Genomic DNA, 57671 nt, shown 5'->3' on the forward strand with positions numbered 1-57671 from the left:
AGCGGGCGCCATGAGCTCCTTCATTGCCGCCGGTACTTCGTATTCCAGCCACAACCAGCCAATGCTGCCGTTCTACATCTTCTATTCGATGTTCGGCTTCCAGCGTATCGGCGACCTCGCCTGGGCCGCAGGCGACAGCCGCACCCGTGGTTTCCTGATCGGCGGTACCGCAGGCAGAACCACCCTGAACGGCGAAGGCCTGCAGCACGAAGACGGTCACAGCCACATGCTGGCCGGCACCATCCCGAACTGCCGCACCTATGATCCGACCTACGGCTACGAGCTGGCGGTGATCATCCAGGACGGCATGAAGAAGATGACCGAAGAGCAACAGGACGTCTTCTACTACATCACCGTGATGAACGAGTCCTACCAGCAGCCAGCCATGCCGGCCGGTGTCGAGGAAGGCATCGTCAAGGGCATGTACCTGCTCGAGGAAGACACCCGCGAAGCGGCGCATCACGTGCAACTGATGGGCTCCGGCACCATCCTGCGCGAAGTGCGTGAAGCGGCGAAAATCCTGCGTGAAGAGTTCAACGTCGGCGCCGACGTCTGGAGCGTGACCAGCTTCAACGAACTGCGTCGCGACGGCCTGGCCGTAGAGCGTACCAACCGCTTGCACCCTGGCCAGAAGCCTAAGCTGAGCTACGTCGAAGAGTGCCTGAACGGCCGCAAAGGTCCGGTCATCGCTTCTACCGACTACATGAAGCTGTTTGCAGAGCAGATCCGCCAGTGGGTTCCTTCCAAGGAATTCAAAGTGCTGGGCACCGACGGTTTCGGCCGTAGCGACAGCCGCAAGAAGCTGCGTCACTTCTTCGAAGTCGACCGTAAGTTCGTTGTGTTGGCAGCCCTGGAAGCCTTGGCTGACCGTGGCGATATCGAACCTAAAGTGGTGGCCGAAGCCATCGCCAAGTTCGGCATCGATCCAGAAAAACGCAACCCACTGGACTGCTGAGGAGAATTTTCGTGAGCGAACTCATTCGCGTACCTGACATCGGCAGCGGTGAAGGTGAAGTAATTGAACTGTTTGTGAAGGTCGGCGACCGTATCGAAGCCGACCAGAGCATCCTGACGCTTGAATCGGACAAGGCCAGCATGGAAGTGCCTGCGCCGAAGGCCGGTGTCATCAAGAGCTTGAAAGTGAAGCTGGGCGATCGCCTGAAAGAAGGCGACGAATTGCTGGAACTGGAAGTCGAGGGCGCCGCTGCGGCGCCTGAAGCTGTCGCGCCTGCGCCAGCCCCGGCAGCCGCTGAGAAGCCGGCCGCCGCACCGGCTGCCGAAGCCGCCCCAGCTCCAGCCGCTGCACCTGCCGTTGCCACCGTCCAGGACATCCATGTCCCGGACATCGGCTCGTCGGGCAAGGCCAAGATCATCGAAGTATTGGTCAAGGTCGGCGACACCGTCGAAGCCGACCAGTCGCTGATCACCCTGGAATCGGACAAGGCCAGCATGGAAATCCCATCGCCGGCTGCCGGCGTGGTGGAAAGCATCGCGGTCAAGCTGGAAGACGAAGTCGGCACTGGCGATTTCATCCTCAAGCTGAAAGTAGCCGGTGCCGCCGCACCGGCCGCTCCCGCCCAGGCCGCTGCGCCTGCCGCCAAGGCTGAAGCCGCTCCGGCTCCGGCTGCCGCGCCAGCCGCCAAGGCCGAGGCGGCTCCGGTTGCCGCCGCGCCTGCTCCAAGCGGTGCCAAGGTGCACGCCGGTCCTGCGGTGCGTCAGTTGGCCCGTGAATTCGGCGTCGAGCTGTCCGCCGTCGGCCCGAGCGGCCCACACGGTCGCGTGCTGAAGGAAGACGTGCAGGCCTACGTCAAGGCCATGATGCAGAAGGCCAAGAACGCACCGGCCGAAGGCGCCACCGGCGGCGCGGGTATCCCGCCAGTCCCGGCAGTGGACTTCAGCCGCTTCGGCGAAATCGAAGAAGTGGCCATGACTCGCCTGATGCAAATCGGCGCGTCGAGCCTGCACCGCAGCTGGCTGAACATCCCGCACGTGACTCAGTTCGACCAGGCTGACATCACCGAGCTGGAAGCTTTCCGCGTTGCGCAGAAAGCCGTGGCCGAAAAGGCCGGCGTGAAGCTGACCGTTTTGCCGCTGCTGCTCAAGGCCTGTGCGCACCTGCTCAAGGAGCTGCCGGACTTCAACGCCTCCCTGGCGCCAAGCGGCAAGGCTGTGATCCGCAAGAAATACGTGCACATCGGCTTCGCCGTCGACACTCCGGAAGGCCTGCTGGTACCGGTCATCCGCAACGTCGACCAGAAAAGCCTGCTGCAATTGGCTGCCGAAGCAGCTGCCCTGGCCGAGAAGGCCCGCAGCAAGAAGCTCAGTGCAGACGACATGCAAGGCGCCTGCTTCACCATTTCCAGCCTCGGCCACATTGGCGGCACCGGCTTCACGCCGATCGTCAACGCGCCGGAAGTGGCGATCCTCGGTGTCTCCAAGGCCACCATCCAGCCTGTCTGGGACGGTAAAGCGTTCCAGCCAAAGCTGATGCTGCCGCTGTCGCTGTCCTACGATCACCGTGTGATCAACGGCGCCGCCGCCGCACGCTTCACCAAGCGTCTGAGCGACCTGCTGGGCGACATCCGCACCATCCTGCTGTAACACCGGGCGGCCCTCCCTCGCGGAGGGCCATTCGGACCACTGTTTTCCGAGCGCCACGCTCGTACCTCAACCCCGTCCATTTGGCGGGGCTTTTTTTGCCTGGAAAAAAGCCTGACATCAGAACCAGGCCATTCACCAGACAACTTTCCTACTTCCCCCCGCATGAATGACTACACCGCCTGTTAGTCATTGCCCACAAACTGCGCCCCCTCCCCCTGCGATATTTATTCTGCGCCGAGCTTTAGCATCCATCGATCAAGGCAACTAACTGCTTTGTAAAACTGAATATCGAATGGATTCGAATATGTTCAAGCCTACCGTCGGCCCCATTATCGGCCACACCACAACAGATCACTGTCGAATTTTTCTGCGAGGCGACTATGCCGACAACTTGGTATTTGCCGGCGTTCGCCATAGGCGCCAAGGCGATACAACGTGGTCGAAGGGACACTTTGTTCAATTGAACGCCCATCGCGACATGTCCGATGTCATCGTCTTGAATGGTCTTCAAGCCGATACGCTTTATGAATACCAGGCGGGCTGGTTCAGTCTCTTGAGCCCGACCCATACCGTGGAAACCATTGCGGAGCTGCCGCTGCAATGGCCCCGGACAACTTACCGTCTGCGCACGCAATCCGGCGCAGCCGATACACCGCGGGCCTATGTTGTCGGCTCTTGCCGTTATCTGCGGATCACTGGCGGCGTGCCGTCGTTGCCGGGGCTGGGGGACCGGACGTTTGCCGGCATCAATCGTCTGGTGGAAAAGGCCAACCCGCCAATCAGCGCGATATTAATGACTGGAGACCAGGTTTATCTCGACGACTTGAACGTTGTCGCGCCGGACCGAACCTATAAGAATATTCTTTTCAAATACCGCACGGCCTTTACCCAACCGCATATCAGCAAGTTGATGTCCAGCGTACCGACCTACATGATCCTTGATGATCATGAAATCGAAGATAACTGGCCGGCCAATAAAACCAGTCGCGATGCCGTGTTATATGCGAACGCCATGCAAGCCTATGGGATTTATCAAGCCAGCCATGGCCCTGCTCATGAACATTCAGAGGATGGCTTAAATAAATCACTGAAACACTACTGGTACCGATTGAGTCATGGCGATATTGAATGGTTCGTCACCGACAGCCGGACACAACGCAACCTGGCGGCAGACGATCGACGCATTCTCGATGAAGAACAGGAGCAAGCCCTGCTCGAATGGCTCATCAACAGCCGTGCCCGGGTCAAGCTCATCGTGACCAGCGTCTTGTTCTACCCCGACAGCAAGCACAATGACGCCGACGCCTGGCAGGCGTTCCCGGGCCAACGCCTGCGTGTTCTGGAAACCCTGCGTCGCCATGGGATCAAGAACGTGTTTTTCGTGACGGGTGACATCCATGGTTCGATGACCTGTCGCTTGCGTCACAGCCAGGATCCTGATTTCGAAGTCAACACCATCATTTCCTCGCCGTTTTGCAACAGCAAGCTGCTGCCTTATGCAAAAGCGGCGGATTTTGTTTTCGACGCCCCGATCGCTCGCACGCAAAGCGGCGAATATCACAGTGAACTGACCAGCAAGGTGCTCGGACAGGATAACTTCGCGCGGCTGTATATCACGGCGCAGAGCGTTCAAGTCACCTTCCACGACCGTGACGGCCTGGCCTTGCAGACCGTCGATATCCCGCTGCGCTGACAGGCGCAAGCACCAGCCATGCCCTCTGATCGGCCGGCGACTGAAGAAATCCGGTTGTCGGCCGATAAAAGGTTTATAGCACTTGGCCTTCATGTCTCTTGTCAGCCAGTGCCGCAATGATGCAACCTTGCGGCAATCCGTAATAACGAGGGCGTCAGCCCGGCGCGATCAGCATTTTCGAAGCGAGTTTCCCCATGAAAAGCCAACCCGATGCCGCCAGCCGTATGGCGGCCGAGGTAGTGACGCAGTTACCGGTGCCCGCGCGGCTCGGTATGCTGCGTTTCGAACGGCTGAATGAAGCAAGCTGGGCGCTGTTATTCCTCGATCCCAATTGCGAGCGATACTTCGGCCTACCAGCGGTAGAACTGTGCTCGCTGGTCAGCTCGCCCTACGCCAGCCTGATGGAACCGCAGGCTCGCTATCAATTGCACGACGCTATCCAGCAACAACTGGCCCAGGCTTCGCATTACCAGATTCGCTACACGCTCCACACCGCCAAAGGGCCGATGAACCTGCTGGAAACGGGCGAGGCCTACAAACAGCACAATCGGCATCTGCTGCGCGGCTATCTGTTGGTCGTGGACAATGTGCTCGAAGACGAGCCGTCCCTGCCGGCACTGGATCTGGAAACCCAGAACTCACGACTGCAGATCGCCCTGGAACTGAACCAGCGCGCGCAGCAGGAGCAGCTCCAGCACCTGGACCGGGTGCGCGCCCAACAGGACCTGATCCTGCTGCTGACCCGCCAACGCTACAGCGCCAACAACTCCCTGCTGGAAGCGGCCGAACTCATTACCCGCAGCGCCTGTGACATCTACCAGATCGACTGCGCCAGCCTGTGGAACCTGGAAGACGGCAAGCTGGTGCCGATTTCCGCCTACAACCAGGCAACCCAGGCGTATTTCCTGCCGGCGGTGATCAACGCCGACGATTTTCCCGACTACATGGAAGCGCTGCAGACCTGCCGCGCCATTGATGCTCACAACGCGATGCGCGACCCGCGCACCCGCGAAATGGCCGAGAACCTTCGCGCCCGCGATGTCAACGCCATCCTTGACGCCAGCGTGCGTATCGATGGCCAAGTGGTGGGCGTCCTGTGCCTGGAGCAAGTGGGGGTTACCCGCGCCTGGCAGTCGGATGAGATCGCCTTCGCCGGCGAACTGGCGGATCAGTTCGCGCAGGTCATCAACAATCACAACCGACGAACGGCCACCAGCGCCCTGCATCTATTCCAGCGCGCCGTCGAACAGAGCGCCAATGCGTTCCTGCTGGTCAACTGCGACGGCGTGGTGGAGTACGTCAACCCGAGCTTCACGGCGATCACCCAGTACACCACCGAGGAAGTCCACGGCCAGCGCCTGTCTGAATTGCCGGCCCTGGAGAATCTCAGTGAACTGCTGTTCGATGCGCCGTCGGCGCTGGCCCAGAACAACAGCTGGCAGGGCGAGTTCAAGAGCCGGCGCAAAAACCTGGAACCCTACTGGGGCCAGTTGTCGATTTCCAAGGTCTATGGCGATAACCGCGAGCTGACCCATTACATCGGCATCTACGAGGACATCACCCAGACCAAGCTGGCCCAGCAGCGCATCGAGCGCCTGGCCTACACCGACAACCTGACCAACCTGGGCAACCGCCCGGCGTTCATACGCAACCTCGATGAACGCTTCGCCCGGGACAGCGATTCGCCCATCAGTCTGTTGTTGGTGGACATCGACAACTTCAAGCGCATTAACGACAGCCTTGGCCACCAGACCGGTGACAAACTGCTCATCAGCCTGGCCCGGCGCCTGCGCAACAGCCTGAGCCCCAGCGGCAGCCTGGCGCGGTTCGCCAGTAATGAATTCGCCGTGTTGCTGGACGACACGGACCTGGAAGCCGGGCAGCAAGTGGCCAGCCAGTTGCTGATGACCCTCGACAAGCCGATGTTCGTCGACAACCAACTGATCAGCGTGACCGGCTCCGTGGGCCTGGCCTGCGCGCCGCTGCACGGGCGCGATCCCCAGACCCTGATGCGCAACGCCGGCCTGGCCCTGCACAAGGCCAAGGCCAACGGCAAGCATCAGGTCCAGGTGTTCACCGAAGCGCTGAATGCCGAAGCCAGTTACAAGCTGTTCGTCGAAAACAACCTGCGTCGCGCCTTGACCCAGAACGAGCTGGACGTGTTCTACCAGCCCAAGCTGTGCCTGCGCAGCGGCCGCTTGCTGGGCATGGAGGCGTTGCTGCGCTGGAACCATCCGGACAAGGGCATGATCCGGCCGGACCAGTTCATCAGCGTGGCTGAAGAAACCGGCTTGATCATCCCCATCGGCAAGTGGATCGCCCGCCAGGCGTGCCGCATGAGCAAGCAATTGACCGCCGCCGGGCTGGGTAACCTGCAAGTGGCGATCAACCTGTCACCCAAGCAGTTTTCCGACCCGGACCTGGTTGCCTCCATCGCCAGCATCCTCAAGGAAGAACAGCTGCCCGCCCGGTTGCTGGAACTGGAACTGACCGAAGGCTTGCTGCTGGAAGCCACCGAAGACACCCATTTGCAGCTCGACCAGCTCAAGCGCCTGGGGCTGACCTTGGCCATGGATGACTTTGGCACCGGTTACTCCTCCTTGAGCTACCTGAAAAAATTCCCGATCGACATCATCAAGATCGATCGCAGCTTCATCCATGAAATTCCGGATAACCAGGACGACATGGAAATCACTTCGGCGGTGATCGCCATGGCCCACAACCTGAAGCTCAAGGTCGTGGCCGAAGGCATCGAAACCGCCCAGCAGCTGACCTTCCTGCGCCGTCACCGTTGCGATGTCGGCCAAGGCTATCTGTTCGATCGGCCGATTCCCGGCGCGGAACTGATCGAAAAGCTCAAGCGCTACCCGCGCGGACCGCTTGTCTGAAGCAGCCGCTTATAGCTTGCGGCGGCTTTTCTGAGGCACACTGACGGTCTTATTCGCTCAACTCAATCTGACTGAGAGGACTGATGATGGCCTTGCGCTCGGAAATCCTGGTGAACAAAAACGTGCTCCCAACTCAAGAACAGGCTTTGCCTGGCCGTGAAACGCCTATGGCCTTGCCGGAAAAACACTTCGTCCACGACGTGCCTCTGTTGGGCCCGTTCTCCAATACGGTCGAGTTCGCAATCTTCGGCCTGGGCTGCTTCTGGGGCGCGGAACGCAAATTTTGGCAGCGTGAAGGCGTGGTCAGCACAGTGGTGGGTTACGCGGGAGGCTTTACGCCGAACCCGACATATGAAGAGGTCTGCTCGGGCCTGACCGGCCACAGCGAAGTGGTGCTGGTGGTCTACGAGCCGGAGAAGGTCAGCTACGAACAACTGCTGGCCATGTTCTGGGAACTGCACAACCCGACCCAGGGCATGCGCCAGGGTAACGACATCGGCACCCAATACCGTTCGGTGATCTATTGCACCACCCCCGAACAGCTCGACGCAGCGAACAAGAGCAAAGCCGTATTCCAGGCTGAACTGATCAAGGCTGGCCTCGGAGAAATCACCACCGAAATCGACCAGGCGCCGACGGTTTACTTCGCCGAGGCGTATCACCAGCAATACCTGGCGAAAAATCCTGAAGGGTACTGCGGGATTGGCGGTACGGGCGTGACCTGCCCAATCTGATGGTTTTGCCCTGAAAGGCTTCGCGAGCGAGCTCGCTCCCACAGTGACCGCATTCCTCCAGAACATTCAGTCCAATGTGGGAGCTAGCTAGCTCGCGATGGCGCCCCAGCAGGCGCCATCAACTCTCAGCAATCAGCCAATCCATCTGCCACCCGCCCTGGGTCTGCCCCAGTTTTTTCGACAACCACGGCAGCAGCTCACGCAACTCTTCCTCCAGCCCCCACGGCGGATTGGCAATGGCCAGGCCGGAGCCGTTCAGACTGTTGGGCGTGGCCAGCGGATGCACCAGCAATTCGACACGCAACAGCTTCGGCGCGCCGGTGCCGGCCAAGTCCTGGTAGAAACGGCGCAGCATGCGCTGGTCTTTCACCGGGTACCAGATCGCCGCCACTGTCTGGCGCATCCGACCGATGGCTTCCTTGAGGGAAGCGGCGCAGCGCTGCATCTCGTCCAGTTGCTCAAAGGGCGGATCGATCAGCACCAGGGCACGCTTCTGCGCCACCGGCAGCAGCGCCCGGGGCACATGCCAGCCTTCGCCCAGGTGCACCGCCACGCGACGGTCGCCCTTCATGTTGTCCTTGAGCAGCACGCCGTCTTCAGGGTGTTTTTCGTTGAGCAGCACGCGGTCCTGGGGCCGGGTCAGGCGCCGCGCCAGTTCCGGTGAACCGGGGTAATAGCGCAATTGCCCATCCGGGTTCATCTCGTGCAGCACTTTCATGTAATCGGCGGTCAGCGGCGGCAGATCGCTCGCGCCCCATAACCGCGCGATACCTTCCAGGTACTCGCCGGTACGGTTGGCCTGATCCCCCTGCAGGTCGTACAGCCCGATCCCGGCGTGAGTATCGAGGTAGGCCAGGGGCTGGTCCTTGCGCGACATCAGGGCGATGAGGCGGGTCAAGGTCAGGTGTTTGAACACATCGGCATGATTGCCGGCGTGGAAGGCGTGACGATAATTCATGGCGGCTCCTGCGAAGGGCGACGAGTTTACCCTGAAGTGCGTTCAACGTCAGGGGGTCGCAGCCGAGCGGAGGGCTGTGCGCGAAGCTCAACCAACTCCTGCGTCAGATACGCCAGTAATGGCGCCCTCGGCGCCGGGACCAACCCGGGCGTCTCGACAAAATGCAGGATCTTGCGCCGCAGGATGCGTTCATCGACCCGCTCGAACAGGTCTGGATGCTCCTCGCTCAACCACCCAAGCAGATTATTCAACAGGGCGTCGGTCGAACGCTCGGCCAATGCCTGGAGCACCCCGTCAGGCACTTGCCACCATGGAAACGCCCGAGCCGGCCGTCGGGCGTTGCCCACCACCTCAAGCGATTGCCCGTTTATCAGGCAGCGGCTGACGACCGGCAAAAGCTGACCGGCATCAACGTCGGCCGCTTGCAGGATCGGCAGCACAAAACACCCGTCCCAAAACCGGAAAAAAACCGACCGGCCACCCGGCAATAGCACCTGCGTGAGCCCGCGCAGATGCTCGGCAAGGGTTTGCTGGCTTACCGAGGCCACCGCCAGCCACCCCCAGTCGAGCGAGTCGGTCGACGCTATCCAGTCGAGGAATTCACTGTCGGGGCTGACAGAGGCGACATAGGGCATGACCGATTCCCACTCGGCATAAGGCGTATCGGCCCAAATTGGACTTGGCGCAAGCGTCATCGAACGCCTCCAGGCCGGCAACGGCTCGGCGGCGCTGGCGTTGCCGAGAATCGCGAAAAGCTGCTCTGACGTTTGCAGAGGATGATCCTGCAGCCAGGCGCGGGGCGATTGACCGCCACTCATGGCCGGCCTCGCAGGTCGACCGCTGGACGGGCGGTTGGCGGCATAGGGCAAACGCCGCTCCGGCAACGCTCACACTCCTCACAGAACGGCGCCTGGCCTTGCAGGCTGAGCATTTGTGCGAGGGATAGGCGGGGCAGCGACGCAGCCAACGGTTTTCCAGCACTGCCGGAAGCCGCGCTCATGGCCGGCATCGGCCCACCGCCGACCTGGATTGGTACGCTACTGAAAATCCCGCCCGCGCCGATATTGATCCAATGCCCGCCGGCCTGGATGGTCGCGCTGACACCTGCATCCAGCACAACCTGCTGACCGGCACTGACGTGAAACTGCTGGCTGGCGCTGACGGCCTGGCTGTTCACGCGGATATGCCGCTCGCCGGTCACCAGCAAATGATCGTCTTGCCTGACTTCCGCCTGGCGCCGGCCATGGGTAATACGCTGCTCATCGGCCTTGAGCTCATGCCGCGCCGTACCGGTAACCACGATGCTGCGCTCATGATCGACCTGCACCCGCAGGTCATGCAGCACATGCTGGGTCCAGTTGCGCTGGGCCCGCAGGTAGATCTCTTCGGCGCCCTGGCGATCCTCGATGCGTAATTCGTTATAGCCGCCTCCGCCAGGGCTGCTCTGGCTGCGCAAGATGCTGCGGGTCTTGTCCGCTGGCAGGTCCAGCGGCGGCGGATTGGCACCATTGGGCAAGCAGCCCACCACCACGGGTTTGTCCACGTCACCGTCAATAAATCCGACCAGCACTTCCATGCCGACCCGGGGAATCATCACACCGCCATAACGATCATGGGCCCAACCGGAGGCGACCCGCAGCCAGCAACTGGAATGCTCGTCACGCTTGCCGTCGCGATCCCAGATCAGTTGCACCTTCACTCGTCCGAACTCGTCGCAATGGATCTCGCTGTCGACAGGCCCGGTTACCACCGCCAACTGATAGCCATGGGCAGCCGGCTTTTGGTGGTGCAGAGGTGGGCGATAGAAAACCTGCCATGGCGTGGCCATGAACGTATTGCTGTAGCCCTGGAAACCGTCCGGGCCACCAGGCGCCGTTTCTTCCAGGACCTGGGGCTGACGGCCATGGTGGGTGACCTGCGTGAGCAGCCAGAGATCATTGCACTGTGCCCGAGGGTGCCCGTGAACAGGCAGGAAATGCCCGCTGACCAATGCACGTTGATCGCTGTCGCCCTCGGCCAGGCGGTAGTCGGCCACGTGGCGCTCGAGTGCGCGCCGGGTCAGGTGACGGCCATGATCACGGTCGGAAAACTGGCCCGGATAGCGATAATCCTCCAGCACCGGTTGCTGCTGATTGTCGAGGTTGGCCTGGAGCGACAGGCCAGGCTTGCGGAAGTCATAGTCGCGCCGCGTCACGGCGCTGGTCCGGGCCTGGAGCCGCACCGACAGGCGCTTGATCGCCGGTTCGTCGGCAACCATGCCGCTGCCCGGCAAATACAGGGTCGACTCGGTCAAACGGGGAAACTCCGTCTGGTCGTCGCCGAACACCAGCAAATGGCCGCGGGGGCTGTGCCTGAAATGGTAATGGATGCCCACCTCGGCGCAAATCCGCTCGATGAACGCCAGGTCGCTCTCGCCGTACTGCACGCAATACTCGCGCTCAGGGTACTGCCCGCGCAGGCTGAACTGGAACGCATCACCCTGGATGCCGTGATCCTTCAAGATCCGCTCGACGATGCCGGGCACGGTCAGGTGCTGGAAAATCCGCTGGTTGATGCGATGGCGCAGATAGGCCAGGCGCGGCACCAGGCGGATCTGGTAACGGGTCAGGCGTTTGCCTGAGTCCCCCTGGGCCACGCTGTAGACCTGGCCGTGCACGCCATGCCCCTGGTCGTCGAAAGCCAGGTACGCCTGGCGGTGCAGAAGCTCTTCCAGTGGCAAGTCGGAGCGCTCGCTGACCAGCTCCACGACAAACCGATAGGGCTGGCTGATGGCTTCCTTGCCCTTGAACTCAAGTACCCGGAATTCACTTGGCTCGCTGTCGAGGGTCAGCGTGAAACTGGGTTGGTTGGCAGGTGCGAACATCCGATGTGCCTCTGCTGAATGAAGGCGAGCGATTCTGCATGAGTGCTTGGGGAAGATGATCGACGCTCACGAAAAACAGATTTGCCTTACATGCTGAACGCCAAAAGCCGCGGCACGTGCTGTATTTTCCGATAGACATTCCATGCACCGTGACCACCGGAAACCTTCGTACATATCAATCAGCAAGGTCTTACAACGTGACGAGGCTCGGACCGCAACAGGGCGTGCTAACGTTCCTGGCTCGGAAAAAGCAAAGGACGCGACGCATGACCATTCGCTACGCAAAGATCGCCATGACCCTGGCGCTCGCCGCATTCGCCTTCCTGACCGTGTTCAACAACATCACGGACTATGGCTCCAACTTCAATTTCGTCCATCACGTGCTGAGCATGGACACCACCTTCCCTGACAACGCCGCCCGGTACCGCGCCATCGACCAGCCATGGCTGTGGCACAGCGCCTATTGGTCGATCATTTTCGGCGAAGCGGCGACGGCCGGGCTGCTGGGTTACGGCGCGCTGAAGCTGTGGCAGGCGCGCAAGGCCGAGGCCAAGGTGTTCGAACGCGCCAAGGGATGGACCGTGGCTGGTTTGACGGTGGGCTTCTTCGTCTGGTTCTTTGGCTTCATGGTTGTCGGCGGCGAATGGTTCCTGATGTGGCAGTCAGACACCTGGAATGGCCAGGACGCCGCGTTCAGGTTCTACATGGCGATCCTCGGCGTGTTGATATTCCTCAACCAGGCGGACCCCGACAGGGCATGAGTGGCCAGAGCGTTGCGGAGGCTCTTCCGCCCGCGCGCTCCAGCGTTGAAATCCATACATCAAAACAAGATCCGGAACTTCAGGAATCATCATCGATGACACATTCCTCGCTTTTTGCTGCGTGTTTGATCGCGGTCTTCTACCTTTGCCCCCGCGCAGAGGCTCAATTGATCTGGGATGGCGACGCTGCCAACCCCATCGGTAAGGAAAAAATCTTCCTGAACGCCGTAAGCGAATGCCCGGCCCCGTCCAGCATCACCGTGACCGACGATGCCGTCCGGGGCAAAGCCTGGCTGTTCCACAAGAGCGCCGGGGAGCCCCGCTGCGAGGCACGCAGCATAAGAACCGGCCCCAATCACACCCCTTATGTATTCGAGCAAGACAAAACCTACTTCATCGGCTGGTCATTCAAGCTGAATGACACCCACAGCAATCATCACCCCTTCCAATGGAAGTCCTATGAAACAGGCCATCAACAAAACTATCCGTTTCTGATGAATGCCAAGGACGGCTACTTGAGACTGTTCTACTACGGCACGCCAGACGATATCTCCGGCGTGATCTGGACCAAGCCGATTGAGCCGTTCAAATGGTATTGCGTCGTGTTGGCCATCCATACGTCCAATCAATCGGCCCGCGGCTGGGCAGAGCTGTGGTTCGAGGGTCAAGTGCAGACATTCAGCAATGGCCTGGAGCGATTTTTCGGTAGGACCTGGGACGGTGCGAACAGGAGTGCAAACGAGCCTAAATGGGGTGCCTATAACAAGCACCAGCCGGGCGTCATGGACGATGTCAAAAATTACATTTCCGGTCTGAAAATAGGCACCACCTATGAAGATGTAGAACAGACCTGTAATTGACGCCCATAAAAAATGGCCCGTCTCCATGGGAGACGGGCCGTTTTGGTCAAGCCCTCAAGCGAGCCATCAAGACCTCGCTGAAAACCTTACTGGTTCAGGCGGAAATCTTTTTCAGCCGCTTCGAAGCGCTGCAGCATACCGGCGGTAGGCGAGCCCATCTTGCTGACGAAGTAGATGGCCAGGCTGGCGAATATGAAGCCCGGGATGATTTCGTACAGGCCCAGCAGTTCGAAGTGCTTCCAGACGATCACGGTGATCGCACCCACGAGGATGCCGGCCAGCGCGCCGTTACGGGTCATGTTTTTCCAGATCACGGAGATCAGGACAACAGGGCCGAACGCAGCACCAAAACCGGCCCAGGCGTAGCTCACCAAGCCCAGCACACGGTTTTGCGGGTTGGCGGCCAGGGCGATGGCGATCAATGCCACCAACAGCACCATGGCGCGGCCGACCCAAACCAGTTCCAGCTGGGAAGCGCTTTTACGCAGGAAAGTTTTGTAGAAGTCTTCGGTCAGGGCACTGGAGCACACCAGCAACTGGCAGCTCAAGGTGCTCATCACCGCCGCGAGAATCGCCGACAGCAACACACCGGCAACCCACGGGTTGAACAGCAGTTTGGCCAGCTCGATGAACACGCGTTCATGGTTTTCGCTGACGGGACCGGCCACTTCCGGGTGCGCCGAGAAGTAGGCGATGCCGAAGAAACCGACGGCCACGGTGCCGCCCAGGCACAGGATCATCCAGGTCATGGAGATGCGACGAGCGTTGGCGATCGACTTGACCGAATCGGCCGCCATGAAGCGCGCCAGGATGTGCGGTTGGCCGAAGTAGCCCAGGCCCCAACCCATCAGCGAGATCACACCGATGAATGTGGTGTTTTTCAGCATGTCGAAGGCCGAAGGATCTTTCGCTTCGATGGCCAGGAACGTGGTGTCCACGCCGCCAGTCGCCAGCAGCACGATGATCGGCGTGAGGATCAGCGCGAAGATCATCAGGGTGGCTTGTACGGTATCGGTCCAGCTCACGGCCAGGAAGCCACCAACAAAGGTGTAGGCAATGGTCGCGGCGGCACCGGCCCACAGCGCGGTCTCGTAGGACATGCCGAAAGTGCTTTCGAACAAACGGGCGCCGGCCACGATGCCGGAGGCACAGTAGATGGTGAAGAACACCAGGATCACCACGGCAGAGATGATCCGCAGCACGCCGCTTTTATCTTCGAAACGGCTGGAGAAATAATCCGGCAGGGTCAGTGCGTCGCCGTTGTGCTCGGTCTGCACCCGCAGGCGACCGGCCACGAACAGCCAGTTCAGGTAGGCGCCAACGATCAGGCCAATGGCGATCCAGCTTTCCGACAGGCCGGACATGTAGATAGCGCCAGGCAAACCCATCAACAACCAGCCGCTCATGTCGGAGGCACCGGCGGACAGCGCCGTCACCACGCTACCGAGGCTACGGCCGCCCAGGATGTAGTCGGAAAGGTTGTTGGTGGAGCGATAAGCCATCAGGCCGATCAGGACCATGGCTGCGATGTAGATCACGAAAGTGATCAGGGTGGGATTGCTAACACTCATTGAATTACGCCCTGGCTTTGTTTTTATGTAGCGGTGGCAGTTGAAAGCGCCGACAACACAGACGTTGTAGCGACGATTTGCAGTCCCGCGAATTTATGACTGATGTTTCCCCAGGAAAGCCATCAGCCGATGCCCCTCGGTTACGAACCGGTTGCACCTTGGCCGCGAATGCTATTCAACAAATGAAATGAGGTGCAACCTGTTTCGCTCGAATCAGTTGCACCTGATCGGTTTTCTCCCGAAAACTGTGTTTTTTGCTCCCTTTTAGTGCAGTTCGCACGCCCGACTTATCAGTTAAAGCACTAAGGCAGTGCAGGCTCGACAGCCCCTCACCCGCTTCCTGATGAACAGCCGGTCATTTCGAGAAAAAAAGGGTTGCACCCGGTTGCACCTCGTTCAGCGCGCAGCTAATCTTGCCGCCAGCTGATGCCACGCCATACGTGGCAAACATGAGGATAAAAATATGGCTACCACCACCCTCGGGGTCAAACTCGACGACCCGACCCGCGAACGCCTCAAGGCGGCCGCAACCTCGATTGATCGCACGCCTCACTGGCTGATCAAGCAGGCAATTTTCAATTACCTGGAAAAACTCGAGGGTGGTGCAACCCTGACCGAGCTGAACGGTTCGACCCGTGCCGACAGCGATGACGCAGGCGAGGTCCAAGTCGACCACGCTCACCAGTGCTTCCTGGAGTTTGCCGAGAGCATCCTGCCGCAATCGGTCCTGCGCGCCTCCATCACCGCTGCTTACCGTCGACCGGAGCCGGAAGTCGTGCCGATGCTGATCGAGCAGGCCCGCCTGCCGGCGCAAATGGCCGAGGCCACCAACAAGCTGGCGGCTTCGATTGCTGAAAAACTGCGTAACCAGAAGAGCGCTGGCGGCCGTGCAGGCATTGTCCAGGGCCTGCTGCAGGAATTTTCCCTGTCTTCCCAGGAAGGCGTGGCGCTGATGTGCCTGGCCGAGGCACTGCTGCGTATCCCGGACAAGGGCACTCGCGATGCGCTGATCCGCGACAAGATCAGCACCGGCAATTGGCAACCACACCTGGGCAACAGCCCGTCGCTGTTCGTCAACGCCGCCACCTGGGGCTTGCTGCTGACCGGCAAGCTGGTCGCCACCCATAATGAAGCAGGCCTGACCTCCTCCCTGAGCCGGATCATCGGCAAGAGTGGCGAGCCGATGATCCGCAAGGGCGTCGACATGGCCATGCGCCTGATGGGCGAGCAGTTTGTCACCGGCGAAACCATCGCCGAAGCCCTGGCCAACGCGAGCAAGTTCGAATCCAAGGGTTTCCGTTATTCCTACGACATGCTGGGTGAAGCCGCGCTCACCGAACATGACGCTCAGAAATACCTGGCCTCGTACGAACAAGCCATTCATTCGATCGGCAAAGCCTCCCATGGTCGTGGGATTTATGAAGGCCCGGGCATTTCCATCAAGCTTTCGGCCCTGCACCCGCGTTACAGCCGCGCCCAATACGAACGTGTCATGGACGAGCTGTACCCGCGCCTGTTGTCGCTGACCCTGCTGGCCAAGCAATACGACATCGGCTTGAACATCGACGCCGAAGAAGCCGACCGCCTCGAACTGTCCCTGGACCTGCTCGAGCGCCTGTGCTTCGAGCCGCAGTTGACCGGCTGGAACGGCATCGGCTTCGTGATCCAGGCGTACCAGAAGCGTTGCCCGTACGTGATCGACTATGTGATCGACCTGGCTCGCCGCAGCCGTCATCGCTTGATGATCCGCCTGGTAAAAGGCGCGTACTGGGACAGCGAGATCAAGCGCGCCCAGGTTGAAGGCCTGGAAGGCTATCCGGTGTACACCCGCAAGGTGTACACCGACGTGTCCTACATTGCCTGCGCCCGCAAGTTGCTCTCGGTGCCGGAAGTCATCTACCCGCAATTTGCTACGCACAACGCCCATACCCTGTCGGCCATTTATCACATCGCCGGTCAGAACTATTACCCGGGACAGTACGAATTCCAGTGCCTGCACGGCATGGGCGAACCGCTGTACGAACAAGTTGTAGGCAAGGTTTCCGAAGGCAAGCTGAACCGTCCGTGCCGTGTGTACGCCCCGGTGGGGACCCACGAGACGCTGCTGGCTTACCTGGTTCGTCGCCTGCTGGAAAACGGCGCGAACACCTCGTTCGTCAACCGTATCGCCGACCAATCCATTTCCATCCAGGAATTGGTGGCCGATCCAGTGGCCAGCATCGAGCAAATGGCAACCCTGGAAGGCGGTTTCGGCCTGCCGCATCCGCGCATCCCTCTGCCGCGCGACCTGTACGGCAGCGAACGCGCCAACTCCAGCGGCATCGACCTGGCCAACGAGCATCGCCTGGCCTCGCTGTCGTGCGCCCTGCTGGCCACCGCCCATAACGACTGGAAAGCCGTGCCGATGCTCGGCTGCGCCGCCAGCGAAGAAACGCCGCTGCCGGTGCTGAACCCGTCCGATCAGCGCGACGTGGTTGGCCATGTACAGGAAGCTACGGTCGTCGACGTCGACAATGCTATCCAGTGCGCCCTCAATGCAGCGCCGATCTGGCAGGCCACGCCGCCGGCCGAACGTGCTGCGATCCTGGAGCGTGCCGCCGATTTGATGGAAGGCGAGATCCAGCCACTGATGGGTCTGCTGGCTCGCGAAGCCGGCAAGACCTTCGCCAACGCCATCGCCGAAGTGCGTGAAGCCGTGGACTTCCTGCGCTACTACGCGGTGCAGGCACGCAACGATTTCACTAACGACGCCCACCGCCCATTGGGCCCGGTGGTCTGCATCAGCCCATGGAACTTCCCGCTGGCGATTTTCAGTGGCCAAGTGGCCGCTGCCCTGGCCGCCGGTAACCCGGTGCTGGCCAAGCCTGCTGAGCAGACGCCGTTGGTGGCCGCCCAGGCGGTGCGCCTGATGCTCGAAGCCGGCATTCCGGAAGGTGTGCTTCAATTGCTGCCGGGCCGTGGCGAAACCGTGGGTGCCCGCCTGGTCGGCGACGATCGGGTCAAAGGCGTGATGTTCACCGGCTCCACCGAAGTCGCGCGCCTGTTGCAGCGCAACATCGCCGGCCGCCTGGACAACCAGGGCCGTCCGATCCCGCTGATCGCCGAAACCGGTGGCCAGAACGCGATGATCGTCGACTCTTCGGCGCTGACCGAACAAGTGGTCATCGACGTGGTGTCTTCGGCGTTCGACAGCGCTGGCCAGCGTTGCTCGGCCCTGCGCGTGCTGTGCCTGCAAGAAGATTCCGCCGACCGCGTCATCGAAATGCTCAAGGGCGCCATGGCTGAATCGCGCCTCGGCAACCCTGAGCGCCTGTCCGTGGACATCGGCCCGGTGATCGACGCCGAAGCCAAGGCCAGCATCGAAAAACACATCCAGGCCATGCGCGACAAAGGTCGCACCGTGTACCAGATGGCAATTGCCGACAGCGACGAGTGCAAGCGCGGCACCTTTGTAATGCCGACGCTGATCGAACTGGAAAGCTTCGACGAACTGCAACGGGAAATCTTCGGTCCGGTGCTGCACGTGGTGCGCTACAAGCGCAAGGAACTGGATCAATTGATCAGCCAGATCAATGCCTCCGGCTATGGCCTGACCTTGGGCGTCCACACGCGCATCGACGAAACCATTGCCAAAGTGATCGACAACGTCCATGCCGGCAACGTCTATGTGAACCGCAACATCGTCGGTGCCGTGGTCGGGGTACAGCCGTTCGGCGGCGAGGGCCTGTCGGGCACCGGCCCTAAAGCCGGTGGTCCGCTGTACCTGTACCGCCTGCTGTCGACCCGTCCTACCGATGCGATCCAGCAATCCTTCGTCCGTGGCGATGCCCTGACAGCACCGGACCTGCGCCTGCGCGATGCCATGAGCAAACCGCTGACCGCCCTGCAAGCCTGGGCCGACAGCCAGAAGCTGGCCGAACTGAGCGCCCTGTGCGTGCAGTTCGCGGCCCAATCGCAAAGCGGCATCACCCGCCAACTGACCGGCCCGACCGGTGAGCGCAACAGCTACGCCATCCTGCCGCGTGAACACGTGCTGTGCCTGGCCGACGTCGAAGGCGACCTGCTGACGCAACTGGCCGCCGTACTGGCCGTGGGCGGCTCGGCCGTGTGGCCGGAAACCGACACCAGCAAAGCCTTGTTCGCACGCTTGCCGAAAGTGATTCAGGCACGCATCCAGCGGGTGTCCGACTGGGCCAAGGACGATGTGCTGTTCGACGCCGTCCTGCATCACGGCGACTCGGACCAACTGCGCGGCGTTTGCCAGCAAGTGGCCAAGCGCGCCGGCGCCATCGTCGGGGTCCATGGTCTGTCCCAGGGCGAAACCAACATTGCGTTGGAGCGCCTGGTGATCGAGCGGGCCTTGAGCGTCAACACCGCTGCTGCGGGTGGCAACGCCAGTCTGATGACGATCGGCTAAGCGCTGTAGACCAGGCACCTGCAATGGGTGCCTGGCAATCGAGTCCTGTGGGAGCGGGCTTGCTCGCGAAAGCGGTGTATCAGTCGCAATTGATTGGCTGACCAACCGCTTTCGCGAGCAAGCCCGCTCCCACATTGGATTAGTGTCGACCTCGCCCCTCCATCACCGCCATCAATCTTCCTGTTCAGCCTCTATCCCCACGCCTAGACTCGGCCCATTCCCAAAAAGGTAGGCCGCCATGTCCGAGACGCTGCTCAGTTCCCGCAATCTGGCTTTCGAGCTGTACGAAGTCCTTGATGCCGAGGGCCTGACCCAGCGCGAGCGGTTTGCCGAACATAATCGTGAAACCTTCGACGCTGCCCTCGCGACGGCCCGCAACATCGCCGAGAAATATTTCGCGCCGCACAACCGCAAGAATGATGAAAACGAACCGCGCTACGAAAACGGCCAAGCCGTTCTGATCCCGGAAGTGAAGCCGGCGGTGGACGCGTTCCTGGAAGCGGGTTTTCTCAACGCTGCGCGCAGCTTCGACGCGGGGGGCATGCAACTGCCAACGCTGCTGTCCCAGGCTTGTTTCGCACACTTCCAGTCGGCCAACGCCGCATCCACCTCTTACCCGTTCCTGACCATGGGCGCGGCGAACCTGATCGAAAGCTTTGGTAGCGAGGAGCAGAAACAGCGCTTCCTGCAACCGATGATCGACGGCCGCTTCTTCGGCACCATGGCACTGACCGAACCCCATGCGGGCTCATCCCTGTCAGATATTCGGACCCGCGCCGAGCCGGCGTCCGACGGCACCTATCGGCTCAAAGGCAACAAAATCTTCATTTCCGGCGGCGATCATCCGTTGTCGGAAAACATCGTGCACATGGTCCTGGCGAAACTGCCGGACGCGCCGCCGGGGGTCAAGGGCATTTCGCTGTTTATCGTGCCCAAGTTCCTGGTCAACGATGACGGCAGCCTCGGCCAGCGCAACGACGTGCTGCTGGCCGGTCTATTCCACAAAATGGGCTGGCGCGGTACCACCTCCACCGCGTTGAATTTCGGCGACAACGGTGAATGCGTCGGTTACCTCGTAGGAAAACCGCACCACGGCTTGAGCTATATGTTCCAGATGATGAACGAGGCGCGGATCGGTGTCGGCATGGGCGCGGTGATGCTGGGCTATGCCGGCTACCTGTATTCCCTTGAGTACGCCCGCGAGCGCCCGCAAGGCCGGGTGCCCGACAGCAAGGACCCGACCACCGCCCCGGTGGCAATCATCCAGCACGCCGATGTGCGCCGCATGCTGCTGACCCAGAAGGCCTACGTCGAGGGTTCGTTTGACCTTGGGTTGTACGCGGCGCGGCTATTCGACGACACCACCACACTGGAAAGCGAAGCCGAGCGCCGACGTGCCCATGAGCTTCTGGACCTGCTGACCCCTATCGTCAAATCCTGGCCTTCGGAGTTTTGCCTGAAGGCCAACGAGCTGGCGATCCAGATTCTTGGCGGCCACGGCTACACCCGCGAATATCCGGTGGAGCAGTACTACCGCGATAACCGCCTGAACCCGATCCATGAAGGCACTCACGGTATCCAATCCCTGGATCTGCTGGGACGCAAACTGGCGCAGAACGACGGCGCCGGGCTCAAGCAACTGATCCGCCTGGTGGCCGACACCACTGAACGCGCCCAAGCACGCGAATCATTGACACCCTTGCGCCAGCCACTGGAAACCCTCGTGGCACGCCTGCAGACGGTCACCCTCGGCCTGCTGACGGACCTGGGCCAAGGCAAAGTGAACAGCAGCCTCGCCAACTCGGCGCTGTACCTCAAGGTGTTTGGCCACATGGTGATTGGCTGGCGTTGGCTGGAACAGGCGATTCGCGCCGAGGAAGGCCTGGCCAAGGGCAATGCCGCGGACCGCGACTTCTATAAAGGCAAGCTGCAGGCCGCGCGGTACTTCCTGACGTGGGAAGTGCCGGGCTGTCATCATGACCTGGCGATTCTTGAGGCGCGGGATGATACGTGCCTGGAGATGCGGGATGAGTGGTTCTGAGGCGAGACTTGTGGCGCGGCTGAAGGCCAATCGCGAGCAGGCTCGCTCCCACAGAAGGCCGGGGTGAATATAGATCCTGTATCCACCTGAAAAACCTGTGGGAGCGGGCTTGCTCGCGAAGGCGGTATATCAGGCAAATCAATTGCGACTGATACACCGCCTTCGCGAGCAAGCCCGCTCCCACACTTGGATCACCGACAACCCTTAGTCCTGAAAGACTTCAGGCTTGCTGGATCGTCTTGGCAATCACCTCGACCGTGGCGCTGACTTGCTCTTCATAACGGACGAGTTCCGCCTGATGTTGCTTGTGCATTTCCATCTGCTGCGAGCACAGGTTCATCGCCGCCAGCACCAACAGGCGATCACCGATCAGCGTCGGGTATTTCCTCTTGGTATCGGCCAGGGCAGCCTTGAGCATCGAAGCGGCGTCCAGGAGGGCCTGTTCCTGCCCGGCAGGTGCCTTGATCGAATAATCTTCCCCAAGGATCGAAACGACTGTCACCCCATCGGCGGCATGCTTCATGCGCTGACGGGACCGCTGCTGGCGCGCTCGATCAGCGCCTGGATACGGGCGGCGGTGGCGCCGTGCAGTTCTTCCTGTTCCATCAGGTTCAGTTGCAGGCTTTCGTTTTCATCCTTGGCCTTCGCCAGTTCGGCGCTCAGGGTTTCGTTCAGTCCAGCGAGGTGACGGTTCTGTTGCACCAGGTCGTTGACCAGTTGCTCCAGCTGGCTGAGGGATGCTTCCAACATATTGATTTCCAGTCTTTTTCAAGGGGCGCGTACGATAAAGAAAAGTCACCGCCAGCGCCACGGCTCAGAGGGCAGCGGTGTTTCCCTCGCGAGCTGTAAAGACTGTAAACAAGGATTCTGGTTCCTACCCTTCGTCGCGCCGACCGCGTTGCGGTGCGACAAAAGCACGCATCGCCCTCAAGACTCCAGTCGCAGGACCGATAAGCCAGGTAACCAGTCACAGCCCCGCACGGACGCGCTTCTTCACGGTACTTTCCATGTCTCTACGTAATATGAACATCGCGCCGCGGGCGTTCCTGGGGTTTGCCCTGATCGGCGCCCTGATGCTGGCGCTTGGGGTATTTGCCCTGACCCAGATGAGCAAAATCCGCGTATCGGGCGACACCATCGTCCAGAACAGCGTACCCAGCATCAAGGCCCTGGACGAGTTCACCCAACTCACCCTGCGCCTTCGCGTGCTGTCCTATCGCCTGCTGACCAATCGCGAACCCGACGTCCAGCAAAAGACCTATGAGCTGTTCGAGCAACGCAACCAGCAGATCCGCGAAGCGCAGGCCAATTACGAAAAGCTCATCAGCGCGCCGGACGAGCGAACCGCCTACGACCAATATGCGCAGTTGCTTAATCAGTACCGTCAGCTAGAAGAGCGGATGAAGACCCTCTCGCGCAACAATCAGATCGACCAGTTGCAAGCGCTGCTCAACTCCGAAATGCTCACCAACTCCGACGCAATCAATGCGGCGATCAATCGCCTGTTGGAAATCAACAACCGACAAGCCGAGGCGCTTAACCAAGGCGCTGCACAGCAGTACTCGTCGGCGTTTAATTGGGTCGTCACGCTGCTGGTCATCGCCACCGGTCTGACTCTGCTGTTCGCCTGGCTGCTGACCAACAGCATTACCCGTCCGATCAGCAGCGCCCTGGATGCAGCTGAAGAAATCGCCAAGGGCAACCTGACCCGACCGATCACGGTCGATGGCAGCGACGAAGCCGGGCGCCTGCTGCGGGCGATGGCGACCATGCAGGAAAAGCTGCGCGACACCTTGCAGCGGATTTCCGGTTCGGCCACGCAATTGGCCTCCGCCGCTGAAGAACTCAACAGCGTCACCGACGAAAGCGCCCGTGGCCTGACCCAGCAGAACAATGAAATCGAACAGGCCGCCACCGCAGTCAACGAGATGACCAGCGCCGTGGAAGAAGTCGCGCGTAACGCGGTCAGCACCTCCGAAGCCTCGAGAAACGCCACTACCTCGGCAGGCGACGGCCGCGACCTGGTGCAGGAAACCGTCAGTGCCATCGAACGCATGAGCGGCGATGTGCAAAGCACCGCCACGCTGATCGGCAACCTGGCCGAAGAATCCCGCGACATCGGCAAGGTGCTCGACGTCATCCGCGGCCTGGCCGACCAGACCAACCTGCTGGCGTTGAACGCAGCCATCGAAGCCGCCCGTGCCGGTGAGGCCGGTCGTGGTTTTGCGGTCGTCGCCGACGAAGTTCGCGCCCTCGCCCATCGCACCCAGCAGTCGACCAGCGAGATCGAGCGCATGATCGGCAGCATCCAGAGCGGCACCGAACAGGCCGTGGACTCGATGCGCAACAGCACCGAACGCGCCGAATCGACCCTGAACATCGCCCGCGGTGCCGGCATGTCCTTGGACACGATCAACTCGGCCATCGTCGAGATCAACGAACGCAACCTGGTGATCGCCAGCGCCGCCGAAGAACAGGCCCAGGTGGCCCGTGAAGTGGACCGCAACCTGGTGAACATTCGCGACCTGTCGGTGCAATCGGCCACCGGCGCCAACCAGACCAGCGCCGCCAGCAATGAACTGTCGCGCCTGGCCGTGGACCTCAACAGCATGGTCGGACGGTTCAGCCTCTGACCTACCTGCCGGGTTGATCGCTGATCGACCCGCTCTGTGGCGAGGGAGCTTGCTCCCGCTGGGCGGCGAAGCGGCCCCAGGACCTCAAAAGCGACGACTGCTTCGCCGCCGAGCGGGAGCAAGCTCCCTCGCCACAGTATTGCTGCCGCGCTTGTACCTCAATCCCAAACCTTTTTTGACAGCATCACATTTCAACAGGTTAGAATCGCTGGCACGCAGACTGCATGGTCAGTCTGCGCCCGCCCTCAGCTTTCCGGAGTACTGCCTTTGACTGCGACGACCATCAACAGCCTGTTCTTGATCGGCGCGTTGCTGGTAGGTGCGAGCATTCTGGTGAGTTCTCTTTCATCCCGCCTGGGCATCCCGATCCTGGTGATCATCCTGGCCGTGGGCATGGTGGCCGGTGTCGACGGCGCCGGTATTCTTTTCGATAACTACGCAACGGCCTACCTGGTCGGCAACCTCGCCCTGGCGGTCATCCTGCTGGACGGCGGCTTGCGCACGCGGGTGTCGAGTTTCCGCGTGGCGCTGTGGCCGGCGTTGTCGCTGGCCACCGTTGGCGTGTTGATCACCACCGGGCTGACCGGCCTGGCGGCGGCGTGGCTGTTCAATCTGAACCTGATCCAAGGCTTGTTGATTGGCGCCATCGTCGGTTCGACCGATGCCGCGGCGGTGTTTTCGCTGTTGGGTGGCAAGGGCCTGAACGAACGGGTCAGCGCCAGCCTTGAGATCGAGTCCGGCAGCAACGACCCCATGGCGGTGTTCCTCACCGTCACGCTGATCGGCATGCTCGCCAGCGGTGAAACCGGCCTGCATTGGAGCCTGCTCGGACATTTGGTGCGCGAGTTCGGCATCGGTGCGGTGCTCGGCCTGGGCGGCGGCTGGGTGATGCTGCAGTTGGTCAACCGTATCAACCTGGCCAACGGTCTCTATCCGATCCTGGTCATCAGCGGTGGCCTGGCCGTGTTCGCCCTGACCAACGCCTTGCATGGCAGCGGCTTCCTGGCGGTTTACCTCTGCGGCCTGGTGATCGGCAACCGCCCGGTGCGCAGCCGTCATGGCATCTTGCATATGCTCGATGGCATGGCCTGGCTGGCACAGATCGGCATGTTCCTGGTGCTTGGGTTGTTGGTCACGCCCCATGACCTGCTGCCTATTGCCCTGCCTGCCTTGGGCCTGGCGCTGTGGATGATCCTGTTCGCCCGTCCTTTGTCGGTATGGGTGGGCCTGCTGCCGTTCAAGGCTTTCCATGGCCGCGAGAAGGCGTTCATTTCCTGGGTCGGCCTGCGCGGCGCGGTGCCGATCATCCTCGCAGTCTTCCCCTTGATGGCCGGCCTGCCTCACGCCCAGCTCTATTTCAACCTGGCGTTCTTTATCGTGCTGGTCTCGCTGCTGGTACAGGGCACGAGCCTGCCATGGGTCGCCAAGTTGCTGCATGTGACTGTCCCGCCGGAGCCACTGCCGATTTCCCGGGCGGCGCTGGAAGTGCACGTCACCAGCGAGTGGGAGTTGTTCATCTATCGCCTCGGCGCCGAAAAATGGTGCATCGGCTCGCCCCTGCGAGACCTGAAAATGCCCGACGGAACGCGCATCGCGGCACTGTTTCGCGGCCAGCAATTGCTCCATCCGTCGGGTAGTACGGTGCTGGAAGTCGATGATTTACTGTGCGTTATCGGCCATGAACACGACTTGCCAGCCCTCGGAAAACTGTTCAGCCAGGCACCGCAACGGGGTCTGGATCTGCGCTTCTTCGGCGACTTCGTACTCGAAGGAGACGCCCAGTTGGCTGCGGTTGCTGCCCTGTACGGGCTGAAGCTGGACGGTATCGATCCGGACATGTCCCTGGGCCGCTTCATCGCCCAGAAAGTCGGCGGTGCCCCCGTGGTCGGTGACCAGGTGGACTGGAACAACACCCTCTGGACTGTCGCGGCCATGGACGGGAACAAGATCGGCAAAGTGGGCGTCAGATTCCCCGAAGGAAGTCGCCCGGGTCCCGGCTTGTTCCTCTAAACTGCTCCCACTCTCACTTGCTTGACCGGTCTCTATGCCTACCCTGCGCTCCTTCTTTGCCATCGCCCTGCTGGGCCTGAGTCTCTCTGTCTGCACGCTGCAAGCCGCTGAACAGCCCACCAGTGCCTCGGTGCAGGCCAGCCTGGACAAGATCGCCGACCGCAAGCTGCCGGAAGCCGACCAGAAAGCCCTGCAGGCCGTATTGCAAGGGACGCTGACCCAGCTCGCCAACCAGGCCGACTACGAGCAGAAGCTGCTCGCCCTTAAACAGCAACTGGCCAATGCGCCCAAGCAGAACATCGAGAATCAGCGCGAGCTGGCGCGGCTCAAGGGCACCATGGTGGTGCCGGTGGCGCAACGCTACGCCAACCTGCCGATTCCCCAGCTCGAACAGATGCTGACGGAACGCTCCACCCAGCAGAGCGATCTGCAAAAAGCCTTGGCCGACGCCAACAGCCTGATCATCACGGCCCAGACCCGTCCCGAGCGCGCGCAGGCGGAAATTTCCAGCAGCCAGACCCGCATTCAGCAGATCAACACCATCCTCAAGGCCGGCCGCGACGCCGGCAAAGCCCTGAGCAGCGAACAGCGCGACCAGCTCAACGCCGAACTGGCGGCGCTCAATGCGCTGATTCCGCTGCGCCGCCAGGAACTGGCCGGCAACAGCCAACTGCAGGACCTGGGCAACGGCCAGCATGACTTGCTGATGGAAAAAATCGCCCGCATGGAGCAGGAGATACAGGACCTGCAAAACCTGATCAACCAGAAGCGCCTGGCCCAGTCCCAGCAAACCGTGACCCAGCAATCCATCGAAGCCCAGAAGGCCGGTGGCAGCAGTCTGCTGGCGACCGAAAGCTCGACCAACCTGAAGCTCTCCGACTACTTGCTCAAAAGCACCGACCGCCTCAACGAGGTCACCCAGCAGAATTTGCAGACCAAGCAATTGCTGGACAGCGTCACCCAGACCGACGCCGCCCTGGACGAGCAGATCAGCGTGCTGAAGGGCAGCCTGTTGCTCTCCAAGATTCTGTATAAGCAGCGCCAGACATTGCCGCGCCTGAAGTTGGACCAGAACCTGGCCGACCAGATCGCCGATATCCGTCTGTACCAGTTCGAAGTCAGCCAACAACGCGAATTGCTCAGCAACCCAAGCGCTTACGTCGACGGCCTGCTGGCCTCTCAGCCATCGGAGCAAGCCACACCGCAACTGCGCAAGGCGCTGCTTGAGCTGGCATTGACCCGTGTCGACTTGCTGGAACGCCTGAACCGTGAATTGAGCGCGGTACTCAACGAATCCATCACCTTGCAGCTCAATCAGAAGCAGTTGCTCAGCACGGCCCAGAGCCTGCGGGCGACCCTCGAAGAGCAGATGTTCTGGATTCCCAGCAACAAGCCGCTGGATTTCGAATGGATGCGTGCCGTGCCGGCACGCCTGGAAAAACAGATCGACTCGCTGCCCTGGGCTTCGAGCCTCAGCGAGCTGGCCGATGGCCTGACCCAGCGCCCCCTGCTGTTCCTGCCCCTGGCGCTGCTGATCGGCGCGCTGCTGTGGCGGCGCAAGAATCTCTATGCTCGCTTGAACAAGGTTCACCAGGACGTCGGCCACTTCAAGCGCGACAGCCAATGGCACACCCCCCAGGCGATCCTCATCAATATCCTGCTGGCGATGCCGGTGGCCCTGGCGCTGACACTCTGTGGCTATGCGTTGCAGATTGACGCCCGCGGCCAGAACGCCAACCTCGGCGCAGCGCTGCTGCAGATCGGCCAGGCCTGGCTGGTGTTCTACACCGCTTATCGAGTGCTGGCGCCGGGCGGTGTGGCCGAGTTGCATTTCCGCTGGGAGAAACCCCAGGTCGAATTCCTCCAAGGCTGGATCCGTCGACTCGGGCTGGTGGTATTAGCGTTGGTGGCCGTGGTGGCCGTGGCCGAGTTGCAACCTGCAACCCTGGCCGATGACGTACTCGGCATGCCGGTGGTGCTGACTTGCTACGCCCTGATGGCATGGTTACTCAGCCGCCTGCTACTGAGCAGCCCGACGCACCAGAACACCTCGCTGTTTCGCAAGGCTGTCGGGGTGATGTTCACCGCGCTGCCCATCGCGCTGTTCGTGGCGGTGTGCTTCGGTTACTACTACACCGCGCTGAAGCTCAGCGACCGGTTGATCAACACCCTGTACTTGTTGATGTTCTGGCTGGTGATCGAAGCCACCTTCGTGCGCGGCCTGTCAGTCGCGGCGCGGCGCCTGGCGTACCAGCGGGCCCTGGCCAAGCGCCAAGCGGCCAAGGAGGCCGGCGACGGCGAAGCGGTGGTCGAGGAACCGACCCTGGACATCGAAAAGGTCAACGAACAGTCCCTGCGCCTGATCCGTCTCGCCCTGCTGGGTGGCTTCATGGCCGCACTGTACTGGGTGTGGTCGGACCTGATCAGTGTGTTCTCCTACCTGGATAACATCACCCTCTACGAATACACCAGCGGCACCGGCGTCAACATGAGCATGGTGCCCATCAGCATTGGCGACATGCTCGGGGCGCTGATCATCATCGGCATCACCTTCGCCCTGGCGCGCAACCTGCCAGGTCTGCTGGAAGTGTTCGTACTGTCGAAGCTGAACCTGGCCCAGGGCAGTGCCTATGCCACCACCACGCTGCTGTCCTATGTGATCGCCGGCGTTGGTTTCGTCACCACGCTGTCTACGCTCGGCGTGAGTTGGGACAAGCTGCAATGGCTGGTGGCCGCGCTGTCGGTGGGCCTGGGTTTCGGCATGCAGGAGATTTTCGCCAACTTCATCTCCGGGATCATGATCCTGTTCGAGCGTCCGGTGCGGATCGGCGACACCATTACCATCGGCAACCTGTCGGGCACGGTCAGCAAGATTCGCATCCGTGCGACCACCATCACCGACTTCGACCGCAAGGACATCATCGTCCCGAACAAGACGTTCATCACCGGACAACTGATCAACTGGTCGCTGACCGACACCGTCACCCGGGTGACCCTGAAACTGGGCGTGGATTACGGCTCGGACCTGGATCGGGTTCGCGAGTTGCTGCTGAAAGCGGCCCGTGAAAACCCACGGGTATTGAAGGAACCGGAACCGATCGTGTACTTCCTGAACTTCGGCGAGAGTACCCTGGACCACGAACTGCGCATGCATGTGCGCGACCTTGGCGACCGCAACCCGGTGCTGGACGAGATCAACCGCTTCATCAACCGGGAGTTCAAGAAGGAACATATCAACATCTCCTTCCGTCAGATGGAAATCTATCTGAAGAACATGCAAGGCCAGGAGTACAAACTGGTGCCTGCCGAGCCCGATAAAAAGTCCATTACGCCTGAGCCTTCGGCGGTCGCCAGCATCAAACCGGTGCCCGAGCCGCCGCAAGGCACTCTCGATTGATCGTGGGTTGCCTGAGGGCGCCCCGCCGGAGACGCCCATGAAGACACTGGAAACGCTGACCTTCGATAACCGTTTTGCCCGCCTGGGCGACGGTTTTTCGGCGCATGTGCTGCCCGAGGCCATCGATAATCCGCGCCTGGTGGTTGCCAGCCCAGCCGCCATGGCGCTGCTGGACCTGGACCCGGCAGAAGCCGAGACGCCGCTGTTCGCCGAGATTTTCGGCGGCCACAAGCTCTGGGCCGAAACCGAACCCCGGGCAATGGTGTATTCGGGGCACCAGTTCGGCCATTACAACCCGCAGTTGGGCGATGGCCGTGGGTTGCTGTTGGGTGAGGTGTACAACGAGGCCGGCGAACATTGGGACTTGCACCTAAAAGGTGCCGGCCAGACGCCATTTTCGCGGATGGGCGACGGGCGCGCGGTGTTGCGCTCCTCGATCCGCGAATTCCTCGCCTCCGAAGCCTTGCACGCCTTGGGCATCCCAACCACTCGCGCTTTGTGCGTGATCGGTTCGGACACCCCGGTATGGCGCGAAAAACAAGAGCGCGCCGCCATGGTGCTGCGCCTGTCACCCAGCCACGTGCGCTTCGGGCATTTCGAATATTTCTACTACACCAAGAAGCCCGAGCTGCAAGCGGCCCTCGCCGAGCATGTGTTGAACCTGCACTTCGCCGAGTGTCGCGAACAACCGGAGCCGTACCTGGCGATGTTCCGGGAAATCGTCGAGCGCAACGCCGAACTGATTGCCAAATGGCAGGCCTACGGGTTTTGTCACGGCGTGATGAACACCGACAATATGTCGATCCTGGGCATCACCTTCGATTTTGGGCCGTTCGCTTTCCTCGACGATTTCGACGCCAACTTCATCTGCAATCACTCCGACGATCAGGGCCGCTATTCCTTCAGCAATCAGGTGCCGATCGGCCAGTGGAACCTCAGCGCCCTGGCCCAGGCCTTGACGCCCTTCATCAGTGTCGAAGCCCTGCGCGAGACCCTCGGTTTGTACCTGCCACTCTTCCAGGCTCACTACCTGGACCTGATGCGCCGTCGCCTCGGCCTGACGAGTGCCGAGGAGGATGACCAGAAACTGTTGGAGCGGCTGCTGCAATTGATGCAAAACAGCGGCGTCGACTACAGCCTGTTCTTCCGTCGGCTGGGCGATCAGTCTCCCGAACAAGCCGTCGCCACCCTGCGTGATGATTTCGTCGACCTCAAGGGCTTCGATGCCTGGGGCGAGCTTTATGTCGCCCGGGTGAATCGCGAAGGCCCTGTTGATCAAGACCAACGCCGCATCCGCATGCACGCCGTCAATCCGCTGTATGTGCTGCGCAACTACCTGGCGCAAAAAGCCATCGACGCCGCCGAATCAGGCGACTACGACGAAGTGCGCCGCTTGCATACCGTTCTGAGCAGACCATTCGAAGAACAACCGGGCATGGACAACTACGCGCAACGTCCGCCGGAGTGGGGCAAGCATCTGGAGATCAGCTGCTCGTCGTAACCTTCCTGCCAAATACATAGCCCCGTGGCGAGGGAGCTAGCTCCCGCTGGGCGGCGCAGCCGCCCCAAGCTGGACTGACACGGACTTCCAGGCAGACCGCGTCAACCGGCTTTACGACGGCTGCGCCGCCGAGCGGGAGTAAGCTCCCTCGCCACAAAAGCGAATTGGTATTTCAGGTCATCAAATGAATGTTTCAACCGAGACACAAAAGCGCTCCGCCAACCAACGGATCTGCCTCAAATTGAGCTGACGCTTACCGCTCAATACCTCCGACACCACCGACTGAGTACCAACACCCGGCAAATCGCTCTGGTTCAAGCCATGTTCACGCATCAGGTAACGAAGCGCTGCGACGCCGCTCCCCCTGGGCATCGGTCGATGCTCGTGATCCCATGCCTCGATCCATTCACCGATAATATCCACCAGACTCATGAGCGGATGGGCTTCGTCATCGCCCACCAAGGCCAACAATTCATCAAGAGCAGCAGCCAACCGGTCATAATCCTCTTCGCTCTTGGGCTTGCGCAGCAGAGGCGACACAAACTCCCAATGGGCGGCGACTTGTTCTATCAGTGCGCTCATCCTTTTTCCTCCTTCCACTTGCCTCTATCGTATTCGTGATGATCCAGCACGCATTTGATGTACAAGCGCTGCGGCCGGTAGCGAACCACGGCGATCAGTCGCAACTTATTGCCACCAATATCGAACACATGTAACGGACCGACCTTATCGGTTGCGGGAAAAATGGACTTCATCGCAGCGAAGTCAGCAGGGCTGTTGCGCTTGATAAGCCGATACCATTGATCCAGCGCGCCAGCTGAGCGCGGCCATTTTTCCTTGGCCTCCCAAATGCGTTTCTCAGTGATCACATGCATGCAACGTCCTTATCGCATTTTGCTATGGAAGAGTTAAACACAGATCGCAAATATCGCAAGTTGCGATACACTCCTTCAGACGGACGCCCGCCCGAATTCGTTTTAGCCTAGTTAGCCAATGCTTCGAGCTTCGTTAAAAAATGTGAGTGGATGTGAGCCCAGCTCACCCCACCTTATCGTTCCCTTGCTCCGGCGTCTCGATCCCCGGCTCGGCTTCGGCATTGTCCTTGTCGGCCGGTTTTTCCGACGGTTTTTCCTCGGGGTAACCGGGCATACCACGGGCATCTTCGGGAGTCAGCTCATCGCGGTCGTGGCGGCTATCGATGGCGTAGGCCGGGGCGGCGTTGGGGTCTTCGTCGCGGCCGGCGGTGCCGAGGACAAAGCCGTCGTCGTTGGGGCTATCCACTGCCTGTGGGGTGGTTGGGTCTTGAGAATGGTTCATGGGACCTCCTGAGGTTGCAAACAGGTACGTTGTGTCTTTTTGAGGCCGCGACACCTTTTCAGTGCGGCACACCTGATGAATGGCAACCTTGATGAATCTGGTACAAACCCGGAATGTAAGCCTCTGTGGGAGCGGGCTTGCTCGCGAAGACGGCCTGATGGACGGTATCTCTATCGAATGTGCCGGCCTCTTCGCGAGCAAGCCCGCTCCCACATGGAAAACGCAGTGGTTTGGCTGCCTCCACGCTAAGCCATGTCGCTGTGGCTGAATTCCTCGGCGAGGAAATCGATCAGCGTACGCACCGACGGCAGCAACCCGCGTCGTGAAGCGAAGATCGCATGGACGATCCCGCACTTCGGCGTCCAGCCCGGCACCAGTTCCACCAGCCGCCCGGCAGCAATGTCCTCGCGCACTACCACCGTAGGCAGGTGAGCGACGCCGATGCCGGCCAGCACGGCATGACGCAGGGCCAGCAGGTCATCGGTGACCATGCGCGGCTCATGGCGGATCAACGCCCGGGTACCGTCCGGGCCGAACAATTCCCACTGGTATTCACGCTGCGCCCCGCCCCAATGCACGCTTGGCAAACCGTTGAGGTCCGCCGGGGACGCGGGGGACGACAGGCGCTCGCGGTAATCCGGGCTGCCCACCAGGCACTGGGTACTGTTGCTCAGCACTTTCATGACCATGTCGGTGTTTTCCAGCGGCGGAAAGCGCACCCGCAAAGCGATATCAAAGCCTTCATGAATCAGGTCGACCCGGCGGTTGGTGCTCTCGATAAACAACTCAACCCGCGGGTACTTCTGCATGTAGCGGGTCAGCATCGGCCCGACCCAACTGTTGAGCAGCGCTGTCGGGCAACTGATGCGCACCAACCCCTGGGGTTCGGAACGGTTGCGCTCGATCACTTCGGCCGCGCTCTCGGCCTCGACCCGCATCGCCAGGCAGCGCTGGTAATAGGCCTGACCGATCTCCGTCAACGTGCAGTGGCGACTGGTGCGATGGAGCAACCGCACGCCGAGCCGTTCTTCCAACTGGGCAATGCGTCGGCTGAGCTTGGACTTGGGCATGTCCAGCGCACGGCCAGCAGCGGCGAAACCGCGGTGTTCGACCACCTGGGTGAAGTAATACAGCGTATTGAGGTCTTCGATGACCGTTCTCCAAATAGAACGCTAAGGCGGATTTTCGCAGTCTAGCGCATCAAAGGTGCGAGTTTTAATCTACACCCATCGAAACGCAACACGGATTGAAGCCGGGCGCTTCGACCGGATGAGTCACCGATCAATCGCTATACCGACATTAAAAACCTTAACCACGCCGAAACCTTCGGCAACCAAAACTTAATGAGGGCTACGCCATGACTACTTCCTACAACCGTCTCGACAAAGATAACGCCGCCGTTCTGCTGGTCGACCACCAGGCTGGCCTGCTGTCCCTGGTACGTGACATCGATCCGGACCGCTTCAAAAACAACGTGCTGGCCCTGGCGGACCTGGCGAAATACTTCCAACTGCCGACCATCCTCACCACCAGCTTCGAAACCGGCCCTAACGGCCCGCTGATGCCAGAACTCAAGACCCTGTTTCCAGACGCGCCGTACATCGCCCGTCCTGGCCAGATCAACGCCTGGGACAACGAAGATTTCGTCAAGGCGATCAAGGCCACCGGCAAGAAGCAACTGATCATCGCCGGCGTCGTCACTGAAGTCTGCGTAGCCTTCCCGGCACTCTCGGCCCTGGCCGAAGGTTTCGATGTGTTCGTGGTCACCGATGCGTCCGGCACGTTCAACGAACTGACCCGTCAATCGGCCTGGGACCGCATGTCCTCCTCGGGCGCCCAACTGATGACCTGGTTCGGCCTGGCCTGTGAGTTGCACCGCGACTGGCGCAACGATGTGGAAGGGTTGGCAACCTTGTTCTCCAACCACATCCCGGACTACCGCAACCTGATGACCAGCTATAACACCCTGACCAACGGGAAATAATCGGCAACACTGTACTAAATGTGGGAGCGGGCTTGCTCGCGAAGGCGGAGTATCAGTCGACATCTATGTGTCTGATACATCGCCTTCGCGAGCAAGCCCGCTCCCACAGGTTTTGTGGTGGTCTGTATATAGTGTTCAATCTGTGCCAACGATTTTTCCTGGAGACCGACCCGATGCTGATCCCCTGCCCCCATTGCAACGGGCTCAACCGCATCCCCGCCGAACGCCTGGGCGACCAGCCCAAGTGCGGGCGCTGCAAGGCCCAAGTGCTATTGAACAAACCGTTCGAACTCAAGCAAGGCGACTACGCCAGCCAGATCAAGGGCGACCTGCCATTGCTGGTGGACGTCTGGGCCGATTGGTGCGGGCCGTGCAAGTCCTTCGCCCCCGTGTTCGAGCAGGCCGCCGCGCAGCTGACGGGTAAATGCCGGTTGGCCAAGCTCGACAGTGAGGCCAATCAGCAATTATCGGCGCAGTTGGGGATTCGCTCGATTCCCAGCCTGATCCTGTTCAGGGACGGTCGGGAAGTGGCGCGCCAGAGCGGTGCATTTCCGCTGCCGCAATTGATGGAGTGGTTGCGTAGCCAGGGAATCTGAAGCCTTTTCACAACAGTGGGAGCGGGCTTGCTCGCCCCCACATTGGGTTTGCATAGCCAGCAAGTCAGGCGCTTTCCAGCAACCCATGCAATTCCACGAACTGCTGGGTCAGCTTGTGCCGTGGGTCCAGGTGGATCAGCGGCAGGCTCGCCTGGTGGGATTCGCGCATGCGCACCGAACTGCTCAAGTATACCGGCAACACCGGCAGGCCTTCGGCAATCAGTTCGTCGAGGATTTGCTGTGGCAGGCTGGCGCGGGCCTGGAACTGGTTGACGACGATGCCTTCGACTTCCAGGCCTTCGTTATGGTCGTCCTTGAGCTCTTCGATCTCTGCCAACAGGCCGTATAACGCCTGGCGGGAGAAACTGTCGCAATCGAAGGGAATCAGCACTCGATCGGCGGCAATCAGCGCCGAAACGGCATAGAAATTCAACGCCGGCGGCGTATCCAGGTAAATCCGGTCGTAATCCTCATCCAGCTCTTCAAGCAATTTTCGCAGCTTGTTGATCTTGTGTTTCGCCTCGAGCTTGGGCTGCAGATCCGTCAGCTCCGCAGTGGCGGTGATAACGTGCAGGTTGTCGAACGGCGTCTCGTAGATATCCACCTTGTTCTTCTTCGAGAAAGGTCCCGACGATAAGGTCTGCTTGAAGAAATCAGCGATGCCCATGGGAATGTCATCGCCGGTCAGGCCTGTCAGGTACTGAGTGGAATTGGCCTGGGCATCCAGGTCAATCAACAGCGTGCGATACCCCTCGCTGGCGCTGACCGCCGCCAGGTTGCAGGCGATGCTGGACTTGCCCACGCCCCCTTTCTGATTGAACACCACGCGCCGCATGTCAAAACCTCCGTGTATCAAAGATTCCCGAGTGTAGTAGGCCGTTACACCGCTTAGCTACCTTCTGCGTAGAAGGACTACAGCATTGGTGGCTTTTCCCACAATGGGAGCGTCAATTCGCCCGGAGAATGACAGACATAGGCGACAGACAGGCGCTTCATGATCAGGACAATAGCCGATGCAGGACCTGCAACGAACAAACCCGTACATTTTGCTGGGCAAAATGTAACCAACATTTGCTACAAGCCAACCGCACCGGGATAATGCGCGCCACTTGGGTCGCAAGGCCATGCAGGGTTGGACGCGGGTCAAACCACTGAACCGTGACAAAAAAAAGCCCGCAGGGGTGGGATGGAATCTGTGATCAATTTCAGTATCGCCCAATGGCGCGCGTGGGCCCCTGGGCTCGAAAGCGTGGACGATTGGCTGGCATGGAGCCGACAGCCGGTCGTATTGCCCGTCAGCGATGCCGCCCCCGATGTATCGTTCCTGCCGGCCATGCAGCGTCGACGCCTCAGCCGCCTGGCGCGGATGGCCTTCAGCGTTGGCTGGCCACTGGCCGAAGGCCGACCGGACCTACCGTTGGTCTTTATTTCCCGCCACGGCGAAACCCCGCGCACTTTCGAGATTCTCAAGGACCTGGCCGCCGACCAACCCTTGTCGCCGACTCAGTTCAGCCTGTCGGTGCATAACGCGGTGATTGGCCTGTGGTCGATCATGCGCGGCGAAACCAGTGAAATGACCGCCTTGGCCGCCAATGGCGACGGCTTGGAACACGGCGTGCTGGAAGCTGCCGCGCTGTTGAATGAAGGATCGCCTGCGGTATTGCTGGTGATCACCGAGGAACAACCGCCGCAGGTCTATGCACCGTGGGTCGATGACGTGCCGTTTCCCTATGCGGTGGGCTTGTTGCTAACCCCTGGCGATGATTGGCAATTGGACCTGGCCCCACAGGCCGGCCAGTCGCCGGGCAATGACTGGCCCCATGCCCTGGATCTGTTGCGTACGCTGCTGAACAACCAAACCACCTGCCAACATGCCTGGAAGAATCGCGTATGGACCTGGCAACGCAACCGGTGACCGGTAAACATCGCGACGCCTATTACTGGCGCCTTATCGCGACCGCCGCAAGCTTCGCCCTGTTCGGGCTGGGCGGGCTGTGCCTGCGTTTGCTGGTTTTTCCGGTGCTGGCCTGGTTGCCCGGCGATGCCCAGGCCCACCGGCAAAGGGCTCGCCGCACGGTCGGGCGGCTGTTCTGGTTCTTTATCCGGTTCATGGCCCGCACCGGGGTGCTGACTTATCAGATCGATGGCGCCGAAAGACTCGGGCGGCCCGGGCAGATGATCATCGCCAATCACCCTTCGTTGATCGATGTCGTGTTCCTGATCGGCCTGGTGCCCAACGCCAACTGCGTGGTCAAGCAGAGCCTGTGGGACAACCCCTTTACCCGTGGTCCGCTGCGCTCGACCGAATACATCAGCAACGACGGCAGCATGGACATGCTCGACGCCGCCAGCGATGCCTTGCAAGGGGGGCAGACCCTGATCGTCTTTCCCGAAGGAACGCGCACCCAGCCAGGCCAGGCGCCGGCCTTTCATCGGGGGGCTGCGGCCATTGCCTTGCGGGGTGCGAAAATTCTCACACCCGTCACCATCAAGGTCTACCCAACCACCCTGACCAAGGCCGAACCCTGGTATCGCATTCCCAAACGCCGCGTGCACTTCAGTTTTCGCATCGGGGCCGATATAGACCCACAGGCGTTCGCCGCGCTCGGCCCACCACCCCAGGCTTCGCGCAGGCTCAACGATTTTCTGCATCACTATTTCATCAAGGAGCTCGCCGAAGATGAGCGATCTGCACCGTGACATCAAACAGCTGATCATCGACGCCCTCGGCCTGGAGGATATTGGCGTCGGTGACATCGGCGACCACCAGACCCTGTTCGGCGAAGGCCTGGGCCTGGATTCGGTGGACGCCCTGGAGCTTGGCCTGGCGATCCAGAAAAAGTACGGCATCAAGATAGACGCCGACGCCAAGGACACCCGTAACCACTTCAGCAATGTGGCAAGCCTTGCGGCCTTCGTCACTGCAAAAAGCGAAGCCTGAGACCAGACCATGCAAACTCGTGACGATATTTTCAACACCCTGCGCGATGCTCTGGTCGAGCTCTTCGAGCTGGACGCAGAGCGTGTGACGCTGGAATCGAACCTGTACCAGGACCTGGAAATCGACAGCATTGACGCGGTCGACCTGATCGACCACATCAAGCGCCAGACCGGCAAGAAAATCGCCGCGGAGGAATTCAAGTCCGTGCGCACCGTCAATGACGTGGTCGAGGCGGTCTATCGACTGGTCCAACCGGCCGCATGACCCGGCTGATTGGCCTTGGCCTGCTGCTGGCGGGCCTGCTGTACCCTTTTGCGGTGTATTTCGGCATGGAGCATTTCGCCCCGTGGCAGTTCGGCCTGCTGCTGGGTAGCCTGTGGCTGGCCCGGGCTTTGCTCGGCAAAGGTGGGGCAGGCAGCCGCTGGATGGCGGTCACGGCGATTGTGTTCTGTGGATTGCTCGCTTTGTTCGACAGCCCACTCTTGCTGCGCTGGTATCCGGTGCTGATCAGCGCGTTCATGCTCGGGCTGTTCTCCCTGAGCCTGAAATACGGCCCGCCGGTAGCCGAACGCCTGGCCCGCTTGCGCGAGCCGCAGCTGCCGGCCAGAGCGGTGGTGTATACCCGCCAGGTCACGGTGGCCTGGAGTGTGTTTTTCCTGTGTAACGGTTTGCTCGCCGCCGCCCTGACCCTCTGGGCGCCGCTGAGCTGGTGGATGTTGTACACCGGCCTGATTTCCTACGGATTGATGGGGCTGCTGTTTGCCATTGAATGGCTCATACGACAACGGGTAAGAGGCCGCCCATGAATTGGATAACACTTGAGCAAATGCTGCTCGAGGCTCAGCCGGAGCGCGCAGTCGCTGTCGATCCGGCGTTGAATCACGCGCAATTGCGCGATGCGGCACTGCGCCTGGCTGCCCGCCTCAAGGCCCTGGGCGTGCGGCATGTGGCCGTGCACCTGGACGATGCCGCCGACCTGGCCGTCGCCCTGCTCGGCGCCTGGCGCGCCGGTGTGCGCGTCCTGCTTCCCGCCGACCTCCAAGCGCAGACACGCCAGCGCTGGGCGACGGACGTCGACCTGTGGCTGACCGACCAACCCGGTGATACTCATCCAGGCGATCTGCAACAGGAGCCGATGGACGCCGCCGAGCTGGATCTCGACCAGTGCTGGCTGAGCCTGTGCACTTCCGGCTCCAGCGGCGAGCCTAAGCGCATCGAGAAAACCCTGCGCCAGATGAGCAACGAGGTCCATGCCCTGGAACACCTGTGGGGCGCCGACCTTGGCCCGGCCTGCATGATCGGCAGCGTCGCCGCCCAGCACATCTACGGACTGCTGTTCCGAGTACTGTGGCCGCTGTGTGCTGGACGTCCCTTCGTGCGTCGGCAACTGGCCTTCCCGGAAGACCTGCAACGCGCCAGCCGAGAGCACCCCACCTTCGCCTGGGTCGCCAGTCCGGCCCTGCTCAAGCGCATGGGCGATAACCTCGACTGGCCGGCCTTGAGCTGCGTGCGTCGGGTGTTCTCCTCTGGCGGCGCCTTGCCCACCGAGGCCGCCCAGGCTTTGCAGCAGCGCCTGGGGCAATGGCCGACGGAAATCTTTGGCAGCTCGGAAACCGGCGGCATCGCCTGGCGCCAGGGCGGCGGATTGTGGCAACCCTTTGCCGACGTGACGCTGAGCCAGGACAGCGACGGCGCCTTGCTGATCGCCTCGCCCTATTTGCCGGTCGGCCATGTGGAGCACACCGCCGACGCAGCGCGCATCGCCGAAGACGGGCGCTTTGAGCTGCTCGGACGACTGGACCGCATCGTCAAGCTCGAGGAAAAGCGCATTTCCCTGCCGATGCTGGAACAGGCGTTGGCGGCCCACGACTGGGTCAGCGAAGCGCGACTGGGGGTGGTCCAGGAAAGTCGCGCCTCCCTCGGCGCGCTGTTGGTACTGAGCGAAAACGGCCTGCGAGCCTTGCGCAACCTGGGCCGGCGCGCCGTCACCGAAGGTCTGCGCCGGCACCTGAGCGACCATTGCGAAACCCTGGCCTTGCCAAGGCGCTGGCGCTGGCTGCGGCAGCTGCCGCTCAACGCCCAGGGCAAGCTGCCCCAGGCCGAGGTCGAAGCCCTGCTGATGTCGCCACGCCCCAAAGCCCCCGAAGTGTTGGAGCAAACTGAAACCGACGGCGAATGGAACCTGCGGCTGGTCGTACCGCCGGATCTTTCGTACTTCAGCGGTCACTTCCCCACCGCGCCGGTACTGCCGGGGGTCGTGCAGGTCGACTGGGCCATGAGCCTTGGCCAGCAATTGCTGGACCTTCCGCCCCGGTTCGTCGGCATGGAGGTGCTGAAATTCCAGCAACTGGTGCGTCCCGGCGATGAAATCCAGCTGCACCTGCGCTTCGACCGCGAGCGCGGCAAGCTGTATTTCGCCTATCGCAATGACACGGCAGCGTGTTCCAGTGGGCGGATTGTGTTGGGGATGGCCGATGATTAATGCTCACACCGCCCTCCTGTGGCGAGGGAGCTTGCTCCCGCTCGAGCGCGCAGCGCTCGCCCAGGGTTCTCAAGAACTAGGGTCTGCTTCGCAGCCCAGCGGGAGCAAGCTCCCTCGCCACAGGATAGCGACGCAAAGTAGATCGGTGGAAGGTGCAAACCATGCATAACCCCTGCGCCATCATCCCGGTCTACAACCACGAAACCGCCATCTCGGCTGTGGTCCAGGCGCTGCTCGCCAATGGCCTGCCCTGCGTGCTGGTGGACGATGCCAGCAGCCCGGCCTGCGCCGCCGTGCTTGATCGGCTGGCAGAGGGCGAGCGGGTTCACCTGGTCCGGCTGGCGGTCAACCAGGGCAAGGGCGGCGCGGTGATGACCGGCTTGCGAGAGGCTTCGCGCCTGGGCTTCAGCCACGCCTTGCAGGTGGACGCCGACGGCCAGCACGACCTGGGCGACGTCCAGGCTTTCATCGAGCAATCCCGGGCCCATCCGGACGCGGTGATCTGTGGTTATCCCCACTACGACGCCAGCGTGCCGAAAGGTCGCCTGTACGCACGCTACCTGACCCACGTCATGGTCTGGATCAACAGCCTGTCCCTGCAGATTCGCGATTCCATGTGCGGCTTTCGGGTCTATCCCCTGCCGCCAACCCTGGCGCTGATCGACTCGGCCAATATCGGCAAGCGCATGGATTTCGATTCGGACATCCTCGTGCGCCTGGCCTGGCGCAATCAGCCGATGCATTGGCTGCACACCCGTGTCCACTACCCCCAGGACGGCGTATCGCACTTTCGCCTGTTCCACGACAACGTCCTGATCTCCAGCATGCACACCCGGTTGTTCTTCGGCATGCTGGCGCGTTTCCCCCTGATTCTCTGGCGACGGTGGCGAGCATGAGCCTTCAGGCCGACAAGCAACACTGGGCCGACCGCCAGGAACGCGGCAGCTTCTGGCTGATGAAACTCACGGCAATTGCCGCCAAAGTGCTGGGCCGACGGTTGCTGAGCCCGGTGCTGTACGGCATCGTCCTGTACTTTTTCATTTTTGGTCGCAGCGCTCGCCGAGCCGCCTGGCAATACCAGCAGCGCCTGGCTGACTGGAGCGGCCGCGCCGAGTTGCGCCCGACCCGCTGGCGGGTGTTCGGGCAGTTCATGGCATTTGCCGACTCACTGCTCGACAAGCTCGACGTCTGGAACGGCAAGCTGAGCATCGAGCAGATCGAAATCGTCGATACCGCGCTGCTGCGCAATCATCTTCGCGATGCGCGCGGGCAAATGCTGGTGGGCGCGCATCTGGGTAACCTGGAAATGTGTCGGGCGCTGGCAGAGTTGGGCGAGAAAGTGACCATGAACGTGCTGGTGCACACCAAGCACGCCGAGCAGTTCAATCGCTTGCTGGGCGAAGCCGGCGCCACGCACCTGCGGCTAATCCAGGTCAGCGAGCTGAACCCGGTGATCATGCTGCAACTGAGCGAACGCCTGGAGCGCGGCGAGTGGCTGGCGATTGCCGGCGACCGCGTGCCGCTGCACGGCGGGCGCAGCGTGACCGTGGATTTCATGGGCCATCCGGCTGCATTCCCCCAAGGCCCCTGGCTGATGGCCGGCCTGCTCAAATGCTCGGTCAATCTGCTGATGTGTCTCAAGCACGAGGGCCGCTATCGCGTCACCCTCGAGCCCTTCGCCGATGCCGTGACATGGAAACGCAACGACCGCGAACAAGTGATCGCCCACTGGGCCGGCCGCTATGCCGAACGCCTGGCGCAGTACTGCCTCCAGGGCCCACAACAGTGGTTCAACTTTTACCCTTTCTGGAAGACCGATGACGATGCCCACTCTTGAGCCGGTAACCTTCGGCGAACGCCCCTTGCACATCGAAGATGTGCTGGCCCTGGCCAACCGCCAGGCACCGACGCAGTTGCAGGATGATCCGGCGTTCCGCCAACGCATTGCCAAGGGTGCGCAATTCCTCGACTCCTTGCTGGACAAGGAAGGCGTGATCTACGGCGTGACCACCGGCTACGGTGATTCCTGCGTAGTGGCCGTGCCGTTGCACCACGTCGAGGCCTTGCCGCGTCATCTGTATACGTTCCATGGCTGCGGGCTGGGCAAGCTGCTGGACGCCCAGGCCACGCGCGCGGTACTGGCCGCGCGCTTGCAGTCGCTGTGCCATGGCGTGTCCGGGGTGCGGGTGGAATTGCTGGAGCGGCTCCAGGCCTTCCTCGAACATGACATCCTGCCGCTGATCCCGGAAGAAGGCTCGGTGGGCGCCAGCGGCGATCTGACGCCGCTGTCCTATGTCGCCGCCACGCTGTCCGGCGAGCGAGAAGTGATGTTCCGCGGCGAGCGCCGCTTGGCCGCCGATGTGCATCGTGAACTGGGCTGGACCCCGCTGGTGCTGCGGCCCAAGGAAGCCCTGGCGCTGATGAACGGCACCGCCGTGATGACCGGCCTGGCTTGCCTGGCCTTCGCCCGGGCCGATTACCTGCTGCAACTGGCGACCCGCATCACTGCGCTGAACGTCGTTGCCCTGCAAGGCAATCCGGAACACTTCGACGAGCGCCTGTTCGCCGCCAAGCCGCACCCGGGGCAGATGCAAGTCGCCGCGTGGCTGCGCAAGGACCTGGCCATCGACGCGCCGACCGCGCCGCTGCATCGCCTGCAGGATCGCTATTCCCTACGCTGCGCGCCCCATGTGCTTGGCGTATTGGCCGACAGCTTGAACTGGCTGCGCTCGTTCATCGAAACCGAACTCAATAGCGCCAATGACAACCCGATCATCGACGCCGAAGCCGAGCGCGTGCTGCACGGCGGGCATTTCTACGGCGGGCACATCGCCTTCGCCATGGACAGCCTGAAAAACCTGGTGGCCAATGTCGCCGACCTGCTGGACCGGCAGCTCGCGCTGCTGGTGGACGAGCGCTACAACCACGGCCTGCCGAGCAACCTGTCCGGCGCCAGCGCCGAGCGGGCGATGCTCAACCATGGCTTCAAGGCCGTGCAGATCGGCACCAGCGCCTGGACCGCCGAAGCGCTGAAAAACACCATGCCGGCGAGCGTGTTCTCGCGCTCCACCGAGTGCCACAACCAGGACAAGGTGAGCATGGGCACCATCGCCGCCCGGGATGCGATCCGTGTGCTGGAATTGACCGAGCAAGTCGCCGCCGCCACGCTGCTGGCAGCCAACCAGGGCGTGTGGCTGCGCAGCCGCGCCGAAGACGCACGCCCCTTGCCGCCGGCCCTGGCCGCCATGCACGCGCAACTGGCCGAGGACTTCGCGCCGGTCATCGAAGACCGCGCCCTGGAAGGCGAACTGCGCCTGTGCCTGCAACGCATCGCCGAGCAACACTGGAGGCTGCATGCGTAGCCAAGGCGTGTTGCATGTCGAGACGCAGATCGTGGTGCCGTTTTTCGACGTCGATTCGATGAACGTGGTCTGGCATGGCCACTACGTCAAATACCTGGAAGTGGCCCGCTGCGCCTTGCTCGATCACATCGGCCATAATTACACCGACATGCTCGAATCCGGCCATGCGTGGCCGGTGATCGACCTGCAACTGCGCTACGTGCGCAGCGCCGTGTTCGGACAGGCGTTGATGGTACGTGCCAGCCTGGTGGAATGGGAGAACCGGTTGAAGATCAACTACCTGATCAGCGACGCCGCCACCGGGGAACGGCTTACCCGTGCCAGTTCAGTGCAAGTGGCCGTGGACGTCGCCAGTCGCGAAATGCTGCTGGCCTCGCCGCGGGTATTTGTCGAAGCCGTTGAAAGGACGTTGCCATGAAGCGCCTGTGTGTCTGGCTGTTGCTGTGCGGCCTGGCGCCCTTGGCCCAGGCGTTCGACCTGCAACAGCTGAGCGACCAACTGGCCCGCCCGGAGGTGATCCACGGGCAGTTCATCCAGGAAAAACACCTGCGCGCCCTGCCCCAGCCCCTGACCAGCAAGGGCCGTTTCGTATTGGCGAAAAACCACGGCCTGCTCTGGCTGTTGCAGACGCCGTTGCAACAGGACTATCGCATCACCGCTCAAGGCATCGCCCGACGGGACGGCAGCGCCTGGCAGATGCTGCCGAACAAGAGTGCCGGCGCCGAACAGAACCGGTTGTTCCTGGCCGTATTGCAGGGCGACAGCAGTGGCTTGCAGCGGGACTTCGAACTGAGCCTGGCGGGCGAGCCGCAGCAGTGGAAGCTCACCCTGACCCCGCGCTCGGTGCTGCTCAAACAGGTCTTCAACCAGATCAACATCGACGGCGGCGAACTGGTGCAACGCATCGAACTGCTGGAAACCCAGGGCGACAGCACGGTCCTGCGCATGCAAGACGCTACCCGCGCGCAACCCTTGAGCGAAGCGGAGCAACATGATTTTGCCGAGTGAACGGATGCTGCCCCGGCTGTTCCTGATCCTGCTGCTGGCCGTGCTGGCGCTCGCCGGCTGGCAATGGCGCAACGGTGCGCCGCTGTCGGCCAACCTCATGGAGCTGGTGCCGGGCACCTCGCCCGATGCCTTGGAGCTCGTCGCCGAACAGCGCATGCAGGAGCCGCTCAATCGCGAGGTGCTGGTGCTGGTCGGTCATGCGGACCGCCAACAAGCCATCGCCCTGGCGCAAACCCTGGGCGAGCAATGGCAAGCCAGCGGTTTGTTCGACAAGGTCCAGTGGACATTGCAAGCCGACTTGCCGGCCCTGCGCACGCAACTGCTCAACGGGCGGCTGGCGATGCTTTCGGCGGCGGACCGCCAGCAATTGATCGACCAGCCCCAGGCGTTCATCCAGCAACGGGTGCAGGCGCTGTTCGATCCGTTCACCGGCTTCAGCCTGGTGCCGAACCAGGACGACTGGCTGGGCCTGACCGGGCGTATCCAGAACAGCCAGCCACAACGCGGCGCGATACAGCTGGACGTGGGCAGCGGTGCGTTGATAGCCGATGCCGACGGCAAAAGCTGGGTCATGCTGCGCGCCCGCGCCCAGGGCACCGCGTTCGACATGAACCTGCCGCTGCAAGTGGCCGAGCTGCTGCAACGCAGCCGTGATCAGGCGGAGCAGGCCCAAGGGCAACTGCTGGCCGCCAGTGGCTTGCTCTATGCCGCCAGCGGCCAGCAACAGGCTTCGCGGGAAATTACCTGGGTCGGCGGTGGCGCGACGGTCGGCATCTTGCTGCTGCTGTTGCTGGCCTTCCGGCGCCTGCGGGTGTGGCTGGCGTTCGTGCCGGTGTTGGTGGGCATGCTGTTCGGTGCAGTGGCGTGCGTGGCGCTGTTTGGCCGCATGCACGTGATGACCTTGGTACTGGGTTCCAGCCTGATCGGCGTGGCGGTGGATTACCCCCTGCATTACCTGTCCAAGAGTTGGAGCCTCAAGCCGTGGCGCAGTTGGCCGGCCTTGCGCCTGACCCTGCCAGGGCTGAGCCTGAGCCTGGCGACCACCTGCATCGGCTATCTCGCCCTGGCCTGGACACCATTCCCGGCGCTGACCCAGATCGCGATATTTTCTGCCGCCGGGCTCGTCGGTGCCTACCTGACGGCCGTCTGCCTGCTGCCGGCGCTGCTCAAGGGCGCCGACTTGCGTCCGGCCCAGTGGCCGCTGCGCCTGTGTGAAAACCTGCTCAAGGTGCGCGAGGCGCTGCTCACGCGGTTGCCTACACCCGTGCTGCTGGTATTGCTGCTGGCCTTCTGCGCGGGCGGGCTCTGGCACCTGACCACGAAAAACGATATCCGCCAATGGATCGGCACGCCCCAGCACCTGACCGATGAAGCCCGGGACATCGCCCGCATCACCGGATTCCAGCCCACCAGCCAGTTCTTCCTGATCCGCGCCGCCAATCAGGCACAACTGCTTGAGCGTCAGACAGCCCTCAATGAACGGCTCGACCAGTTGATCGGCCTGGAAAGACTCCAGGGCTACCTGTCGCTGAACCAATTGGTCAGCCCACCGGCCGAGCAACAGAAAGTGCGTGAAGGCCTGGCCCGGTTGCCGACGTTCTGGCAACCGCTGTTGGACCTGGGCGTGCCGGTCGCCGCGCTGCAAGCGGAGCTGGCGCAACTGCAGGCGTTGCCGGTGCAAGACATCGATGCCGCGTTGACCGGGCCCTTGGCCGAGCCGTACCGCACGCTCTGGCTCGGACCGAACGCACAAGGCGTGGCCGCCACGATCAGCCTGCAAGGCCTGAACGATGCCGCGCTGCTGCGGGTGCAGGCGGTGGACTTGCCGGGCGTGCAACTGGTGGATCGCCTGGGGGACCTGAACCGGGTCTTCGCAGCTACCCAGGTCAGCGCCGCCGAACTGAAACTGGCCTCCTGCGTGCTGATTGTGCTGGTGCTGATCTGGCCGTTCGGCGTCGGCGCCGCCCTGCGCATTGTCGCCCTGCCGCTGCTGGCCGCGTTGTGCAGCCTGGCGAGCCTTGGCTGGCTGGGCCAGCCCTTGACGCTGTTCAGCCTGTTCGGCCTGCTGCTGGTAACGGCCATCGGCGTCGATTACGCCATTCTCATGCGCGAGCAAATCGGCGGCGCCGCCGTGAGCCTGCTGGGCACCCTGCTGGCGGCGGTCACCACCTGGCTATCGTTCGGCCTGCTGGCGCTGTCCAGTACACCGGCAGTGAGCAACTTCGGCCTGGCGGTGAGCCTGGGGCTGGCCTTCAGCTTCATGCTGGCGCCGTGGGCCGGACGCCAGGCACACGCGCCTGTCGTGCACGAGGCTCTGCAATGATGGTCCCGGTGTTCTGGCTCATGGCCTTGGGATTGTTCGCGGCGGCAACATTCGTGGGTCGTCGTTTCGGGCTGATCCCGATTGTCAGTCAGTTGCTGCTGGCGACGTTCGGCCTGCCGCTGCTGATGTATTTCTGGATCGAGCCGGGCTGGCAGCTCAGCGGTGCGCAACTGGTGTCGCCGGTGTGGTTGAAGAATTTCTACAGCCTCGCATTTGCGCTCTTGCTGGGGCACATCCTCAGCGACGTGATCGACCTGCGCCTGGACCGCCAGAGCATGAAGATCGCCCTGCCAAGCTTCATCGTTCCATTTGCCTGCGGCCTGGCGACGGCGTTCTGGCTGCTGCCGCCACAGCCGTGGATCAGTTCCCTGGCGGTGGGCCTGCTGTTTGCAATCACGGCGATACCCGTGCTGTACCTGTACTTGCGCCATATCGACTACCCGCCCGCCGCCACTCGGCGACTGGTGCAAACGGCGATCCTGATCGACCTGACCTGCTGGAGCCTGTTCGGCCTGGCCCAGGGCAGCCTGCATCTGAGTAGCCTGCTGCTGCCGTTGGCCGGCGCCTGCGTGCCGTTGCTGCTGCGCCTGGTTGGCCTGCGCCAGCCATTGCTGCACAGCGGCGTATTTTTTGCCCTGCTGGTGGTGGCCGAGCATTACCGGCTCAACGCACTGATCGTCGGAATCGGCTACCTGTTGTGCATGGCCGCGCTCAAAGTGCCGTTGAAATTGCCGCTCAACGCCGCCTGGATGCAGGGTTTGCAGACGTACCTGGCGATCCCGCTGATCCTGACGTTCGGCATCGTGCAGATCAACGTCCACAGCGCCCTGAACAGCTTCAACGGGGTGCAACTGGCGGCATTGCTGCTGTTGCCCATTGCCAGCAAATTGCTCGGCAACTGGCTGGGGCTGGGTTGGGCCGGCGCATCCTTCGCGGGCGCCAGCCGCTGGCGTGAAAGTGTCTTGCTGAATATTCGCGGTTTGAGTGAAATCGTCTTCCTCAACCTGTTATTGCAACAACAGCTCATCAGCCCGGCGTTGTATTTCATGCTGATGCTGATGGGTTTGATCGCAACACTGCTACCGGCCGCGGCCGGTTTCCACCGTATTCCCTCGATTGCCGTCCCGGCCAGGAGCTCAAGTGCCAAGCGTTGAAATGGAAAGTCGCCAGGTCGTCATCATCGGTGCGGGCCCCTCCGGCGCCATCGCCGCCGCGTTGCTCAAGCGCAAGGGCCACGATGTGTTGGTCATCGAGCGCCAGCATTTCCCCCGGTTCTCCATCGGCGAAAGCCTGTTGTCCCATTGCCTGGACTTCGTCGAAGAAGCCGGCATGCTCGAGGCCGTGAATGCCGCCGGGTTCCAGCGCAAGAACGGCGCCGCATTCGCCTGGCGCGAGCGCTACAGCGCCTTTGATTTCGGCGACACCTTCAGCCACGGCAAGCCCACGACTTTCCAGGTGCAGCGCGCCGACTTCGACAAATTACTGGCCGACCAGGCCGCGCTGCAAGGCGTGGAGATCCGTTATGGCGAAGCTATCGCCAGCGCCGATTTCACCCTCGCCAAGCCGCAACTGGGCGTGCAGCGTGAAGACGGCAGCGAATACCGCGTGGAAGCCGACTTCGTGCTCGACGCCAGCGGCTATGGCCGGGTCCTGCCGCGCCTGCTCGACCTTGAGGCGCCGTCGAACTTCCCAGTGCGCCAGGCGGTGTTCACCCACATCGAGGATCGCATCGACGCGCCGACTTTCGACCGCGAAAAAATCCTCATCACCACCCACCCGAGCAAGCGCGACGTGTGGTTCTGGACCATTCCCTTCAGCGGCGGACGCTGTTCGGTGGGCGTGGTCGCGGCGGCGGAACACTTCGCCAGCCGCACCGATGACCTCGACGCCTGCCTGCGTGGTTTCATCGACGAAACCCCAAGCCTGGCCGAAGTGTTGAAGAACGCTGTGTGGGATACCCCGGCGCGGACCATCGGCGGCTACTCGGCCAATGTCAAAACCCTGCATGGCCCTGGCTTCGCCCTGCTGGGCAATGCCGCGGAATTCCTCGACCCGGTGTTTTCCTCCGGCGTGACCATCGCCATGCGCTCGGCAAGCATGGCCGCTGGCGTGCTGCATCGTCAGTTGCAAGGCGAAAGCGTGGACTGGCAAAGCGAGTTCGCCGCCCCCCTCAAGCGCGGCGTAGATACCTTCCGCTGCTATGTCGAGGGCTGGTACGCCGGGACTTTCCAGGACGTGATTTTCTATACCGAAGGTTCGGATGATATCCGCCGCATGATCAGTTCGATCCTGGCCGGTTACGCCTGGGACGAGCGCAACCCGTTCGTCAGCGAACCCAAGCGGCGCCTGCGCATGCTTTCGGAAATCTGTGCGAGCCCGGCATCATGAGTGCCCTGCGATGAGCTACCTGAGCGACAACTACGTCGAAGAGACGCGCTTCGGCTTCTGGTTCCTGCGCAGCCATACGTGGCAGCACCATGTGCTGCGCGTGGCGATCAATGACCTGCGCAGTCTGTTCAGCCATCCGCTGCCGGCCAACCCAGTGTTGCTGGATGCCGGCTGCGGCCAAGGCAAGTCATTCCAATACCTGCGCCAGGCGTTCGCGCCGAAAAGCCTGATCGGGGTGGACGCCGACCCTCATAGCCTCGAACTGAGCGCTGGCGAAGCCGCACGCCAGGGCATCACGGTGGAACTGATCGGCAGCGACTGCGCACAATTGGCCGTGCCGGATGCCAGCGTCGATCTGCTGTTCTGCCATCAGACTTTCCATCACCTGGTGGAACAGGAAAAAGCCCTCGCCGAGTTCTACCGTGTACTCAAGCCCGGCGGCTACCTGATGTTCGCCGAGTCCACCGAAGCCTACATCGACACCTGGGTGATCCGCTGGCTGTTCCGCCACCCCATGCATGTACAAAAAAGTGCCGCGCAATACCTTGAGATGATCCGCAGCGAGGGTTTCGAGTTCGAGGCGCGCAACGTGTCCTACCCGTACCTGTGGTGGAGCCGCGCCAAGGATTTCGGCTTGCTGGAACGCCTTGGCTTGCGCCGGCCCAAACCGTTTGGCGAGCGCGAGGAAACCCTGGTCAACGTGGTGGCCCGCAAGCCGCTCGAAGGGGCCGCCGAATGATCCGTAGCCTGCTGATCGGCTGCCTGCTGCTGCTTGGCGCCTGCGCCAGCCAGGCGCCACTGCCCGAGCGCACACCGACCCTGGCGCTGCCCATGCAATTGCACATCGAACGAAAACTCGACGGCCAGCGCCAGGACTGGTTGCTGGTAATCCAGCGTGAAGAGGCCGGCATCCGCTGGTCGATGATGGACCCGCTGGGCATTCCCGTGGCCCGCCAGCGCCTGGTCGACGGCCAGTGGCAGGCCGACGGCCTGTTACCGCCCAACGCCGAAGCCCGGGAGCTGTTCGCCGCGCTGCTGTTTGCCCTGACCCCCGAAACCGAACTGCCGGGCAATTACCCAAGCGCCCGACAACAGGCCTCGCAACGGACCCTCGATACGCGTTGGCAGGTACGTTACGAGCGGCCGTTGGACTTCGAAGTAAGCCTGCCCGAAGGCCCGCATTACCGCATCACATCGTTGACCGAGAGCGCCCCATGACCGCCTACCTGAATGCGCTCGGGGTGATCTGTGCCCTGGGCCGCGACAAGCGCACCGTTGCGCGCAACCTGTTTGCCGGCGACTGCTCGGGCGTGCGCATCGAAGACAGCTGGGTGGCCGAGCGAACGTTGCCGGTGGCCTCGGTGTCAGGCGAACTCGCCAGCATCCCGCAAGGACTGGAGGCGCAGCGCAGCCGCAATAATCAATTGCTGCTGGAAGCAGGGCTGCAGATTCGCGCCGAGATCGATCAGGCCATTCAGGCATACGGCCGTGCCCGCATCGGCATCGTACTGGGCACCAGCACTTCGGGCATCGATGAAGCCAGCCATGGCATTGCCCATTACTTGCGCGAACAGCGTTTCCCCGACGGCTACGACTACCAGCAGCAGGAACTCAGTGCACCGGCCAATTTCCTGTCCGATTGGCTCGGCCTGAGCGGCCCCTCCTACGTGATTTCCACCGCTTGCACTTCCAGCGCCCGGGCGTTGATGAGCGCCCGCCGCCTGCTGGACCTGGGTCTGTGCGATGCCGTGCTCTGCGGTGGCGTCGACAGCCTGTGCAAGCTGACGCTCAACGGTTTCTCCGCCCTGGAAGCGGTGTCGAGCGATCGCTGCAACCCGTTTTCAGTGAATCGCAGCGGCATCAATATTGGCGAAGCAGCGGTGCTGTTTCTCATGAGCAAGACACCCTCTGAAGGCACACCGATTGCCTTGCTGGGCGACGGCGCCAGTTCCGACGCCCACCATATTTCCGCCCCTGAACCCAGTGGGCGTGGCGCCCGCCAGGCCATGGAAAAAGCCCTGCACTGCGCAGGCCTGGCGCCCGGCCAGATCGACTACCTGAACCTGCACGGCACCGCCACGCAACACAATGACGCCATGGAAAGCCAGGCGGTGGCCGGTCTGTTTCCGGCAGGTGTGCCGTGTTCATCCACCAAGCCCATGACCGGCCATACCCTCGGCGCAGCCGGGGCGCTGGAAGCCGCGTTCTGCTGGCTGGCGCTGAGCAGCGAAAACCCCGCCCGGGCGCTGCCACCCCACGTCTGGGACGGCCAGGCCGATCCTGGGCTGCCGGCATTGGATTGGGTAACGGCCAATACCCGCCTGAACCCGACATCGCCGCGTCGCCTGATGAGCAACTCGTTTGCCTTCGGCGGCAACAACGTCAGCCTGATAATCGGAGACGCCCCATGATTGACTGGCCGCTCGCCGAGCTGCTGCCCCACGCAGGCGACATGATCCTCATCGACCGGATCCTGGCCTTCGATGACGAGCAGATCCATACCCAGACCACGGTTAAACCCGGTGGTTTGTTCAACCGTGAGGACGGCGCGCTGCCGGCCTGGGTCGGCATCGAGTTGATGGCCCAGAGCGTCGCGGCGTTTGCCGGTTGCCATGCGCGCCAACGCGGTGATGCCGTGGAGCTGGGCTTTTTGCTCGGCACGCGCAAGTTCGAATGCAACGTCGAATGTTTTCCGGTCGGCACTGAACTGACCATCCACGGCGTGCGTTCCCTGGAAGACGACAACGGCATGGGCGTGTTCGAATGCCACATCAATGCCCCCGGCATCCATGCCACGGCCCGGCTGAACGTGTTCCGCCCACCCCAGGCCGCCCAATACCTCAACGATAAACCGCAACAGGAAACCCGCCATGACTGAATCCGTACTGGTCACCGGCTCCAGCCGTGGCATCGGTCGCGCCATCGCCCTGCGCCTGGCGCAGGCCGGGCATGACATTGTGTTGCACTGCCGCAGCGGCCGCGCCGAGGCCGAAGCCGTCCAGGCGCAGATCCAGGCCCTGGGCCGCAACGCCCGAGTGCTGCAATTCGATGTGGCCGACCGTGCCGCCTGCAAGGCCATTCTCGAAGCCGATGTCGACACCCATGGCGCCTATTACGGCGTGGTGCTCAACGCCGGCCTGACTCGTGACGGCGCCTTTCCGGCCTTGAGCGAGGACGACTGGGACACGGTGATGCGCACCAACCTCGACGGTTTCTATAACGTGCTGCACCCGGTGATGATGCCGATGATTCGTCGTCGCGCCGCCGGACGGATCGTTTGCATCACCTCGGTTTCCGGCCTGATCGGCAACCGCGGCCAGGTCAACTACAGCGCCTCGAAGGCCGGTTTGATCGGCGCGGCCAAGGCATTGGCAATCGAGTTGGGCAAGCGCAAGATCACCGTCAATTGCGTCGCGCCTGGGCTGATCGACACCGCCATGCTCGATGAAAACGTACCCGTGGAAGAACTGATGAAAATGATCCCCGCCCAGCGCATGGGCACGCCTGAAGAGGTGGCTGGCGCGGTGAATTTCCTGATGTCCGCCGAAGCTGGCTACATCACTCGGCAGGTCTTGGCCGTCAATGGAGGCTTGTGCTGATGAAGCGCGTTGTCGTCACCGGCATGGCCGGCATCACCTCGGTGGGCAGCGACTGGGACACCATCGCCGCGAACTTCGCTGCCAACCGCAGCGGTATCCGGCGCATGGCTGAGTGGGACCGCTTTACCGAGCTGAACACCCGCCTGGCGGGGCCTATCGACGATTTCCTGGTCCCGGCCCATTGGACGCGCAAGCAACTGCGCAGCATGGGCCGGGTCTCGCGCCTGGCGGTGGGCGCGGCGGAACAGGCCCTGGCCGACGCCGGCCTGCTGGGCGACGCGTCGATCAAGGATGGGCGCATGGGCGTGTCCTGCGGGTCGTCCACCGGCAGCACCGACGAGATCAAGGCCTTCGGCAACATGCTGCTCAACAGCGTGGCCGAAGGGCTGAACGCCAACTCTTATGTGCGGATGATGCCCCACACCACAGCGGCGAATATCAGCATTTTCTTCGGCCTGACCGGGCGCCTGATTCCCACCTCCAGCGCCTGCACCAGCGGCAGCCATGGCATCGGCTACGCCTACGAGGCGATCAAGTTCGGCCGCCTGCCTTTGATGCTTGCCGGCGGTGCGGAAGAACTGTGCCCGACCGAAGCGATGGTCTTCGATGCGCTCTACGCCACCAGCTTGAAAAACGATGCGCCGCAAACCAGCCCGCGTCCCTACGACAAGGACCGCGATGGCCTGGTGATCGGTGAAGGCGCCGGCATGCTGGTGCTCGAAGAACTGGAGCACGCCCTGGCGCGTGGCGCGCATATCCATGCCGAAATCGTTGGCTTTGGCAGCAACGCCGATGGCCAGCACGCCACCCGGCCAGAACTGGGCACCATGCGCCGGGCCATGGAGCTGGCCCTGGAAGACGCCGGCCTCGAGCCTGCCGCCATCGGCTACGTCAACGGCCACGGCACCGCCACCGAACAGGGCGATATTGCCGAAACCCTGGCCACCAGCAGCCTGTTTGGCGAACGCATGCCCATCAGTTCGCAGAAGAGCTTCCTCGGCCATACCCTGGGTGCCTGCGGGGCGTTGGAGTCCTGGTTCAGCATCGAAATGCTCAACCGCGACCTCTACGTGCATACCTTCAACCTCGACGAGGTGGACCCCCAATGTGGCAAGCTCGATTACCTGCGCAATGAATTCAGGTCGATGAGCAACGAATACGTGATGAACAACAACTTCGCCTTTGGTGGGGTCAACACCTCGCTGATTTTCCGCCGCTGGCACTGAATCGGATTCAAAACCCCGTACCCTCGTCAAGGAGACCATGATGTCGTTGAAGAAGATCGCCGTAACCGCCGCCCTGTTGCTCAGCACCCTGCCGACCCTCAGCCAGGCTCGTGATACCGCCCTGTACCTGCCGTTCGACAAAGTCGTCGCCGAAGCCATCCGCACCGGCAAGATCGACGGCAGCGTGAAGTTCTACCTGGCCGGCAACAAACCGGCCGGCACCGTCACCGTGATCAGCCCGGGTGCCGTGACCAACAAGAAAACCAACGCGTTCAACAAGTCCGATGAAGTGGCTTGCGAATGGGTGCTGCAATCGGCCCTGATCACCCTGCACCAGGCCGCCAAGAATGCGGGCGCCAACGCCGTCACCAACATCGTCAGCTTCTACAAGAGCAACGAGCGCAAAGACCCTACCACCTACGAATGCCACGCCGGCGCGATCATGGCGGGCGTTGCGTTGAAAGGGGACTTGGCGAAGGTGCAATAAGCCCGACCGCTATCGCAAGCAAGCTCGTTCCCACAGGGGACCTGTGTCGAACACAGATTCCTTGTCCGCTGAAAGTCCAGTGTGGGAGCGAGCCTGTTCACGAAGAGGCCGTCACATCCAACATCCTTGCAAGCCAAACCACCGCTATCGCGATCAAGCTCGCGCCCACAGCAATTGTGGTTCCGCAGGCCTGTAGCGTCCTGGCGGAAGGAATTTTCATACCCTTGCCGGCACCGTTGCGTGCGGTATCTATGTACCACCTCGCCTTCGCCTTTTTTCAATAGGTTGTCTCTTCCAAACAATTTCTCAGGAAGAGAACATGCCGCAAGACAACCCGCTACAGGCCGCCAGCGCCACAGACCCAAGCGCCCTGCTGATGCATCAGCTGAAGGCCTCGCAGCAGCAAATGATCCGGCTGAACGACGCCGTCCCACGCTTCTCGAAGGTAGCGACGCGACATCTGGATTACTGGCTCAAGAGAGCTTTCCCCGCCCTATCGGGCCAGTTCACCCTCAACGAAATACTCGTCTGCCGGCTGCAAACCGGCGATGGACCCGCGTCGCAGCGAACGGTAATGGACACGGTCGCCCTCGACACACTTTTCTGGCGCTCGGTCGCCGGTAAGGTGAATGCGCGAGAGCTCTTCGACGATTTGGCCAATATCAATATCGTCACGAACAAAGACGATGCCACGCAGATGCCGATGGCCCTCAATAGCCTTGAAGCAAAAGCGGCAATCAAACAACTCATCAGCACTTCACCCGTTGTGCATGAACAACTGCTGACAGGCGCACTGGATGATTTCTGGAACAAGCCGCCCGATTTCAGCCCGAACCTCAACATCAACGATTGGCTGACTTTTGAACTGGGCATGCAACTCAAGGCCCAGGCGGATCTTCATCGGGTGGACGGAACGCTGAGCCTGCCGATGCACAAGGCGGTGACGGACCATGCGCTGTCGGGGCTGGACGCGGCGTCTCGCGCGAGGATGCCCGACAGCGATCGGCCTGGGGTGTACAGCCTGGAAATTACTCCCAAAGGGTGGTGGGCCAGCGTATCGATGCCGGCAGCCGTTGCGCTGACCCGGCATGACCGTGTCGAGGACTCGGGAAGCGCGGTGCTATATAGGCCGGGTAATCCGCTGCGAGTGTACGAAGACTTGGCGGCACTCAAGGCCAGTCTGGCGGAGGATGAAGACAGCGCTGTGGACGCGGTGAATCTCACACCCATTTCCGAAGACTTCCTCGCCCGCCTGGTCATGGACTTGCGATCAGTGCAAAAAACAGCCGTGGCCGAGGCAATGCTGAACGGTCCGGCAGAAGGCGAGGACATCACTGCCTGGATCGCCAGGGTGGACACTGCGGCAGACGTCGGGCAAAGGCTGGACCTGGCGGGCGCCATGGACGAGCGCGCGTTACGGTTGTATCAGAAAAAACTCGACGACTGGCTGCGCGGCAATCCCAACGTCACTGGCAATGATCGCGTGGCCTGGTGGCGGGCGGTGCAAGACCTGCAATTCACCACGGTGGATGCGCCACCATTGCCGGACCCGGTGACACTGGCCACCCCTGAGGCCATTGCGGACCGCACCCGCACGTTGCTCGCCGGTTTCATCAAGGATAAATACGCCCCGGTCGATCCTGATTCGGTGTCGCTGAGTATTCGCAAGCAGATCATCGACCCCAACGCGCCGACGGGCGAGTCGCCATTTGGCTCCGGGGTAGCGCTGGGCAAGGCGCAGGCAATGTATGAAGACCGCCGTTCCATGACCGAGTGGGCGATGTCCAACCTGACGCCGGACGAACGCAATGCGGCTCACACGACCGTCGAAGGGCCGTTGTCCTTCGCGCAGATTGTCGAAGTCATCGAACGGGCGAACGTCGGCGCCCGGCTACCGGCCGCAGTGCAGGTCGCGGCCCGGGAGCGCCAGGCAGAATGGATGCTGCTGAAGGCCAGGCAAATGCGTGCGCAGGCATGGGCAGCCCATATCTCAGGCGACTTTACGCAAGACAAGGACAACACCGGGCTGAACCTGGTGCTCTCGGCACTCGACAGTCCGGCCCCCGAGGATCGCCGCAAGGTCAATGGGCACGAGGTGGTGGTCCGACAGATTCAATGGGGCGATAGCGTGTTGAAAGAGCTGCTGGCCTTCGGGGTCAAAACCTTCGCCAGCCGGCCCTCGTTGACGCTGTACACACCTGGTGCGCCGGACGGCAAAATGTTCAGGGACATAGACGCCGGAAGCGACCGGGAGCTGGAAGCCGCCCTGGTAAAGACGCTCACGGCTTCGCTGGAAATGACCCGCTGGTTGATTGCGCAATTGCCCTTGATGGAGCAGGCCGATCAGCTTTCCAGCCTGGTGCCTGCATCGGAAAACCTGACACTCAACGAGAAAATCAAGAAAGTCACGCAGCCCACCCTCTCGTGGATAAAACACCGGGTACAGGATGATTTCGCCTTGAAAGTCGGGTCCCCGGTGGTTAAAGGCAACCTGCTCAAAACGCTGCACGAGACGCAAATCAGCCACGCGCTCAAGACAGTTGATGCACTGACAGTAACAAACGCCGAACGCAACAGCGCGGCAGCCCAGGAGGGGCGCAGGAATGGTGTCGCGTTGCTGACGGGCGCGATGGCCATGTTTTATGCCGGCCGCCTGGGCGGGGTACTCGGGCGCGCGATACTGCCCGTTATGGCCGGTGGCGCCGCGGTGTCGGCAATAAAAGACGAGGGCGGCAGTTTCAGCCAGTGGACGAGCGATTTCATCAGTGGGCTGGGTGAAGTCCTGGTAGAGGCCGGACAGGACTTGATCATGGCTCGCGCGGCACGACGCCGGGGCGACACTCGACCCCAACTGTCTCCCCTGCTCCGCATGCCTGATCCGGAACTCGGGCCATTCCTTTTAAGAGGCTTTGACGGCAAGGGGCTGATTCCCGAAGGTCGCAACCTGTTCAGGGACGCGAACGGGCAAGGTTACTTGAAGCTGGAAAATGACTACTGCAAAACCGCAGTGCAAGAAAGCCAGCGGATTAT

Annotated in this window: 47 protein-coding genes and 2 pseudogenes (2 of these 49 cut by a window edge); 38 read left to right on the forward strand and 11 right to left on the reverse strand. The window is 61.8% G+C overall.

The annotated features are described in order from the left end of the window. The 5 genes from aceE to msrA form a co-directional block, all read left to right on the forward strand. A protein-coding gene (gene aceE, locus PFLQ2_RS02430) for a pyruvate dehydrogenase (acetyl-transferring), homodimeric type (RefSeq protein WP_003186530.1) crosses the window boundary here: on the forward strand, positions 1-955 show its 3' portion. It extends 1691 nt beyond the left edge of the window; 955 of the gene's 2646 nt are visible here — the last part of the coding sequence; its start codon lies beyond the left edge, outside the window; its stop codon occupies positions 953-955. A gap of 11 nt (positions 956-966) precedes the next feature. Continuing rightward, on the forward strand, positions 967-2601 hold the full coding sequence (gene aceF, locus PFLQ2_RS02425; protein WP_003186531.1) for a dihydrolipoyllysine-residue acetyltransferase: 1635 nt from the start codon (positions 967-969) through the stop codon (positions 2599-2601). A gap of 304 nt (positions 2602-2905) precedes the next feature. Beyond that, entirely contained in the window at positions 2906-4294 is a 1389-nt protein-coding gene (locus tag PFLQ2_RS02420; RefSeq protein WP_003186532.1) for an alkaline phosphatase D family protein, read from the forward strand. A gap of 194 nt (positions 4295-4488) precedes the next feature. Then, on the forward strand, positions 4489-7182 hold the full coding sequence (locus PFLQ2_RS02415; protein WP_003186533.1) for a putative bifunctional diguanylate cyclase/phosphodiesterase: 2694 nt from the start codon (positions 4489-4491) through the stop codon (positions 7180-7182). 86 nt (positions 7183-7268) lie between these two features. After that, the gene (gene msrA / locus PFLQ2_RS02410; protein ID WP_003186534.1) at positions 7269-7916 is read left to right on the forward strand and encodes a peptide-methionine (S)-S-oxide reductase MsrA; all 648 of its coding nucleotides are present in this window, start codon (positions 7269-7271) and stop codon (positions 7914-7916) included. 118 nt (positions 7917-8034) lie between these two features. Here the strand turns inward: msrA and PFLQ2_RS02405 are convergent, their stop codons facing one another. Genes PFLQ2_RS02405 through PFLQ2_RS02395 form a run of 3 tightly spaced genes read right to left on the reverse strand, consistent with a single transcriptional unit; the run spans position 8035 to position 11737 of the window. Further along, complete coding sequence (locus PFLQ2_RS02405; RefSeq protein ID WP_003186535.1) at positions 8035-8874, reverse strand: 23S rRNA (adenine(2030)-N(6))-methyltransferase RlmJ; 840 nt, start codon at positions 8872-8874, stop codon at positions 8035-8037. A gap of 26 nt (positions 8875-8900) precedes the next feature. Then, positions 8901-9692, reverse strand: coding sequence for a DUF4123 domain-containing protein (locus tag PFLQ2_RS02400; protein ID WP_003186536.1), 792 nt, complete (start codon positions 9690-9692; stop codon positions 8901-8903). Continuing rightward, positions 9689-11737: a type VI secretion system tip protein VgrG gene (locus PFLQ2_RS02395; RefSeq protein WP_003186537.1), complete on the reverse strand. Its 2049-nt coding sequence runs from the start codon at positions 11735-11737 to the stop codon at positions 9689-9691. Before PFLQ2_RS02395 ends, PFLQ2_RS02400 begins: the two co-directional genes overlap by 4 nt. Before the next feature lie 266 nt (positions 11738-12003). Here PFLQ2_RS02395 and PFLQ2_RS02390 point away from each other — a divergent pair, with 266 nt between their 5' ends. Both PFLQ2_RS02390 and PFLQ2_RS02385 read left to right on the forward strand, forming a co-directional pair. After that, positions 12004-12498: a DUF2165 family protein gene (locus PFLQ2_RS02390; protein ID WP_003186538.1), complete on the forward strand. Its 495-nt coding sequence runs from the start codon at positions 12004-12006 to the stop codon at positions 12496-12498. Beyond that, a complete protein-coding gene (locus PFLQ2_RS02385; protein WP_088021804.1) occupies positions 12495-13358 on the forward strand; it encodes a heparin lyase I family protein in 864 nt (287 codons plus the stop codon). The genes PFLQ2_RS02390 and PFLQ2_RS02385 overlap by 4 nt, the downstream gene beginning before the upstream one ends. Before the next feature lie 86 nt (positions 13359-13444). Here the strand turns inward: PFLQ2_RS02385 and putP are convergent, their stop codons facing one another. Then, positions 13445-14929 (reverse strand): sodium/proline symporter PutP, encoded by a 1485-nt coding sequence (gene putP, locus PFLQ2_RS02380; protein WP_003186540.1) that lies wholly within the window; start codon positions 14927-14929, stop codon positions 13445-13447. 463 nt (positions 14930-15392) lie between these two features. Between putP and putA the strand changes: the two genes are divergently transcribed. Further along, on the forward strand, positions 15393-19346 hold the full coding sequence (gene putA, locus PFLQ2_RS02375; protein WP_003186541.1) for a trifunctional transcriptional regulator/proline dehydrogenase/L-glutamate gamma-semialdehyde dehydrogenase: 3954 nt from the start codon (positions 15393-15395) through the stop codon (positions 19344-19346). A 238-nt stretch (positions 19347-19584) separates the two neighbouring features. Beyond that, complete coding sequence (locus tag PFLQ2_RS02370; RefSeq protein ID WP_003186542.1) at positions 19585-21387, forward strand: acyl-CoA dehydrogenase; 1803 nt, start codon at positions 19585-19587, stop codon at positions 21385-21387. A 220-nt stretch (positions 21388-21607) separates the two neighbouring features. Here the strand turns inward: PFLQ2_RS02370 and PFLQ2_RS02365 are convergent, their stop codons facing one another. Further along, a complete protein-coding gene (locus tag PFLQ2_RS02365) occupies positions 21608-21910 on the reverse strand; it encodes a cell division protein ZapA (RefSeq protein ID WP_003186544.1) in 303 nt (100 codons plus the stop codon). After that, positions 21907-22137: a hypothetical protein gene (locus PFLQ2_RS02360; RefSeq protein WP_003186546.1), complete on the reverse strand. Its 231-nt coding sequence runs from the start codon at positions 22135-22137 to the stop codon at positions 21907-21909. Before PFLQ2_RS02360 ends, PFLQ2_RS02365 begins: the two co-directional genes overlap by 4 nt. Before the next feature lie 323 nt (positions 22138-22460). On the opposite strand from PFLQ2_RS02360, the pseudogene PFLQ2_RS31110 reads away from it, so the two are divergent. The 5 genes and pseudogenes from PFLQ2_RS31110 to selO all read left to right on the forward strand — a co-directional run. Then, a pseudogene (locus tag PFLQ2_RS31110) lies at positions 22461-23117 on the forward strand (MCP four helix bundle domain-containing protein); the annotation flags it as partial. Positions 23118-23420: 303 nt separating this feature from the next. Then, a pseudogene (locus PFLQ2_RS31115) lies at positions 23421-24020 on the forward strand (methyl-accepting chemotaxis protein); the annotation flags it as partial. Positions 24021-24287: 267 nt separating this feature from the next. Continuing rightward, the gene (locus PFLQ2_RS02350; RefSeq protein ID WP_003186548.1) at positions 24288-26030 is read left to right on the forward strand and encodes a potassium/proton antiporter; all 1743 of its coding nucleotides are present in this window, start codon (positions 24288-24290) and stop codon (positions 26028-26030) included. Positions 26031-26064: 34 nt separating this feature from the next. Then, entirely contained in the window at positions 26065-29427 is a 3363-nt protein-coding gene (gene mscK, locus PFLQ2_RS02345; protein ID WP_003186549.1) for a mechanosensitive channel MscK, read from the forward strand. Between the two features lie 37 nt (positions 29428-29464). Next, positions 29465-30928 carry a protein adenylyltransferase SelO gene (gene selO / locus PFLQ2_RS02340; protein WP_003186550.1) on the forward strand — a complete coding sequence of 488 codons (1464 nt, stop codon included), beginning with the start codon at positions 29465-29467 and terminating at the stop codon, positions 30926-30928. A 180-nt stretch (positions 30929-31108) separates the two neighbouring features. Here the strand turns inward: selO and PFLQ2_RS02335 are convergent, their stop codons facing one another. From PFLQ2_RS02335 to PFLQ2_RS02320, 4 genes are all read right to left on the reverse strand, one after another. Beyond that, entirely contained in the window at positions 31109-31510 is a 402-nt protein-coding gene (locus PFLQ2_RS02335) for a helix-turn-helix domain-containing protein (RefSeq protein WP_003186551.1), read from the reverse strand. After that, positions 31507-31803: a type II toxin-antitoxin system HigB family toxin gene (locus PFLQ2_RS02330; RefSeq protein WP_003186552.1), complete on the reverse strand. Its 297-nt coding sequence runs from the start codon at positions 31801-31803 to the stop codon at positions 31507-31509. Before PFLQ2_RS02330 ends, PFLQ2_RS02335 begins: the two co-directional genes overlap by 4 nt. Before the next feature lie 163 nt (positions 31804-31966). Continuing rightward, positions 31967-32245 carry a hypothetical protein gene (locus PFLQ2_RS02325; RefSeq protein WP_003186553.1) on the reverse strand — a complete coding sequence of 93 codons (279 nt, stop codon included), beginning with the start codon at positions 32243-32245 and terminating at the stop codon, positions 31967-31969. A gap of 245 nt (positions 32246-32490) precedes the next feature. Further along, positions 32491-33396 carry a LysR family transcriptional regulator gene (locus tag PFLQ2_RS02320; protein WP_033046324.1) on the reverse strand — a complete coding sequence of 302 codons (906 nt, stop codon included), beginning with the start codon at positions 33394-33396 and terminating at the stop codon, positions 32491-32493. A 206-nt stretch (positions 33397-33602) separates the two neighbouring features. On the opposite strand from PFLQ2_RS02320, the gene ycaC reads away from it, so the two are divergent. Continuing rightward, positions 33603-34229, forward strand: coding sequence for an isochorismate family cysteine hydrolase YcaC (ycaC, locus tag PFLQ2_RS02315; protein ID WP_003186555.1), 627 nt, complete (start codon positions 33603-33605; stop codon positions 34227-34229). 173 nt (positions 34230-34402) lie between these two features. Next, positions 34403-34825, forward strand: coding sequence for a thioredoxin TrxC (gene trxC, locus PFLQ2_RS02310; protein ID WP_003186556.1), 423 nt, complete (start codon positions 34403-34405; stop codon positions 34823-34825). A 64-nt stretch (positions 34826-34889) separates the two neighbouring features. Here the strand turns inward: trxC and PFLQ2_RS02305 are convergent, their stop codons facing one another. Then, positions 34890-35660 carry a ParA family protein gene (locus PFLQ2_RS02305; RefSeq protein WP_003186557.1) on the reverse strand — a complete coding sequence of 257 codons (771 nt, stop codon included), beginning with the start codon at positions 35658-35660 and terminating at the stop codon, positions 34890-34892. Positions 35661-36011: 351 nt separating this feature from the next. On the opposite strand from PFLQ2_RS02305, the gene PFLQ2_RS02300 reads away from it, so the two are divergent. The 22 genes from PFLQ2_RS02300 to PFLQ2_RS02195 all read left to right on the forward strand — a co-directional run. Then, positions 36012-36740 carry a beta-ketoacyl synthase chain length factor gene (locus PFLQ2_RS02300; RefSeq protein ID WP_033046325.1) on the forward strand — a complete coding sequence of 243 codons (729 nt, stop codon included), beginning with the start codon at positions 36012-36014 and terminating at the stop codon, positions 36738-36740. Continuing rightward, positions 36716-37525, forward strand: a complete 810-nt coding sequence (locus PFLQ2_RS02295) for a lysophospholipid acyltransferase family protein (RefSeq protein WP_003186559.1) — start codon at positions 36716-36718, stop codon at positions 37523-37525. Before PFLQ2_RS02300 ends, PFLQ2_RS02295 begins: the two co-directional genes overlap by 25 nt. Continuing rightward, on the forward strand, positions 37506-37766 hold the full coding sequence (locus PFLQ2_RS02290; RefSeq protein ID WP_003186560.1) for a phosphopantetheine-binding protein: 261 nt from the start codon (positions 37506-37508) through the stop codon (positions 37764-37766). The genes PFLQ2_RS02295 and PFLQ2_RS02290 overlap by 20 nt, the downstream gene beginning before the upstream one ends. A gap of 9 nt (positions 37767-37775) precedes the next feature. Further along, on the forward strand, positions 37776-38030 hold the full coding sequence (locus tag PFLQ2_RS02285; RefSeq protein ID WP_003186561.1) for an acyl carrier protein: 255 nt from the start codon (positions 37776-37778) through the stop codon (positions 38028-38030). Continuing rightward, positions 38027-38572 carry a hypothetical protein gene (locus PFLQ2_RS02280; protein ID WP_003186562.1) on the forward strand — a complete coding sequence of 182 codons (546 nt, stop codon included), beginning with the start codon at positions 38027-38029 and terminating at the stop codon, positions 38570-38572. The genes PFLQ2_RS02285 and PFLQ2_RS02280 overlap by 4 nt, the downstream gene beginning before the upstream one ends. After that, on the forward strand, positions 38569-40248 hold the full coding sequence (locus tag PFLQ2_RS02275; RefSeq protein ID WP_003186563.1) for an AMP-binding protein: 1680 nt from the start codon (positions 38569-38571) through the stop codon (positions 40246-40248). Before PFLQ2_RS02280 ends, PFLQ2_RS02275 begins: the two co-directional genes overlap by 4 nt. Positions 40249-40409: 161 nt before the next feature. Then, positions 40410-41144 carry a glycosyltransferase family 2 protein gene (locus tag PFLQ2_RS02270; protein WP_003186564.1) on the forward strand — a complete coding sequence of 245 codons (735 nt, stop codon included), beginning with the start codon at positions 40410-40412 and terminating at the stop codon, positions 41142-41144. After that, the gene (locus PFLQ2_RS02265) at positions 41141-42085 is read left to right on the forward strand and encodes a glycosyl transferase (RefSeq protein WP_003186565.1); all 945 of its coding nucleotides are present in this window, start codon (positions 41141-41143) and stop codon (positions 42083-42085) included. Before PFLQ2_RS02270 ends, PFLQ2_RS02265 begins: the two co-directional genes overlap by 4 nt. Continuing rightward, positions 42066-43610 carry an HAL/PAL/TAL family ammonia-lyase gene (locus tag PFLQ2_RS02260; protein ID WP_003186566.1) on the forward strand — a complete coding sequence of 515 codons (1545 nt, stop codon included), beginning with the start codon at positions 42066-42068 and terminating at the stop codon, positions 43608-43610. Before PFLQ2_RS02265 ends, PFLQ2_RS02260 begins: the two co-directional genes overlap by 20 nt. Further along, positions 43603-44028, forward strand: a complete 426-nt coding sequence (locus PFLQ2_RS02255; RefSeq protein ID WP_003186567.1) for an acyl-CoA thioesterase — start codon at positions 43603-43605, stop codon at positions 44026-44028. Before PFLQ2_RS02260 ends, PFLQ2_RS02255 begins: the two co-directional genes overlap by 8 nt. Continuing rightward, entirely contained in the window at positions 44025-44618 is a 594-nt protein-coding gene (locus PFLQ2_RS02250; protein WP_003186568.1) for an outer membrane lipoprotein carrier protein LolA, read from the forward strand. The genes PFLQ2_RS02255 and PFLQ2_RS02250 overlap by 4 nt, the downstream gene beginning before the upstream one ends. Beyond that, positions 44602-46941, forward strand: a complete 2340-nt coding sequence (locus PFLQ2_RS02245; RefSeq protein WP_003186569.1) for an MMPL family transporter — start codon at positions 44602-44604, stop codon at positions 46939-46941. The genes PFLQ2_RS02250 and PFLQ2_RS02245 overlap by 17 nt, the downstream gene beginning before the upstream one ends. Beyond that, positions 46938-48095, forward strand: coding sequence for a hypothetical protein (locus PFLQ2_RS02240; RefSeq protein ID WP_003186570.1), 1158 nt, complete (start codon positions 46938-46940; stop codon positions 48093-48095). The genes PFLQ2_RS02245 and PFLQ2_RS02240 overlap by 4 nt, the downstream gene beginning before the upstream one ends. Beyond that, a complete protein-coding gene (locus PFLQ2_RS02235) occupies positions 48082-49329 on the forward strand; it encodes an NAD(P)/FAD-dependent oxidoreductase (RefSeq protein WP_003186571.1) in 1248 nt (415 codons plus the stop codon). The genes PFLQ2_RS02240 and PFLQ2_RS02235 overlap by 14 nt, the downstream gene beginning before the upstream one ends. Before the next feature lie 10 nt (positions 49330-49339). Beyond that, positions 49340-50068, forward strand: coding sequence for a class I SAM-dependent methyltransferase (locus PFLQ2_RS02230; RefSeq protein ID WP_003186572.1), 729 nt, complete (start codon positions 49340-49342; stop codon positions 50066-50068). Then, positions 50065-50547, forward strand: coding sequence for a DUF3261 domain-containing protein (locus tag PFLQ2_RS02225; RefSeq protein WP_003186573.1), 483 nt, complete (start codon positions 50065-50067; stop codon positions 50545-50547). Before PFLQ2_RS02230 ends, PFLQ2_RS02225 begins: the two co-directional genes overlap by 4 nt. Next, positions 50544-51740 (forward strand): beta-ketoacyl-[acyl-carrier-protein] synthase family protein, encoded by a 1197-nt coding sequence (locus PFLQ2_RS02220; protein WP_003186574.1) that lies wholly within the window; start codon positions 50544-50546, stop codon positions 51738-51740. The genes PFLQ2_RS02225 and PFLQ2_RS02220 overlap by 4 nt, the downstream gene beginning before the upstream one ends. Beyond that, the gene (locus tag PFLQ2_RS02215; protein WP_003186575.1) at positions 51737-52207 is read left to right on the forward strand and encodes a hotdog family protein; all 471 of its coding nucleotides are present in this window, start codon (positions 51737-51739) and stop codon (positions 52205-52207) included. Before PFLQ2_RS02220 ends, PFLQ2_RS02215 begins: the two co-directional genes overlap by 4 nt. Then, positions 52200-52928, forward strand: coding sequence for a 3-oxoacyl-ACP reductase FabG (fabG, locus tag PFLQ2_RS02210; RefSeq protein ID WP_003186576.1), 729 nt, complete (start codon positions 52200-52202; stop codon positions 52926-52928). The genes PFLQ2_RS02215 and fabG overlap by 8 nt, the downstream gene beginning before the upstream one ends. Beyond that, the gene (locus tag PFLQ2_RS02205; protein WP_003186577.1) at positions 52928-54154 is read left to right on the forward strand and encodes a beta-ketoacyl-ACP synthase; all 1227 of its coding nucleotides are present in this window, start codon (positions 52928-52930) and stop codon (positions 54152-54154) included. The genes fabG and PFLQ2_RS02205 overlap by 1 nt, the downstream gene beginning before the upstream one ends. Positions 54155-54194: 40 nt before the next feature. Then, the gene (locus PFLQ2_RS02200; protein WP_003186578.1) at positions 54195-54641 is read left to right on the forward strand and encodes a hypothetical protein; all 447 of its coding nucleotides are present in this window, start codon (positions 54195-54197) and stop codon (positions 54639-54641) included. 319 nt (positions 54642-54960) lie between these two features. Next, positions 54961-57671, forward strand: the 5' portion of a protein-coding gene (locus PFLQ2_RS02195) for a dermonecrotic toxin domain-containing protein (protein ID WP_003186579.1). 1354 nt of this gene lie beyond the right edge of the window; 2711 of the gene's 4065 nt are visible here — the first part of the coding sequence; its start codon is at positions 54961-54963; its stop codon lies off the right edge, out of view.

This window comes from Pseudomonas fluorescens Q2-87, assembly GCF_000281895.1.
Classification (GTDB): domain Bacteria; phylum Pseudomonadota; class Gammaproteobacteria; order Pseudomonadales; family Pseudomonadaceae; genus Aquipseudomonas; species Aquipseudomonas fluorescens_S.

Coding starts and splice junctions, on each gene's coding strand:
- PFLQ2_RS02420 (WP_003186532.1), top strand. CDS start 2,906: ATGTTCAAGCCTACCGTCGGCCCCATTATCGGCCACACCACAACAGAT.
- PFLQ2_RS02415 (WP_003186533.1), top strand. CDS start 4,489: ATGAAAAGCCAACCCGATGCCGCCAGCCGTATGGCGGCCGAGGTAGTG.
- msrA (WP_003186534.1), top strand. CDS start 7,269: ATGGCCTTGCGCTCGGAAATCCTGGTGAACAAAAACGTGCTCCCAACT.
- PFLQ2_RS02405 (WP_003186535.1), bottom strand. CDS start 8,874: ATGAATTATCGTCACGCCTTCCACGCCGGCAATCATGCCGATGTGTTC.
- PFLQ2_RS02400 (WP_003186536.1), bottom strand. CDS start 9,692: ATGAGTGGCGGTCAATCGCCCCGCGCCTGGCTGCAGGATCATCCTCTG.
- PFLQ2_RS02395 (WP_003186537.1), bottom strand. CDS start 11,737: ATGTTCGCACCTGCCAACCAACCCAGTTTCACGCTGACCCTCGACAGC.
- PFLQ2_RS02390 (WP_003186538.1), top strand. CDS start 12,004: ATGACCATTCGCTACGCAAAGATCGCCATGACCCTGGCGCTCGCCGCA.
- PFLQ2_RS02385 (WP_088021804.1), top strand. CDS start 12,495: ATGAGTGGCCAGAGCGTTGCGGAGGCTCTTCCGCCCGCGCGCTCCAGC.
- putP (WP_003186540.1), bottom strand. CDS start 14,929: ATGAGTGTTAGCAATCCCACCCTGATCACTTTCGTGATCTACATCGCA.
- putA (WP_003186541.1), top strand. CDS start 15,393: ATGGCTACCACCACCCTCGGGGTCAAACTCGACGACCCGACCCGCGAA.
- PFLQ2_RS02370 (WP_003186542.1), top strand. CDS start 19,585: ATGTCCGAGACGCTGCTCAGTTCCCGCAATCTGGCTTTCGAGCTGTAC.
- PFLQ2_RS02365 (WP_003186544.1), bottom strand. CDS start 21,910: ATGAAGCATGCCGCCGATGGGGTGACAGTCGTTTCGATCCTTGGGGAA.
- PFLQ2_RS02360 (WP_003186546.1), bottom strand. CDS start 22,137: ATGTTGGAAGCATCCCTCAGCCAGCTGGAGCAACTGGTCAACGACCTG.
- mscK (WP_003186549.1), top strand. CDS start 26,065: ATGCCTACCCTGCGCTCCTTCTTTGCCATCGCCCTGCTGGGCCTGAGT.
- selO (WP_003186550.1), top strand. CDS start 29,465: ATGAAGACACTGGAAACGCTGACCTTCGATAACCGTTTTGCCCGCCTG.
- PFLQ2_RS02335 (WP_003186551.1), bottom strand. CDS start 31,510: ATGAGCGCACTGATAGAACAAGTCGCCGCCCATTGGGAGTTTGTGTCG.
- PFLQ2_RS02330 (WP_003186552.1), bottom strand. CDS start 31,803: ATGCATGTGATCACTGAGAAACGCATTTGGGAGGCCAAGGAAAAATGG.
- PFLQ2_RS02325 (WP_003186553.1), bottom strand. CDS start 32,245: ATGAACCATTCTCAAGACCCAACCACCCCACAGGCAGTGGATAGCCCC.
- ycaC (WP_003186555.1), top strand. CDS start 33,603: ATGACTACTTCCTACAACCGTCTCGACAAAGATAACGCCGCCGTTCTG.
- trxC (WP_003186556.1), top strand. CDS start 34,403: ATGCTGATCCCCTGCCCCCATTGCAACGGGCTCAACCGCATCCCCGCC.
- PFLQ2_RS02305 (WP_003186557.1), bottom strand. CDS start 35,660: ATGCGGCGCGTGGTGTTCAATCAGAAAGGGGGCGTGGGCAAGTCCAGC.
- PFLQ2_RS02300 (WP_033046325.1), top strand. CDS start 36,012: ATGGAATCTGTGATCAATTTCAGTATCGCCCAATGGCGCGCGTGGGCC.
- PFLQ2_RS02295 (WP_003186559.1), top strand. CDS start 36,716: ATGGACCTGGCAACGCAACCGGTGACCGGTAAACATCGCGACGCCTAT.
- PFLQ2_RS02290 (WP_003186560.1), top strand. CDS start 37,506: ATGAGCGATCTGCACCGTGACATCAAACAGCTGATCATCGACGCCCTC.
- PFLQ2_RS02285 (WP_003186561.1), top strand. CDS start 37,776: ATGCAAACTCGTGACGATATTTTCAACACCCTGCGCGATGCTCTGGTC.
- PFLQ2_RS02280 (WP_003186562.1), top strand. CDS start 38,027: ATGACCCGGCTGATTGGCCTTGGCCTGCTGCTGGCGGGCCTGCTGTAC.
- PFLQ2_RS02275 (WP_003186563.1), top strand. CDS start 38,569: ATGAATTGGATAACACTTGAGCAAATGCTGCTCGAGGCTCAGCCGGAG.
- PFLQ2_RS02270 (WP_003186564.1), top strand. CDS start 40,410: ATGCATAACCCCTGCGCCATCATCCCGGTCTACAACCACGAAACCGCC.
- PFLQ2_RS02265 (WP_003186565.1), top strand. CDS start 41,141: ATGAGCCTTCAGGCCGACAAGCAACACTGGGCCGACCGCCAGGAACGC.
- PFLQ2_RS02260 (WP_003186566.1), top strand. CDS start 42,066: ATGACGATGCCCACTCTTGAGCCGGTAACCTTCGGCGAACGCCCCTTG.
- PFLQ2_RS02255 (WP_003186567.1), top strand. CDS start 43,603: ATGCGTAGCCAAGGCGTGTTGCATGTCGAGACGCAGATCGTGGTGCCG.
- PFLQ2_RS02250 (WP_003186568.1), top strand. CDS start 44,025: ATGAAGCGCCTGTGTGTCTGGCTGTTGCTGTGCGGCCTGGCGCCCTTG.
- PFLQ2_RS02245 (WP_003186569.1), top strand. CDS start 44,602: ATGATTTTGCCGAGTGAACGGATGCTGCCCCGGCTGTTCCTGATCCTG.
- PFLQ2_RS02240 (WP_003186570.1), top strand. CDS start 46,938: ATGATGGTCCCGGTGTTCTGGCTCATGGCCTTGGGATTGTTCGCGGCG.
- PFLQ2_RS02230 (WP_003186572.1), top strand. CDS start 49,340: ATGAGCTACCTGAGCGACAACTACGTCGAAGAGACGCGCTTCGGCTTC.
- PFLQ2_RS02225 (WP_003186573.1), top strand. CDS start 50,065: ATGATCCGTAGCCTGCTGATCGGCTGCCTGCTGCTGCTTGGCGCCTGC.
- PFLQ2_RS02220 (WP_003186574.1), top strand. CDS start 50,544: ATGACCGCCTACCTGAATGCGCTCGGGGTGATCTGTGCCCTGGGCCGC.
- PFLQ2_RS02215 (WP_003186575.1), top strand. CDS start 51,737: ATGATTGACTGGCCGCTCGCCGAGCTGCTGCCCCACGCAGGCGACATG.
- fabG (WP_003186576.1), top strand. CDS start 52,200: ATGACTGAATCCGTACTGGTCACCGGCTCCAGCCGTGGCATCGGTCGC.
- PFLQ2_RS02205 (WP_003186577.1), top strand. CDS start 52,928: ATGAAGCGCGTTGTCGTCACCGGCATGGCCGGCATCACCTCGGTGGGC.
- PFLQ2_RS02200 (WP_003186578.1), top strand. CDS start 54,195: ATGTCGTTGAAGAAGATCGCCGTAACCGCCGCCCTGTTGCTCAGCACC.